The sequence below is a fragment of the Micromonospora sp. RL09-050-HVF-A genome, from assembly GCF_019374995.1.
Lineage (GTDB): Bacteria > Actinomycetota > Actinomycetes > Mycobacteriales > Micromonosporaceae > Micromonospora > Micromonospora antibiotica.
In genome coordinates, this window is sequence record NZ_JAGKQP010000002.1 from 4,510,858 (window position 1) to 4,566,250 (window position 55,393).

General features: G+C 72.8%; 57 protein-coding genes and 1 tRNA gene (1 of these 58 cut by a window edge). 36 read left to right on the forward strand and 22 right to left on the reverse strand.

The genetic code is table 11. From position 1 onward, the window contains the following. The first annotated feature begins 75 nt into the window (after window positions 1–75). The 5 genes from J7462_RS33000 to J7462_RS19800 all read left to right on the forward strand — a co-directional run bounded on the left by J7462_RS33000 (window position 76) and on the right by J7462_RS19800 (window position 3,942). The gene (locus J7462_RS33000; protein WP_308290959.1) at window positions 76–1,446 is read left to right on the forward strand and encodes an MFS transporter; all 1,371 of its coding nucleotides are present in this window, start codon (window positions 76–78) and stop codon (window positions 1,444–1,446) included. A gap of 50 nt (window positions 1,447–1,496) precedes the next feature. Further along, entirely contained in the window at window positions 1,497–2,138 is a 642-nt protein-coding gene (locus J7462_RS19785; RefSeq protein WP_219465412.1) for a GAP family protein, read from the forward strand. A gap of 125 nt (window positions 2,139–2,263) precedes the next feature. Continuing rightward, entirely contained in the window at window positions 2,264–3,049 is a 786-nt protein-coding gene (locus tag J7462_RS19790) for an SDR family oxidoreductase (protein WP_219465413.1), read from the forward strand. A 37-nt stretch (window positions 3,050–3,086) separates the two neighbouring features. Next, the gene (locus tag J7462_RS19795; protein ID WP_208565192.1) at window positions 3,087–3,281 is read left to right on the forward strand and encodes a hypothetical protein; all 195 of its coding nucleotides are present in this window, start codon (window positions 3,087–3,089) and stop codon (window positions 3,279–3,281) included. Between the two features lie 112 nt (window positions 3,282–3,393). Continuing rightward, entirely contained in the window at window positions 3,394–3,942 is a 549-nt protein-coding gene (locus J7462_RS19800) for a YbaK/EbsC family protein (protein ID WP_219465414.1), read from the forward strand. A gap of 140 nt (window positions 3,943–4,082) precedes the next feature. Here the strand turns inward: J7462_RS19800 and J7462_RS19805 are convergent, their stop codons facing one another. From J7462_RS19805 to J7462_RS19815, 3 genes are all read right to left on the reverse strand, one after another. Beyond that, window positions 4,083–4,715, reverse strand: a complete 633-nt coding sequence (locus tag J7462_RS19805) for a DsbA family protein (RefSeq protein WP_219465415.1) — start codon at window positions 4,713–4,715, stop codon at window positions 4,083–4,085. Between the two features lie 20 nt (window positions 4,716–4,735). Further along, window positions 4,736–5,161, reverse strand: a complete 426-nt coding sequence (locus J7462_RS19810) for a SufE family protein (protein WP_219465416.1) — start codon at window positions 5,159–5,161, stop codon at window positions 4,736–4,738. Window positions 5,162–5,289: 128 nt separating this feature from the next. After that, window positions 5,290–5,709, reverse strand: a complete 420-nt coding sequence (locus J7462_RS19815; protein WP_204958392.1) for a CBS domain-containing protein — start codon at window positions 5,707–5,709, stop codon at window positions 5,290–5,292. A 314-nt stretch (window positions 5,710–6,023) separates the two neighbouring features. On the opposite strand from J7462_RS19815, the gene J7462_RS19820 reads away from it, so the two are divergent. Continuing rightward, entirely contained in the window at window positions 6,024–6,758 is a 735-nt protein-coding gene (locus tag J7462_RS19820) for a bifunctional 2-polyprenyl-6-hydroxyphenol methylase/3-demethylubiquinol 3-O-methyltransferase UbiG (protein WP_219465417.1), read from the forward strand. 277 nt (window positions 6,759–7,035) lie between these two features. Here J7462_RS19820 and J7462_RS19825 read toward each other — a convergent pair whose 3' ends face one another. Together J7462_RS19825 and J7462_RS19830 are read right to left on the reverse strand one after the other, a co-directional pair. After that, complete coding sequence (locus J7462_RS19825) at window positions 7,036–7,230, reverse strand: DUF397 domain-containing protein (RefSeq protein WP_219465418.1); 195 nt, start codon at window positions 7,228–7,230, stop codon at window positions 7,036–7,038. Further along, window positions 7,221–8,024, reverse strand: coding sequence for a helix-turn-helix transcriptional regulator (locus J7462_RS19830; RefSeq protein ID WP_219465419.1), 804 nt, complete (start codon window positions 8,022–8,024; stop codon window positions 7,221–7,223). The genes J7462_RS19825 and J7462_RS19830 overlap by 10 nt, the downstream gene beginning before the upstream one ends. Window positions 8,025–8,245: 221 nt before the next feature. On the opposite strand from J7462_RS19830, the gene J7462_RS19835 reads away from it, so the two are divergent. The 4 genes from J7462_RS19835 (at window position 8,246) to J7462_RS19850 (ending at window position 11,059) form a co-directional block, all read left to right on the forward strand. Then, window positions 8,246–8,590, forward strand: coding sequence for a hypothetical protein (locus J7462_RS19835; RefSeq protein WP_208565200.1), 345 nt, complete (start codon window positions 8,246–8,248; stop codon window positions 8,588–8,590). A 141-nt stretch (window positions 8,591–8,731) separates the two neighbouring features. Beyond that, window positions 8,732–9,502, forward strand: coding sequence for an SGNH/GDSL hydrolase family protein (locus J7462_RS19840; protein WP_219465420.1), 771 nt, complete (start codon window positions 8,732–8,734; stop codon window positions 9,500–9,502). Between the two features lie 2 nt (window positions 9,503–9,504). Continuing rightward, window positions 9,505–10,089, forward strand: coding sequence for a hypothetical protein (locus J7462_RS19845; RefSeq protein WP_255597795.1), 585 nt, complete (start codon window positions 9,505–9,507; stop codon window positions 10,087–10,089). A 67-nt stretch (window positions 10,090–10,156) separates the two neighbouring features. Next, window positions 10,157–11,059 carry a sulfurtransferase gene (locus J7462_RS19850; protein ID WP_219465422.1) on the forward strand — a complete coding sequence of 301 codons (903 nt, stop codon included), beginning with the start codon at window positions 10,157–10,159 and terminating at the stop codon, window positions 11,057–11,059. A gap of 124 nt (window positions 11,060–11,183) precedes the next feature. Here the strand turns inward: J7462_RS19850 and J7462_RS19855 are convergent, their stop codons facing one another. Then, window positions 11,184–11,738, reverse strand: coding sequence for a TetR family transcriptional regulator (locus J7462_RS19855; RefSeq protein WP_219465423.1), 555 nt, complete (start codon window positions 11,736–11,738; stop codon window positions 11,184–11,186). Between the two features lie 101 nt (window positions 11,739–11,839). Between J7462_RS19855 and J7462_RS19860 the strand changes: the two genes are divergently transcribed. Together J7462_RS19860 and J7462_RS19865 are read left to right on the forward strand one after the other, a co-directional pair. Beyond that, window positions 11,840–13,018: an FAD-dependent oxidoreductase gene (locus tag J7462_RS19860; RefSeq protein ID WP_219465424.1), complete on the forward strand. Its 1,179-nt coding sequence runs from the start codon at window positions 11,840–11,842 to the stop codon at window positions 13,016–13,018. Between the two features lie 94 nt (window positions 13,019–13,112). Then, window positions 13,113–14,744 (forward strand): hypothetical protein, encoded by a 1,632-nt coding sequence (locus J7462_RS19865; protein WP_219465425.1) that lies wholly within the window; start codon window positions 13,113–13,115, stop codon window positions 14,742–14,744. Here J7462_RS19865 and J7462_RS19870 read toward each other — a convergent pair. After that, window positions 14,716–15,138 (reverse strand): hypothetical protein, encoded by a 423-nt coding sequence (locus J7462_RS19870; protein ID WP_219465426.1) that lies wholly within the window; start codon window positions 15,136–15,138, stop codon window positions 14,716–14,718. The two genes, J7462_RS19865 and J7462_RS19870, sit on opposite strands and share 29 nt — an antisense overlap. 149 nt (window positions 15,139–15,287) lie before the next feature. On the opposite strand from J7462_RS19870, the gene J7462_RS19875 reads away from it, so the two are divergent. Further along, window positions 15,288–15,902, forward strand: a complete 615-nt coding sequence (locus J7462_RS19875; RefSeq protein WP_208565207.1) for a TetR/AcrR family transcriptional regulator — start codon at window positions 15,288–15,290, stop codon at window positions 15,900–15,902. Window positions 15,903–16,042: 140 nt separating this feature from the next. Beyond that, window positions 16,043–17,380, forward strand: coding sequence for an acetyl/propionyl/methylcrotonyl-CoA carboxylase subunit alpha (locus J7462_RS19880; RefSeq protein WP_219465427.1), 1,338 nt, complete (start codon window positions 16,043–16,045; stop codon window positions 17,378–17,380). A 118-nt stretch (window positions 17,381–17,498) separates the two neighbouring features. Here the strand turns inward: J7462_RS19880 and J7462_RS19885 are convergent, their stop codons facing one another. After that, window positions 17,499–18,293 carry a hypothetical protein gene (locus tag J7462_RS19885; RefSeq protein WP_219465428.1) on the reverse strand — a complete coding sequence of 265 codons (795 nt, stop codon included), beginning with the start codon at window positions 18,291–18,293 and terminating at the stop codon, window positions 17,499–17,501. A gap of 470 nt (window positions 18,294–18,763) precedes the next feature. Between J7462_RS19885 and J7462_RS32380 the strand changes: the two genes are divergently transcribed. After that, window positions 18,764–18,898 (forward strand): hypothetical protein, encoded by a 135-nt coding sequence (locus tag J7462_RS32380; RefSeq protein ID WP_255597796.1) that lies wholly within the window; start codon window positions 18,764–18,766, stop codon window positions 18,896–18,898. A 155-nt stretch (window positions 18,899–19,053) separates the two neighbouring features. Continuing rightward, a complete protein-coding gene (locus J7462_RS19890; RefSeq protein ID WP_374197539.1) occupies window positions 19,054–19,971 on the forward strand; it encodes a hydroxymethylglutaryl-CoA lyase in 918 nt (305 codons plus the stop codon). An 82-nt stretch (window positions 19,972–20,053) separates the two neighbouring features. On the opposite strand, the gene J7462_RS19895 is transcribed toward J7462_RS19890, so the two are convergent. Then, window positions 20,054–20,623: a snapalysin family zinc-dependent metalloprotease gene (locus tag J7462_RS19895; protein ID WP_219465429.1), complete on the reverse strand. Its 570-nt coding sequence runs from the start codon at window positions 20,621–20,623 to the stop codon at window positions 20,054–20,056. Window positions 20,624–20,828: 205 nt separating this feature from the next. Here J7462_RS19895 and J7462_RS19900 point away from each other — a divergent pair, with 205 nt between their 5' ends. From J7462_RS19900 to J7462_RS19910, 3 genes are all read left to right on the forward strand, one after another. Beyond that, window positions 20,829–22,361: an acyl-CoA carboxylase subunit beta gene (locus J7462_RS19900; protein WP_219465431.1), complete on the forward strand. Its 1,533-nt coding sequence runs from the start codon at window positions 20,829–20,831 to the stop codon at window positions 22,359–22,361. A 168-nt stretch (window positions 22,362–22,529) separates the two neighbouring features. Then, a complete protein-coding gene (locus tag J7462_RS19905; RefSeq protein ID WP_219465433.1) occupies window positions 22,530–23,678 on the forward strand; it encodes an acyl-CoA dehydrogenase family protein in 1,149 nt (382 codons plus the stop codon). A 124-nt stretch (window positions 23,679–23,802) separates the two neighbouring features. Further along, window positions 23,803–26,427, forward strand: a complete 2,625-nt coding sequence (locus J7462_RS19910) for a helix-turn-helix domain-containing protein (protein ID WP_219465434.1) — start codon at window positions 23,803–23,805, stop codon at window positions 26,425–26,427. A 231-nt stretch (window positions 26,428–26,658) separates the two neighbouring features. Here the strand turns inward: J7462_RS19910 and J7462_RS19915 are convergent, their stop codons facing one another. Next, on the reverse strand, window positions 26,659–27,165 hold the full coding sequence (locus J7462_RS19915; RefSeq protein ID WP_219465435.1) for a MarR family winged helix-turn-helix transcriptional regulator: 507 nt from the start codon (window positions 27,163–27,165) through the stop codon (window positions 26,659–26,661). A 101-nt stretch (window positions 27,166–27,266) separates the two neighbouring features. Here J7462_RS19915 and J7462_RS19920 point away from each other — a divergent pair, with 101 nt between their 5' ends. Beyond that, window positions 27,267–27,845, forward strand: coding sequence for a YceI family protein (locus tag J7462_RS19920; protein WP_208565216.1), 579 nt, complete (start codon window positions 27,267–27,269; stop codon window positions 27,843–27,845). Window positions 27,846–28,082: 237 nt separating this feature from the next. Then, the gene (locus J7462_RS19925) at window positions 28,083–29,561 is read left to right on the forward strand and encodes a glutamate--cysteine ligase (RefSeq protein ID WP_219465436.1); all 1,479 of its coding nucleotides are present in this window, start codon (window positions 28,083–28,085) and stop codon (window positions 29,559–29,561) included. Window positions 29,562–29,697: 136 nt separating this feature from the next. Here the strand turns inward: J7462_RS19925 and J7462_RS19930 are convergent, their stop codons facing one another. Next, the gene (locus tag J7462_RS19930) at window positions 29,698–31,065 is read right to left on the reverse strand and encodes a hypothetical protein (protein WP_219465437.1); all 1,368 of its coding nucleotides are present in this window, start codon (window positions 31,063–31,065) and stop codon (window positions 29,698–29,700) included. Between the two features lie 112 nt (window positions 31,066–31,177). Here J7462_RS19930 and J7462_RS19935 point away from each other — a divergent pair, with 112 nt between their 5' ends. Continuing rightward, window positions 31,178–31,858 carry a PASTA domain-containing protein gene (locus J7462_RS19935; protein ID WP_219465438.1) on the forward strand — a complete coding sequence of 227 codons (681 nt, stop codon included), beginning with the start codon at window positions 31,178–31,180 and terminating at the stop codon, window positions 31,856–31,858. Window positions 31,859–32,000: 142 nt separating this feature from the next. Continuing rightward, window positions 32,001–32,735, forward strand: a complete 735-nt coding sequence (locus J7462_RS19940) for a PASTA domain-containing protein (protein ID WP_219465439.1) — start codon at window positions 32,001–32,003, stop codon at window positions 32,733–32,735. Window positions 32,736–32,813: 78 nt separating this feature from the next. On the opposite strand, the gene J7462_RS19945 is transcribed toward J7462_RS19940, so the two are convergent. Together J7462_RS19945 and J7462_RS19950 are read right to left on the reverse strand one after the other, a co-directional pair. Then, window positions 32,814–33,377: a hypothetical protein gene (locus J7462_RS19945; protein WP_255597797.1), complete on the reverse strand. Its 564-nt coding sequence runs from the start codon at window positions 33,375–33,377 to the stop codon at window positions 32,814–32,816. A 101-nt stretch (window positions 33,378–33,478) separates the two neighbouring features. After that, on the reverse strand, window positions 33,479–33,763 hold the full coding sequence (locus J7462_RS19950) for a hypothetical protein (RefSeq protein WP_219465440.1): 285 nt from the start codon (window positions 33,761–33,763) through the stop codon (window positions 33,479–33,481). A 634-nt stretch (window positions 33,764–34,397) separates the two neighbouring features. Here J7462_RS19950 and J7462_RS19955 point away from each other — a divergent pair. From J7462_RS19955 to J7462_RS19965, 3 genes are all read left to right on the forward strand, one after another. Beyond that, a complete protein-coding gene (locus J7462_RS19955) occupies window positions 34,398–35,279 on the forward strand; it encodes a helix-turn-helix transcriptional regulator (protein WP_219465443.1) in 882 nt (293 codons plus the stop codon). Further along, window positions 35,249–35,470, forward strand: coding sequence for a DUF397 domain-containing protein (locus J7462_RS19960; RefSeq protein WP_091253343.1), 222 nt, complete (start codon window positions 35,249–35,251; stop codon window positions 35,468–35,470). Before J7462_RS19955 ends, J7462_RS19960 begins: the two co-directional genes overlap by 31 nt. A gap of 154 nt (window positions 35,471–35,624) precedes the next feature. Beyond that, entirely contained in the window at window positions 35,625–36,020 is a 396-nt protein-coding gene (locus tag J7462_RS19965; RefSeq protein ID WP_219465444.1) for a hypothetical protein, read from the forward strand. Here J7462_RS19965 and J7462_RS19970 read toward each other — a convergent pair. The 4 genes from J7462_RS19970 to J7462_RS19985 all read right to left on the reverse strand — a co-directional run bounded on the left by J7462_RS19970 (window position 35,988) and on the right by J7462_RS19985 (window position 38,841). Beyond that, window positions 35,988–36,608 carry a hypothetical protein gene (locus tag J7462_RS19970; protein ID WP_255597800.1) on the reverse strand — a complete coding sequence of 207 codons (621 nt, stop codon included), beginning with the start codon at window positions 36,606–36,608 and terminating at the stop codon, window positions 35,988–35,990. The genes J7462_RS19965 and J7462_RS19970 overlap by 33 nt on opposite strands. 158 nt (window positions 36,609–36,766) lie before the next feature. Continuing rightward, window positions 36,767–37,573, reverse strand: a complete 807-nt coding sequence (locus tag J7462_RS19975; protein WP_219465445.1) for a WecB/TagA/CpsF family glycosyltransferase — start codon at window positions 37,571–37,573, stop codon at window positions 36,767–36,769. After that, entirely contained in the window at window positions 37,570–38,643 is a 1,074-nt protein-coding gene (locus J7462_RS19980) for an NAD-dependent epimerase/dehydratase family protein (RefSeq protein WP_219465446.1), read from the reverse strand. The genes J7462_RS19975 and J7462_RS19980 overlap by 4 nt, the downstream gene beginning before the upstream one ends. Before the next feature lie 112 nt (window positions 38,644–38,755). Then, window positions 38,756–38,841, reverse strand: a tRNA-Leu gene (locus tag J7462_RS19985). 228 nt (window positions 38,842–39,069) lie between these two features. Here J7462_RS19985 and J7462_RS19990 point away from each other — a divergent pair. The 7 genes from J7462_RS19990 (at window position 39,070) to pknB (ending at window position 48,123) form a co-directional block, all read left to right on the forward strand. Further along, window positions 39,070–39,867 (forward strand): DUF3662 and FHA domain-containing protein, encoded by a 798-nt coding sequence (locus J7462_RS19990; protein WP_208565226.1) that lies wholly within the window; start codon window positions 39,070–39,072, stop codon window positions 39,865–39,867. Between the two features lie 6 nt (window positions 39,868–39,873). Continuing rightward, entirely contained in the window at window positions 39,874–40,362 is a 489-nt protein-coding gene (locus J7462_RS19995) for an FHA domain-containing protein (RefSeq protein ID WP_208565227.1), read from the forward strand. Beyond that, the gene (locus J7462_RS20000; protein WP_219465447.1) at window positions 40,359–41,783 is read left to right on the forward strand and encodes a PP2C family serine/threonine-protein phosphatase; all 1,425 of its coding nucleotides are present in this window, start codon (window positions 40,359–40,361) and stop codon (window positions 41,781–41,783) included. The genes J7462_RS19995 and J7462_RS20000 overlap by 4 nt, the downstream gene beginning before the upstream one ends. Before the next feature lie 92 nt (window positions 41,784–41,875). Further along, on the forward strand, window positions 41,876–43,303 hold the full coding sequence (locus J7462_RS20005) for an FtsW/RodA/SpoVE family cell cycle protein (protein WP_208565229.1): 1,428 nt from the start codon (window positions 41,876–41,878) through the stop codon (window positions 43,301–43,303). Then, on the forward strand, window positions 43,300–44,805 hold the full coding sequence (locus J7462_RS20010; protein WP_219465448.1) for a penicillin-binding protein 2: 1,506 nt from the start codon (window positions 43,300–43,302) through the stop codon (window positions 44,803–44,805). The genes J7462_RS20005 and J7462_RS20010 overlap by 4 nt, the downstream gene beginning before the upstream one ends. Before the next feature lies 1 nt (window position 44,806). Then, window positions 44,807–46,318, forward strand: a complete 1,512-nt coding sequence (locus J7462_RS20015; RefSeq protein WP_219470500.1) for a serine/threonine-protein kinase — start codon at window positions 44,807–44,809, stop codon at window positions 46,316–46,318. Further along, window positions 46,315–48,123: a Stk1 family PASTA domain-containing Ser/Thr kinase gene (gene pknB, locus J7462_RS20020; protein ID WP_219465449.1), complete on the forward strand. Its 1,809-nt coding sequence runs from the start codon at window positions 46,315–46,317 to the stop codon at window positions 48,121–48,123. Before J7462_RS20015 ends, pknB begins: the two co-directional genes overlap by 4 nt. 117 nt (window positions 48,124–48,240) lie before the next feature. On the opposite strand, the gene J7462_RS20025 is transcribed toward pknB, so the two are convergent. Genes J7462_RS20025 through J7462_RS20040 form a run of 4 tightly spaced genes read right to left on the reverse strand, consistent with a single transcriptional unit; the run spans window position 48,241 to window position 51,158 of the window. Beyond that, the gene (locus J7462_RS20025) at window positions 48,241–48,891 is read right to left on the reverse strand and encodes an aminodeoxychorismate/anthranilate synthase component II (protein ID WP_208565232.1); all 651 of its coding nucleotides are present in this window, start codon (window positions 48,889–48,891) and stop codon (window positions 48,241–48,243) included. Window positions 48,892–48,895: 4 nt separating this feature from the next. Continuing rightward, window positions 48,896–49,174 carry a hypothetical protein gene (locus tag J7462_RS20030; RefSeq protein WP_208565233.1) on the reverse strand — a complete coding sequence of 93 codons (279 nt, stop codon included), beginning with the start codon at window positions 49,172–49,174 and terminating at the stop codon, window positions 48,896–48,898. A 5-nt stretch (window positions 49,175–49,179) separates the two neighbouring features. Continuing rightward, on the reverse strand, window positions 49,180–50,355 hold the full coding sequence (locus J7462_RS20035) for a class E sortase (protein ID WP_219465450.1): 1,176 nt from the start codon (window positions 50,353–50,355) through the stop codon (window positions 49,180–49,182). Then, window positions 50,352–51,158 (reverse strand): DUF881 domain-containing protein, encoded by an 807-nt coding sequence (locus J7462_RS20040; protein WP_208565235.1) that lies wholly within the window; start codon window positions 51,156–51,158, stop codon window positions 50,352–50,354. Before J7462_RS20040 ends, J7462_RS20035 begins: the two co-directional genes overlap by 4 nt. A gap of 229 nt (window positions 51,159–51,387) precedes the next feature. Between J7462_RS20040 and J7462_RS20045 the strand changes: the two genes are divergently transcribed. Both J7462_RS20045 and J7462_RS20050 read left to right on the forward strand, forming a co-directional pair. Continuing rightward, entirely contained in the window at window positions 51,388–51,651 is a 264-nt protein-coding gene (locus tag J7462_RS20045; protein WP_208565236.1) for a cell division protein CrgA, read from the forward strand. Between the two features lie 287 nt (window positions 51,652–51,938). Next, on the forward strand, window positions 51,939–54,155 hold the full coding sequence (locus J7462_RS20050; protein ID WP_219465453.1) for a (Fe-S)-binding protein: 2,217 nt from the start codon (window positions 51,939–51,941) through the stop codon (window positions 54,153–54,155). A 69-nt stretch (window positions 54,156–54,224) separates the two neighbouring features. Here the strand turns inward: J7462_RS20050 and J7462_RS20055 are convergent, their stop codons facing one another. Next, complete coding sequence (locus J7462_RS20055; RefSeq protein ID WP_255597803.1) at window positions 54,225–54,905, reverse strand: GPP34 family phosphoprotein; 681 nt, start codon at window positions 54,903–54,905, stop codon at window positions 54,225–54,227. A gap of 142 nt (window positions 54,906–55,047) precedes the next feature. On the opposite strand from J7462_RS20055, the gene J7462_RS20060 reads away from it, so the two are divergent. Beyond that, a protein-coding gene (locus tag J7462_RS20060) for a hemolysin family protein (RefSeq protein WP_255598825.1) crosses the window boundary here: on the forward strand, window positions 55,048–55,393 show its start. 962 nt of this gene lie beyond the right edge of the window; only the first 346 of its 1,308 coding nucleotides appear in the window; its start codon is at window positions 55,048–55,050; its stop codon lies beyond the right edge, outside the window.

A 55,393-nucleotide genomic window follows, 5' to 3' on the forward strand; every position in this document is an offset into this window, starting at 1 on the left:
CCCTTGACCTGAACCAGGGTGCAGGTCGCAGGCTGGGTCCATGCCTGACGTACCGCCCCGGGCCGGGGTCCTTCGGTGACCGCCACCCTCGCCCCGGCGGCCCGCCTCTACGATCCCCGGCTGCGGGCCATGACGGTGGGCAGCGTCGCCCTGGTGTCCCTGCTCGCCTTCGAGGCGTTGGCGGTGGGCACAGCGATGCCCACGGTGGCCCGCGCGCTGGACGGGCTGGGCCTCTACGCGCTCGCCTTCGGCGGTTCGTTCGCCGCCGGGGTGCTGGCCATGGTGCTCTCCGGCATCTGGTGCGACGCCCGGGGACCACGCGCCCCGATGTGGGGCGGGGTGGGACTGTTCGTCGTCGGGTTACTCGTCGCCGGGAGCGCCGACGCGATGGGCACCCTGGTGGTCGGTCGGGCGGTGCAGGGCTTCGGGTCCGGGCTGCTCTCCGTCGCGCTGTACGTGGTGGTCGGGCAGGCGTACCCGGAGCAGCTGCGGCGGCGGGTCTTCGCGGCGTTCGCGGCGGCGTGGGTCATCCCTTCGCTGGTCGGGCCGGCGGTGGCCGGGTTGATCGTGGAACACCTGGGCTGGCGGTGGGTCTTCCTCGCGGTGCCGGTGGTGGCGTTGCCGGCGGTGCTGCTGGTCGAGTCGGGACTGCGCACGCTCGCCCGGCCGACGCCGGCCGGGCCACCGGCGGGCGCGGCGGCCCGGATCGGCTGGGCGGCCGGCGCGGGGGTGAGCGCCGCGCTGCTGCACCACGGGGGGCAGCAGCGCGGCGTGCCCGCCGTGATCCTGGTGGTGGTGGCCCTCACCGGCCTGGGGGTCTGCGCGCCCCGGCTGCTCCCGGCGGGGTTCCTGCGGGCCGCCCGGGGCCTGCCCACGGTGGTGGGGCTGCGCGGGTTGGCGGCGGCGGCGTTCGCCGGTGCGGAGGTGGTCATCCCGCTGATGCTGTCCCGGCAGCGGGGTTTCTCGCCGACCGCCGCCGGCCTGGTGCTGACCGTCGGCGCGCTGTCCTGGTCGGTGGGTTCCTGGCTCCAGGGGCGGCTGCCGCCGCCGCGCTCCTCGGCGACCCTGCCCCGGCTCGGCCTGGCCTGCGTGGCGGCGGGCACGGCCACGGTCACCCTGGCCGTGTGGCCGGCCGTGCCGGTGGCGGTCGGGGTGGCCGGGTGGGCGGTGGCGGGCCTGGGGATGGGTCTGGCGTACCCGTCGCTGTCGGTGTTGACCCTGGCCCTGTCGGCCCCCGACGAGCAGGGGCGCAACAGTTCGTCGTTGCAACTGGCCGACTCGCTGTTCACCGCCACGGTGCTGGCGTTGACCGGTGCGGTGCTCGCCGCCGGGACGACGCCCGGCCCGGCCGGGTACGCGGGGACGCTCGCCGTGGCGGTGGGCTGTGCCCTGCTCGGCGCGGTGCTCGCCGGCCGGGTGGTGCCGGGCCGGGTGCGGGCCGCCTGATCCCTCGAATCCCGCCTGGTCGACCGGGGTGACCGGGAGGATGGTGGGCGATGAACTTCCTGACGATCCTGCCGATGGCCGTGGTGATGGTCGCCGGTACGCAGTTGGTGGCGGCGGTCTTCCTCGCCTCCGGCGACCGGCCCCGCCGGGCTTCGCTGGGGTTCCTGGCCGGCGCGGCGATCGTGGTGGTTGCCGGGACGACCCTCGTCTGGCTGGTCTTCCGGGTCGTCAAGGGCGCAGCCGGCGGTGGTGGGGGTGGCCGCCGCCAGGTCGAGACGGTCATCGACTGGGTGGTGCTGGGGCTGCTGGTGGTGTTGGCGGTGGTGGTGTTCGTCCGGCGGCACTCCTCCGGCGAGCCGACGTGGATGGGTCACCTCCAGCACGCCGGATTCGGGTACGCGCTCCGGCTGGGCCTCCTGCTCTTCGTGGTGATGCCCTCCGACGACCTGACGATGGTGACGGTGGGGGCGACCGCCGCCCGGCACGGCCTGCCGTGGTGGCACCTGGTGCCGTTCATGCTGCTGACCCTGCTGTTGCTCGCCCTGCCGCTGCTGGCGTTGCTGCTGCTCGGTGCCCGGGCGGACCGGGTGCTGCCCCGGATGCGCGACTGGGCGGCCCAGCACTCGTGGATCATCAGCGAGGCGGTGGTGGTGTTCTTCCTCGCGTTGACCGTGCTCGACCTGCTCACCTGAGGGCCGGGACGCCCCGGGCCGGTCGGGGCGGTGTCACGTTCCGGGTGGTCGGCCCGTCAGCTGGTCGGCCCGTCGGGTGCTCTTCCCGTCGGGTCGGTTCGTCGGCGGTCGTGGAGGGGGACGGGATGCGGGTGCTGGTGACGGGTGCCGGCGGGACGTTGGGGCGGGCGGTGCTGCCCCGGTTGCGTAGCGACGGCTTCACCGTACGGGCGACGAGCCGGCGGCCCCGGCACGATCCGACGACGGACTGGGTGGTCGTCGACCTGGCCACCGGGGCCGGGTTGGCCGAGGCGGTCGCCGGGGTGGACGCGGTGCTGCACCTGGCGTCCCGGCCGGGTGGCGGCGCCCCGACCCACCGGGTGGATGTGCTGGGCACCCGCCGGTTGGCCCTGGCCGCCGGTCACGCGGGTGTGGCCCATCTGCTGTACGTCTCGATCGTCGGCGTGGACCGGGTGCCGATCCCGTACTACCGGCAGAAGCTGGCGGCGGAGCAGGTGGTGGCGGCCGGGCCGGTGCCGTGGACGGTGCTGCGGGCCACCCAGTTCCCGGTGTTCCTCGACCGGCTGTTGCGGGCGGCGAGCCGGCTCGGGCCGGTGCTGGGGGATCCGGCGGTGCTGGCCCAGCCGGTCGACCAGCACGAGGTGGCCGCCCGGCTCGCGGAACTGCTCACCACCGGCCCGCTCACCGGTGTGCAGGAGTACGGCGGCCCACAGGTCCTCCGCTTCGACGACGCGGTACGGGCCTGGCGGGTGGCCCGGGGGTCCCGACGTCCGCTGCTGCCGGTGCGCCTGCCGGGGCGGCTGGGTCGGGAGTTGCGGGCGGGTGGGCTGACCACGAGCGCCGTACCGACCGGCCGTCGGACCTGGGCCGATCACCTGGCCGACACGTACGGGCGACCCGACCGAAGATGAGCCGGGCACGGGTTCACGTCCTGCCTACCGTGACGCCATGCTGGTCTTCGTCGTCACGGTGCTGCTCTACGTCTTCGGTCTGGTCTTCCTGTACGGGGTGATCCGCCTCGCCGTGCGGCACGGCATGGAGGATCTGGAGGCCCGCCGGCCACAGGCACTGCGGGCCGGTCGGTCGGCGACGGCCGACGACCGAGCGTTCCTGCGGGAGAACTCCTTCCTCGGCGGCAACTGACCCGTCGCGCCCTTCCGCTGGCTGCCGCCGCGCGTCGTCGTCTCCAGCGCACTGTGCGATGCGTGGCCTGGTGGGGCGGCCTGTGGGGTGGGGTGCGAGGATCGCTGCCGTGATGGGAACGTTGCAGACCGAGCCCGCCCGGACCCGACCCGACCTGCTGGCCACGCCGGTGGCCGCCGCCCTGGCGCAGTGGTCGGCGGACGCGCCCGTCGACGTCGACGACATCCTGGTCGCGCCGATCGACGCCACGCTGGCCGACACGGCTGCCTTCTGCGCCGCGTACGAGGTGGGGCTGGACGTGTCGGCGAACTGTGTGGTGATCGCCGGCAAGCGGGAGGGCGAGATCCGGTACGCGGCCTGCGTGGTGCTCGCCACCACCCGGGCCGACGTCAACGGGGTGGTCCGTCGGACGTTGGACGTCCGCAAGGCGAGCTTCGCCCCGATGGTCGACGCGGTGGAGGCGACCGGGATGGAGTACGGCGGGATCACCCCGATCGGGCTGCCGGAGTCCTGGCCGATCCTGGTCGACGCCCGGGCGATCGCCGCCCCGCACGTGATCATCGGCTCCGGCGTACGGCACAGCAAGATCGCCCTACCCGGGCCGGCGCTCGGCGCACTGCCGGGCGCGCGGGTGGTGGAGGGCCTGGCCCGCCCGGCCTAGTCAATCATCGGCATCGATGTTGTTGCACGTGAAACATCGCGCCGGTCGATGTCGTCCCCGCCGGGGTGCCGGTGGCCGCCGGGGTGGCGTTGCTGCGGCCGGACCGGTCGGTGCCCTCGCCCTCGCCGGGCGGTCGGATGTCAGGCAGCCGACTCCCGCTGGTTGACCTCGGTCAGGGCGGCGAGCAGCGTCTCCGGCTCCTGTGCCCCGGTGACGGCGTACTTGCCGGCGAGCACGAAGGTCGGCACACTGCTCACCCCGAGCTGGTGGGCGGCGGCCAGGTCGGCGGCCACCTCACGGCGACCCACGTTCGAGGCCAGGTGCTCGCGCGTCTCCGTCCCGTCCAGTTCGACCGAGACGGCCAGCGCGACCAGCGCCTCGGGTGAGCCGACATCGACGCCGTCGGTGAAGTGCGCCCGGTAGAGCGCCTCGACCACGTCACCCGCCCGGCCGTGCCCGTCGGCGAAACGGACCAACCGGTGTGCGTCGAAGGTGTTGGCGCTCACCGCCCGGTCGAAGTTCAACGTCAGCCCCACCCCGGCAGCCACCTGGGTCACCTGGCCGGCCATCTGCTCGGCCCGCTGCCGGCCGCCGAACTTCACTGCCAGCGCGTCCAGCAGCGGCTGCGGCGCGGTCACCGGCGTCGGGTCGAGCTGGAACGGCCGGTACCGGACGATCACCTCGCCGTCGTACGACGCCAGGGCCTGTTCGAAGCGGCGCTTGCCGATGTAGCACCAGGGGCAGACCACGTCGGCGTAGATCTCGATCTCCATGACCGGAGACAACCCGCAGCTCAGCCGGCTTGTTCCCGAACCTGCCGCTTCAGTCGGGCCAGGATCGCGGTGCCGCCGCGCACCCGCAACGGGCTGATCACCTGGGCCAGGCCCATCCGCTGGTAGAGGTCGTCCGGCACGTCCAGCACCTGCGTGGCGCTCGCCCCGGCCAGCCCCTCGGCGAGGATGCCGGCGAAGGCCCGGGTGGTGGGCGCCTCCGGTGGGCAGTCGAACAGGGTGGTGACCGTGCGGTCCGGGTTGACCTCGGCGCGTAGGAAGAACGCGGTCTGACACTCGGGGACCTGCTCCAGGTCGTCGCGGTCCACCCCGGCCGGCAGCGGCGGGATCACGTCGGCGTACTCCAGCAGCATCTCCAGCACCACGTCGCGGGGGGCGTCGGCGAACTCCCCGACGATCTCGGCCAGCCTCGTCGGCATCTCGGACATCCCGCCAGGCTACCGCCGCACCCGGCGCGGGTCTGCCACCAGACTCCCGCACCGACCGTCTGCGGGCCGGAGGAAGCCGGGACGAGGCGGGCGACCACACCGCTCGTGGGTCGCCCGCGCCGGGCGGGTCAGTTGTTCGGTGCGCCCTCGCTGATGTCGGCCAGCGCCGAGCTGGGGTCGAGCTGCATCGCCAGGTCGCCCAGGGAGACGATGCCGACGAGCTTGCGCTCGTTGTCGCAGACGAGGATCCGGCGGATGTTGCGCTCACGCATCAACGCCACCGCCTCACCGGCCGTGGCGTGCTGTTCGATCATCACCACCTCCCGGGTGATGATCGAACCGATCGAGGTGCTGGCCGGGTCGCTGCACTCGGCGACCGCCCGTACCACGATGTCCCGGTCGGTCAGCAGGCCCGCCAGCGTAGAGCCGTCGGTGACCACCACGTCCCCGATGTCGGCCTCCTTCATCACCCTGGCCGCCTCGTCCAGGGTGGTCTCCGCCGACAGATAGACCACCTGCTTCGTCATCACGTCACTGACCCGGTACATGAGAGCCCTCCGCACAACAAACACCCTTGGACGATCCAACTTCGATACCCCGTGGCGCGTCCGTTACACCCCGTTGCCGCGAACCCGACGCAGAAGCTGGTCGACCAGCCCGTCCCAGGCGACCTCCTCGTGCGCGCCGGTCGCCCCGCCGTTTCGCGGTGATCAAGAGGTTTGCGTCAGGATTCCGGGGCGGGGTGACGCAAACCTCTTGATCACCGGGGCGGGGCGGGGCGGGGTGGAGGCGAGGGGGGTGGGGGGGTGGGGGCGGGGTAATTGGGTGGACTTGGTGTTCCGGGGCGGTGAGCATCGGGGGCATGCGGCAGGAGGAGATCTGGGACGGCGAGGCCGCCCGGCGGTATGACACGCCGGGTGAGGGGATGTTCGCCCCGGAGGTGCTGGGGTCGACGGTGGACCGGTTGGCCGCGCTCGCCGGTGACGGGGCGGCGCTGGAGTTCGCGATCGGGACCGGTCGGGTCGCCGTACCGCTCGCCGCCCGGGGGGTGCCGGTCACCGGCATCGAGCTGTCCGCCCCGATGATCGCGCAGCTCCGCACCAAGGTGGACGCGCAGGCCATCCCGGTGGTCGCCGGCGACATGGCGACCACCGTCGCCCCCGGCGAGTTCTCCCTCGTCTACCTCGTCTACAACACGATCGCCAACCTGCTCACCCAGGCCGAGCAGGTGGCCTGCTTCCGCAACGCCGCCCGGCACCTCGCCCCCGGTGGCCGGTTCGTCATCGAACTGTGGGTGCCCGAACTGCGCAAACTCCCACCCGGGCAGCAGGCCGTCGTCTGGCACTCCGAACCCGGCTACGTCGGCCTGGACACCTACGACGTGCTGGCGCAGCACGTGGTGTCCCACCATTTCCGGTTCGGCGACGGCCGGCAGGCGGAACTGTTCCGTACCCCGCACCGCTACGTCTGGCCCGCGGAGCTGGACCTGATGGGGCAGCTCGCCGGGTTCACCCTGGAGAGCCGGCACGCCGACTGGACCGGCGGCGAGTTCACCGCCGAGTCCCGCTCCCACGTCTCCGTCTACCGTCTGCCCTAGCCGAGCCTGCGTCTGCATCTGGTCCGCACCCCGTCGGGTCTGCCGATCACCTGGACCCTGGCCACGCCGAAGGTCGCCGAGCGGCAGGTTCCGACCGCGGTCCTGGATCACGATCCGGGCCTGGTCGCTGACCGTCCGGGCCTGAGGGGTGGCTGCCCGGGTCGCGCAACGCCGGCCTTCGGCGGTGGGTACCGTGTCTCGACGTCGCCGCGCCCGCACCGACCGTGGCCGCGCTGCCCGCATCGGGCCGGGTCAGCGGTGTCGGGGGCAGGCCGGGTCAGCGGGTGCCGACGCCGTTGCCGGTGGCGGCGACGAACGACCGCCAGGCCCGGCGGTCGAAGGTGAGGACGGGACCGGTCGGGTCCTTACTGTCGCGCACCCCGACGACGCCGGGCAGGTCGTCGGCGACCTCGACGCACTCACCGTTGCCGCTGCGGGTGGACTTGCGCCAGGTGGCACCGGTCAGCTCCATGACGTCATCACTTCCTTCATCAGCAGTGCCGACTGGTTGTGGGGCAGGGCCTCGCTGCGGACGCTCTCCCACCGTGCAATCAGGATAGTCAGCTCACCGTCCTTGTCGATCGTGGTGCCACTGAGCTGGTTCTCCAGATGGCCCACCCAACCGCTGTCGTTGCCGAGCGCCAGCGTGAACGGGCCGGCGAGACCCACGTGGGTGCTGACCTCGGCGGGTATCACGTGGATGCTGACGTTCGGCTGGTCGACGCACTCCAGCAGGTGGGCGATCTGCTGCACCATCAGGCCCCGGAAGCTCTCGTCCGCGCGCCGGAGCACCGCCTCCTCGACCACCGCGATCAGCTTCGGCGGCTGCGGACGACTGAGCACGCCCTGTCGGTCCAGCCGGACCGCGAGCCGCCGCTCCACCTCGTCGTCGCTGAGCATGTCGTCGGCCCGGATCACCGCACGGGCGTAGTTCTCCGTCTGCAACAGACCTGGGACGAGCGTCGGGTGGTAACACCAGAGCTGCTGTGCCTGGCGTTCGGCCTCCAGCCAGGGCCGGAACCAGTTCGGCTGCGAGTAGCGCTCGGCCAGCCTGAGCAGTGAGGTGAGCAGCCCGCCGGTCGTCAGGACCTCGTCCGCCCGCCTGAGGAACAGCCGGTCGAACGGCCGTTGGCCCAGCTCGATGGCGGAGATCTGCGAGCCGGAGAAGTGGACCAGCTTGCCGAACTCCTCCTGGCTCAGCTCCGCGTGCAGCCGCAGCCTGCGCAGTTGTGCCCGGATCAGGTCGGCGGTCGGTTCACTTTCCACACGTCCTCCACGGTTGTCCCGGCCGCCTCCCCGGTCCGACCGGGCGGCCCTCCCCGTCGACCCGACCTCGCCCAGGCCGGCGTCGATGCCTTCCGAGAGTAGTGGTGTCATCACCAGAATGTCACCAGTGGGTCGCCTTCCGTCCGGCCCGCTGCGGGGCCGCCCGTGACCCCCCGTGCAGGGGCGGCCCCATCCCCACCACCATCAGGAGGTCGAGACCGGTGAACTCCCGCCCCTTTCCGGTGCCCCGCCTCGGCCCGTACGCCGACCGGCCCCGCTCCCACCCGCCGGGCGGCCGGCCGCACCTGCCGCTGCGACCGCTGTGGGTGTGCCGGGCCTGCGGCGGCCCGTGGCCGTGCGCCGAGGCCCGGCTGCTGCTCCGCATCGAGTACGACGCACAGCCCGTAGACCTGGCCGTCTATCTGTCCGGGCTCTATCACGAGGCGAGCCACGACCTGTTCCGGCTGAACCCGCAGGACGGGCCGACACCGCGTGACCTGTTCGAGCGCTTCGTCGCCTGGGCCCCCTACCGTCGGCGACCGGCCACCCCGCCCCCGCCGGGCTGAGCGGGCCGGGGTGGACCGGGTGGCGGCCTGGGCGGGCTGCGGTCGATGACCTGCGCCACGTTGGGGCGGTGGGCGGCGGCAGGCGAAGGCCGGCCGGTGACAGACTGGTCGCCGCAGTCAACGAAAGCATGAGGGGGCGGCGTGCGCTGGCGGAGCTTCGTGGCGGTCGGGGACAGCTTCACCGAGGGCATGGACGACGCCTACCCGGACGGCACCTACCGGGGCTGGGCGGACCTGGTGGCGACCCGACTGGCCGCCGAGGCCGGGCCGGACTTCGGCTACGCGAACCTGGCCATCCGGGGCCGGCTCTTCCCGAGTGTCGTCGCCGAGCAGGTGCCCGCCGCGCTCGCCATGAAACCCGACCTGGTCAGCTTCGCGGCCGGCGGCAACGACGTGCTGCGCCGCACCTTCGACCCGGACGCGTTGGCGACCCGGTTCGACACGGTGGTGGGCCGGCTGCGGTCAGGTGGCGCCGACGTGATCCTCTTCCGGTTCGCCGACGTGCTCGCCCGGCTGCCCGGCCAGCGCCTCGTCTCACCCCGGATCGCGCTGGTCAACCGGCTCATTGGCGAGATCGCCGAGCGGCACGGCGCGATCCTGATCGACCTGTTCGCCGACGACACGTTCCGGCTCAACCCGACCCTCTGGAGCCCCGACCGGCTGCACCTGTCCGCCGCCGGGCACCGGCGGGTCGCCGGCCAGGTGCTGACCACGCTCGGGGTGGGCTGCGACGAGGAGTGGCTGATGGTGCCGGAACGCCCGGCCGCGACCCCATGGCTCGCCGCCCGCGCCGCCGACCTGAGCTGGGTCGGCCGGCACCTGGCCCCGTGGGTCACCCGTCGGCTCACCGGCCGGTCCTCCGGCGACACGGTCACCGCGAAGCGCCCGGTCCTCGGCCCGCTGGCCGACTGATCGTGCGCACCCTGCACACCGCCCCCCTGCTGCGCCTCACCCACGACGACGAGCCACCACCGGGCCGCCCGGTGCCGGGTGACGACGATGCGCCGTCGGACCGGGCGACATCGGGCGACGACCCGCCGTCGGGCCGGTCGGTGCCCGTCTCCGGCGGGCCGCCTGACCAGCCGGTGCCGGGTGACGGTGGGTTGCTGTCGGGCTGGGCGGTGCTGGTCGACGGTGCCCGGATCGAGGCGATCGGGCCGGTGGAGGAGCTGACGCAGGCGTACCCGATGGTGCGGATGCGGCGGTGGCCCGGGACCCTCGGGCCGGCGCTGGTGCACGACGGGCCGCTGCCACCGGCGGCCAGCCCGCGCGAGCGGGTGCACGCGCTGCTGCAATCGGGCGTCGGCGCGCTGCTCGCCGCGCACCTCACCGACCCGGCGGTACGCGCGGCGGCGGCCCGCAACGACGTCGCCGTCCTCGACGCGGTACGACCCCCCGCTCTCGCTGTCGGCGGCCGGGCCGATCTGGCCGTCTTCGCCGACGACGGCCGCTGCCTCGCCACCGTCGTCGCCGGCCGCCTGGTCCACCGCCGCGCCTGACCCCGCCGACGTCCTTCCGGGCCCAACGGGCGGTCGACGCCCCGGTTTCCGGCGTAACTTGGGGCTCATGTCTGTGCCGAGTGATCCGCATCCCCGCCTCCAGTCGTATGCCGACCCGCAGCGGCTGGTCACCACCGAATGGTTGGCCGAGCACCTCGGCGACGAGGGTCTCGTCGTGGTCGAATCCGACGAGGACGTGCTGCTCTATGACACCGGTCACCTCCCTGGTGCCGTCAAGGTCGACTGGCACACCGAGCTGAACGACCAGGTCACCCGGGACTACCTGGACGCGGAGAGCTTCGCCGAGCTGTGCGCGGCCAAGGGCATCGGCCGGGGCGACACGATCGTCTTCTACGGCGACAACTTCAACTGGTGGGCCGCGTACGCGCTGTGGGTGTTCACCCTGTTCGGTCATGCCGACGTCCGGCTGCTCGACGGTGGCCGGCAGAAGTGGATCGCCGAGGGGCGCGAGCTGACCCGGGACAAGGTGGCCCGGCCGCGTGCCGACTATCCGGTGCCGCAGCGCAACGACGCGCCGGTCCGGGCGTACCGGGAGCAGGTGATGGCGCACGTGGCGGCGGGCCGGCCGCTGGTCGACGTCCGTTCGCCGGGCGAGTACACCGGCGAGATGCTGCACATGCCGGACTACCCGCAGGAGGGTGCGCTGCGCGGCGGGCACATCCCGGGTGCGGTGAGCAAGCCGTGGAAGTCCGCCGCGAACGACGACGGCACCTTCAAGTCGGCCGACGAGCTGCGGGCCATCTACACCGACCAGCTCGGGTTGAGCCCGGCCGACGACGTGGTGGCGTACTGCCGGATCGGTGAACGGTCCAGCCACACCTGGTTCGTCCTGCACCACCTGTTGGGCTTCCCGCAGGTGCGCAACTACGACGGCTCGTGGACCGAGTGGGGCAACCTGGTCCGGGCCCCCGTGGTCCGGGGCGACCAGCCCGGCGGCCTGGCCGGCTGACCAGCCCACCCGCCGGCTTCGGTCGCGCCGGCTTCGGCCGCAACGGGGTGGATGGTGCGGTATTCCGGTCCCGGGACACCGCGACATCCGCCCCGTTGCGTCACGCCCGTCGGCGGGCCGGGGGTCAGGTGGGGGCGCGGAGGTAGCGGTGGACGGTGGGGGCCAGCCAGGTGACCAGGTCGGCCGACGGCATGTCGACGACCGGGGGCAGGCGCAGCACGTACCGGGTCAGCGCCAGGCCGAGCATCTGGCTGGCGACCAGACCGGCCCGCCGGGGCGCCTGCGCCGGATCGGGTACGACGGCGGCCACCGCCGCGCCGAGCTGGTCGGTGAAGACCGCCCGCATCCGGTCGGCCGCACCCTGGTTGGTGGCGGCGGTACGCAGCAGCGCGACCAGCGTCCCGTCGCCCTCCCAGCGGTCGAGGAAGTGCCGGACCAGTACCTCACCGAGCTGGTCGGTGGGCTGGTCGGTGAGGTCCGGCAGCCGCAGGTCGAACTCGGCAGCCGCCGCGAACAACCCCTCCTTGCTGCCGTAGTAGCGCATCACCATGGACGGGTCGATCCTGGCGTCGGCGGCGATGGCCCGGATGGTGGCCCGCTCGTACCCGTCGGCGGCGAACCGCTGCCGGGCTGCGGTCAGGATCGCGGCCCGGGTGGCGTCCGATCGGCGGGCGGTCATGTCCCCGACTCTATGCCAACAGGCGTTGACCTCCGGGGCTCACCCGGCCTACCTTTTGCCAACAAGTGTTGGCAAACGTTCGTTGGCAACGGAGGTGGGAGATGCTGCCCGCGCAGACCGACGTCCTGGTGGTGGGAGCCGGCCCGACCGGACTGACCGTCGCGGCCACCCTCGCCCGACAGGGCGTCGAGGTGACCGTGGTCGACCGGGCGTCCGCGCCGCCGGTAACCTCCCGGGCCGCCGTCGTGCACGCGTACACGCTGGAGGTGTTGGACCGGATCGGCGTCACCGTGCCGCTGGTGGCCCGAGGGCTGCGGGCGGCGCGCTTCACCGTGCGGGACCGCGACCGGGTGCTGCTCACCCTCGGCTTCGGGGACCTGCCGTCGAGGTACCCGTACGCGCTGCTGGTCTCCCAGTCGGTGACCGAGGCGGTGCTCACCGACCGGCTGGCCGCCCTCGGCGGGCAGGTGCTCCGGCCGTACCAGCTCACCGGCCTGGACCACGACGGTGAGGGGGTGGTCGCCGGCTTCGCCGACGGGACGAGCGTGCGGGCCCGCTGGGTGGTCGGCGCGGACGGCATGCACAGCACCGTGCGTGAACTGGCCGGCATCGGCTTCGGTGGGCCGGCCGACGTGGGCGAGTCGTTCCTGCTCGCCGATGTCCGGGTGAGCAGCGTGCTCCCCCGCGACGAGGTCGCGCTCTTCCTCGCCCGGCCGGGTCCGCTGGTCTGGGCACCCTTGCCGGACGGCGTGGTCCGGCTGGTCGCCGCCGTCGCCGACGCGCCCCGCGACCCGGACGCCGCCCGACTCCAGGCGCTCCTCGACGAACGCGGCCCGACCCGGCGGCCGGACCGGCTGACCGACGTGCTCTGGAGTTCCCGGTTCCGCGTCCACCACCGGATCGCCGACCACTACCGGCGCGGCCGGGTGCTGCTCGCCGGCGACGCCGCGCACGTGCACAGCCCGGCCGGCGGGCAGGGGATGAACCTCGGCATCTGCGACGCGGTCGTCCTCGGTGCCGCCCTCGGCGACGTCCTCGCCGGCCACCCCGACACTGTGCTGGACGACTACGCCGCCACCCGTCGGCCGCTCGCCGAGGAGGTCGTCGGCTTCGCCGCCCGGCTGACCCGGCTCGCCACCCTGCCGCCCGCCGGCCGTCCGCTGCGGGACCTGGCGTTGCGCGCGGTGTCCGGGGTGCCGCCGGTGCGCCGCCGGATCGCGCTGCGGCTCGCCGGCCTCCAGCAGCGCGCGACGACCCTCCGGCAGAGGGACGAGCGGTGAGCCGGTCGGCGGTAGTTCGGCGGTAAACCCGACACGCGGTCGTCGGGCAGGGGAACCTGCTAGGGGAGCCCCGGTTACCTGGTGAGGAGAGGGCGTGCGTAGACCGCGACCCCGCCTGCTGGCGCTGTGCGCCCTGGCCGCCGTGCCACCGGCGATCGAGGCGGTGCTGCTGGTCCACTTCGGCTTCGTCGCTGCCGAAGGGCTGTCCTCCCAGGTCACCGCCGTCTGGCCGTACGACACCTACCACGACCTGCGCTGGCTGTACGTCTACCACGACTCGTGGGCCGAGTTCCTGGTCGGGCTGCTGCTGCTGGTCGGGTTCCGCGGACTGCTCACCACCGGGCTGGTCGCGCTCGCCTGGCCCCCCGAGGTGGACCGGCCCGGCCTGCGCTGGCTGCTCGGGCGCAACCTCGGGCTGTCCGCGGTGGTCACCGTGCTGGTCGCCCCGTGGGCGCTGATCTCGGTGGCGGCCTCGGTGGTCGCGCTCTCCTGGGTGCTGCTCGCCTCGCTGCTGCCGATGTTCCTGCTGGCACCGTTCCTGCAACGGGCCGCCGTGGTCGGGCCGTGGTGGCGCGGCCTGCCGTCGATCTCGCTGGTGGGCTGGTCACTGCTGAACTTCGTGGTGATCACCGTGGCCAGCGCGCTGTGCTGGAGCGTCCCCGGCTGGTGGACGGTGCCGGTCGCCCTGCTCGCCGGGGCGGCCAACGGGCTGCTCTGGGAACGCACCGTGCACGTCGCCGTGCTGGCCCCCCGGGTGCGCTGGGCCCGGGTGCCGGTCACTCCGATCGCCGTCGCGCTGGCCCTCGCCGTCCCGCTGGCGATCCCGTTGCTGGTGCAGGTCGTCCCGGCCGGGGTGACGGTCGAGCAGGTGGTGCTCGGGCAGCGGCTCCCGGCCGACGTACGGCACGCGGTGATCGTCCTCGCCGGCCACGGCTCCGCCTACGACGGGACCCCGCCCGTCGATGCGAACGTGGAACGGTTCTCCTACCGGGGGCTGGGCGGTGACGGCCGCCCGCTGCCGTACCGGCCGGTGGACACCAACCGGTCGCTGGAGAGCGGTGCCGTCCTGCTGGAGACGCAGGTGGACCGGTTGCACCGGCGTACCGGCCGCCCGGTGGCCCTGATCGGGGAGAGCGAGGGGGCGTTGCTGGGCCGCACCTATCTCGCGCAGCGCCCGCACGCGGCGGTGGACACGCTGGTCATGTTCAGCCCGTTGATCAACGCCGGTCGTGCGTACTACCCGCCCGCCGGGGCGGCCCACGGGTGGGGAGTGGCCACCGGCTCGCAGTTGCGTGCCCTGCTCGGGGCGGTAGCGCTGTTAGGGGTCGCCGAGGCCGGCCCGGACGATCCGTTCATCAGGTCCCTGTTGGACAACGCGCCCTTCTACCGTAACCAGCTGATGTGCCCGGTGCCGGGCGTGCGGATGCTGGCCTTCCTGCCGACCACCACGGCCACCGAGGCACCTCCGGGCGACTACACCGGTATCCCGGTGTTCCAGATGCCCGGGGTGCACGGCGGACTGCTGGGCCGGTCACTGGTCCAGGACCGTCTGATCCACTTCCTCGCCGGGGTGCCGGAGAGCCGGATGCGTGGGGAGTACCCGCTGCTCCAGCAGCTCGGTGCGGGCTGGCAGGCGCCCCCGCTGGCGATCCGGATCAACCCGGCCTGGAACGACGTCCGGCAGCCGGACCCGTCCTTCACCGGGAAGGTCTGTCAGCCGTCCTGACCCGCGCGTCGTCCCGGTTGCCGCGCCGGTGCCGGACGACCAGCCGGAGGGCGGCCAGGACCAGCCCCACCACGATCAACGCCTCGATCGGGTGGTACGGCGCGAACAGCAGGTGGACGACGACGACCGCCGCGCCGACCACCAGGGCCGCCGTCGTCCACGGGCGTCGACCGAACGCGGTGGCCAGACCGGTGGCCACCAGCAGCACCCCGCTCGCCACGTGCAGCCAGGCCCAGTTGGTGAGGTCGTAGAAGACCAGTCCGTCGGCGTGTAGCGAGACGTAGACGTCGCCACTGTCGACGTCGCCGATCCCGGACAGCACGTCGAAGAGGCCCGCGCCGACCAGCAGGCCACCGGCGAGCAGCAGCGACCGGTCCGGCTGTCGTGTCGTCACCGCGCCCTCCCTCCCCTCCCAGGCTAGGGCTGGCGGGGCACGCCGTCCGGCGATCACCGGCGCTGCCCGTCGACCGGCCACTGTCCGCCTGGTGAACCCGCGGGTAACCGAGGGGCCCCGGTGTCCGGCCTGAGGTCTACGCTTGCCAGGTGACTGTGGGGCAGCAGGCTAGAGGCAGCGCAGGCAGCGCGGGCCGGCGCCGGTCGAGGCGCGACGAGATCCTGGAGATCGCGGTCGGGCTCTTCGCCGCCCGTGGCTACCACGGGGTCTCCATGGACGACATCGGTGCGGCGGCCGGGGTGACCGGCCCGGCCCTCTACCACCACTTCGCCGGCAAGGAGGCGATGCTGGCCGCCGCGCTGATCCCGGTCAGCGAGGGGCTGCTCGACGGCGGCCGGGACCGGGCCGCCGGCCGTCCCGGCGACCCGCGCGGTGCGCTGGAGTCGCTGATCGACTTCCACGTCGACTTCGCGCTGGCCAACCCGGCCGTGATCGCCCTGCACCTGCACGAGCTGGACCGCCTCCCGGACGAGCCGCGCCGCCGCATCCGCAAGCTCCAACGGTTGTACGTGGAGGAGTGGGTGACCGTGCTGACCGCACTGCACCCCGGGCTGCCCGACGGTGAGGCGCGGGTGCTGGCACACGCCGCGTTCGGCCTGATGAACTCCACCCCGTTCCTTGGCGGTGAGGTGGACCGGCGGCGTCGGGCGGCGCTGCTGCGGGCCGCCGCGCTGGCCGCCCTGCTGGCCGAGACCGACTCCTGACCGGAGCACCCCTCTCCTGCCCGGGCCACCCCCGACACTCCTGCCCGGGTCGTGGCCGACGGCCCGATCGTGGTTTCCTGGCATCCGTCCGCACCCCTGGACGTCGAGCAACCGTCCCCACCCTGGACGCTGGAGGAAACATGATCGAGTCGCTGTTGGTCGCCAACCGGGGCGAGATCGCCCGCCGGATCATCCGTACCGCGAAGCGGCTCGGCATCCGTGCGATCGCGGTGCACTCGGAGGCCGACGCGGACCTGCCGTTCGTGGTCGAGGCCGACGAGGCGGTGTGCGTGGGACCGGCGAACCCGGCCCAGAGCTACCGCAACGTGGAGGCGATCCTCGCCGCCGCCGAGTCCACCGGCGCGCAGGCGGTCCACCCCGGTTACGGCTTCCTGTCGGAGAACGCCGACTTCGCCCGTACCGTGCAGGCCCGTGGGTTGATCTGGGTCGGGCCCGGCGCGGACGCGATCACCGCGATGGGTGACAAGATCAACGCGCGGAACCTGATGGCGGCGGCCGGGGTGCCGGTCGCGCCCGGCACCACCGAACCGGCCGCCGACCTGGCAGCGGCGGTCGCCGCCGGCACGGAGATCGGCTACCCGGTGATGGTCAAGGCCGCCGCCGGTGGTGGCGGGATGGGCATGCAGGTGGCCGCCGACGAGGCCGAGCTGCGCACCGGGTACGACAAGGTCCGCGCGTTCGCCGAGCGGATGTTCGGCGACGGCTCGGTGCTGATCGAACGCTACTTTCCCCGGGTGCGTCACGTCGAGGTGCAGATCCTCGGCCTGGCCGACGGCCGGGTGGTGGCACTCGGCGAGCGGGAATGCTCGGTGCAGCGGCGCAACCAGAAGCTGGTCGAGGAGTCCCCCTCCCCGGCGGTGTCACCGGAGCTGCGGGCCCGGTTCCTGGCCGCCGCCGTGCGGGCCGGCGAGGCGGTCGGCTACCGCAACGCGGGCACCGTCGAGTGCCTGCTCGACCCCGCCACGCAGGAGTTCTTCTTCCTGGAGATGAACACCCGGCTCCAGGTGGAGCACCCGGTGACCGAGCTGGTCTACGGCCTCGACCTGGTCGAGGAGCAGCTGCGGGTGGCGGCCGGCCTGGCGCCGACCTTCGACCCGGACGCGCTGGCCCCGCGCGGGCACGCGATCGAGCTGCGGATCAACGCGGAGGACCCGTTGCGTTTCCTGCCCGGCCCCGGCGTCATCGGCACCTGGGTGGAGCCGACCGGTGCGGGGGTACGCGTCGACTCCGGCTACGTCGCCGGCAACACGGTCACCCCGTTCTACGACAGCCTGCTGGCCAAGCTCGTCGTCAGCGGGGCGGACCGGGCCGAGGCGATCGAGCGGGCCCGGACGGCGGTGGCCGACTTCGCGCTGGCCGGCCCGAAGAACAACCTGCCCTTCTTCACCGAGCTGTTGACCAACGAGGAGTTCGTCTCCGGCGACTACGACACGGGCATCGTCGGCCGGATGCGCTGACCGGCGGCGGGCCTGACCTGTCCGGCCCGGTCAGGTCAGGCCCGCCGGATGCCGCCCGGCGGGTACGGCAGGGGCGTCGGCCGGTGCGTCGGGGTGCCGACGACGTCGAGGCGGGGCGTCACCGGGTCGATCCGGGGTGCGCGGTGCCGGCCGGCCGGGCGTCGTTGGTCGGGGCCGGGCCGGCGGGGAAGTGCCCCGGGTTGCGGTCCTTGCGGGCCAGCCCGTCGAGCAGGGCCGCCTCCCGTCCCGGCGGGTCCGCCGGGTGGTTGCCCCGATCGGGCAGCCGGTGCGGGTGACCCTTCGGGGCGGTCCGGTTCGCGGCCTTGAGGGTGGCGCGGAGCAGGTCGTTCTCGGCTTCCCGGGCGGCCAGCGTGCGCCGCAGCACGGCGTTCTCCGAGCGGAGCTGGGCGATGATCCGGCCGGCGTCGCCCGTGACGGCCGCCCCGTCGGGGGTGGTCGCCTGGTGCCCGGGGCGGTACGGTTCGGTCCGGGCGTCGGTCGGTCGGCGATCCGTCGGCGGCTCACCCCGGGCCGCCTCGTAGAGCCGCTCGAAACGGCTCAGGGTGGCCGCCCGGTCGGCAGCCGGGACGGTGCACTCGACCACCATCACCACGGTCTGCCACGGCGGGCCCTTCGTCTCGGTGGTGAAGTGCCGGGACAGCCGCTTGCGCCAGGTGTCCCGGTCCCGGCCCGGCCGGTTCCGGCAGATCCGTTCGGCCAGCCTGCTCCAGGTGTCGACCGTCCCGATCTCCGGGGCCCGTTCGACCAGGTCACGGACCGCCAGGGCGTACTCGGCCACCGCCGGCGACCCGTACCGGGCCGTGTAGCCGGCGGCCAGGTGCTCGCGTGGGACGAGCCAGTGCCGCTGGTGCCGGCCCCGGGCCGGGGACGGCGTGCTGGTGTGGGTGGCCATGGGCGGACCTTTCGTGCGGGGCTGTCTGACGCGGGAAGGTATTCGTACCCTCCATCCGCAAATCGTGAGCGTCCCGGCCTGTGTCCGTGGTCAGTTTCTGGCCGGGTGGTTGTCCGGGTAGCACCGGACGCCGTCCGGGTTGGACGGTCCCGGTCCCGAGCCGGCGGTCGGTGTCCCGTAACCGTCGTCGTACGGTCCACTTTGGCCGCCCACCCCGGGACTGCCCGGCCAGAACGGCGTACGGGCGTGGCCCGGCCCGTCGTTGGGCCCGTCGTGCGACCGGCTCCGCCGTCACACGCTCGCCGACAGTCGGCCGGCACACGCACGGTGGAGCCGGACACGTCACCCGGCGGTGGAGACGCCATCGCCGGTCAGGTGGCCTGGGAGCGGAGAACATGGGAAGCGGAAGACTGACCGACGGCGCGCGCCCGCGCCCCGACCGTCGTCGGCTGGGCCGGAGCCTGCGGTCGATGTCACTGTTCGTCGAGGGCGCGGTGGCGATGGCCCTGGTCCTGGGCCGGGAGGACGCGGCGGCCTCGGCGGGCGCGGTCGCGGCGGTGTTGCGCAGCGCCGCCGAGGTGGTGGAGGGGTCGTCGGGCCGGTGATCTCGGCCCGACAGCCGGGGTGGCGTGGCGGCGGTGGGCGGCGTGGTGGTTCCCTGGAGGGACCACCGGTCGTCCGGCGTCGCCGGTCGTCGTTCCCACGAGGGGCGGCGGCCCGGGACGACCCCCCGGCGACCCGATGTCACAGCGAGGTGACCATGAGTCAGATGCCAGCGGCGGTGTCGATCCGGGAGGTCGGGCCGCGCGACGGGCTCCAGAACGAGGAGCCGATCCCCACCGGGGCCAAGGTGCGGCTGCTCGACGCGCTCTCCGGCACCGGGGTCCGCCGGATCGAGGCGGTGTCGTTCGTGCACCCCAGGGCGATCCCGCAGATGGCCGACGCCGACGAGGTGTGGCGGCAGGCCGGGAAGGTCGACGGGGTGCGCTACTCGGCGCTGGTGCCCAACACCCGGGGTGCCGAGCGGGCCCTGGCCGCCGGTTTCACCGAGATCGAGGTGGTGGTCTCGGCCAGCGACACGCACAACCGGCGCAACGTCAACCGCTCCACCGACGAGTCGCTCGACGACATCGCCGAGCTGATCGACCTGCTGCACGGGGCGGGCGCGCGGGCCGAGGTGATCGTGGCGACCAGCTTCGGCTGCCCGTACGAGGGGGACGTCGATCCGGGGCGGGTCGCGGGGATCGTCGAGCGGGTGGTCCGCGACGGCGCCGACCGGGTCGCGTTCGGCGACACCACCGGCATGGGTACGCCCCGACGGGTCCGGGAGTTGGTCACCGCCGTCCGCGACCGGGAGCCGGACGTGCCGGTGCTGCTGCACTTCCACAACACCCGGGGCACCGCGCTGGCGAACCTGCTGACCGCCCTGGAGCTGGGGATCACCGAGTTCGACGCCAGCGTCGGTGGCCTGGGCGGCTGCCCGTACGCGCCGGGGGCGAGCGGGAACCTGGCGACCGAGGAGGCGGTGCACATGCTGCACGACATGGGCGTCGACACCGGCATCGACCTGGACGCGCTGATCGGGGTCGCCGAGTTGGCCGAGGAACTGCTCGGCAAGCGGCTGCCGTCGGGGGTGCTGCGGGCCGGTCCGCGTACCCGGCTGACCGCCCGGCCCTGACCGGGTCGGCCGGGACGGATCGGCCCGACGACGCGGGAGGGGCCGGCGTGGTGCCGGCCCCTCCGTCGGGTCGCTTCGCGGGTCAGCCCACGCTGAGCAGGCCCGGCCAGCTGTCCTTGAAGACCTGGCTGCCGGTGCTGCTGCGGCGGTCGTTGGCGCTGAGGGTGCCGGCGAACAGGCTGCTGACCCGGTTCGCCTCGGTGGTGCTCGGGTACGGGTTGGTGCAGCTGGTGCCGGCGCTGCCGCCCGACATCAGGATCGAGCAGTTGCCGTTGTAGTTGTCGGGCAGGCCGAGGATGTGCCCGATCTCGTGGGTCATGATGCGCAGCGGGCTGTACTGGGCGGCCTGCTGGGTGTCGATGTAGACCCGCCCGTTGCCGAGGCTGGTGCGCTGGGCGTACGAGCCGCCGCCGGTGATCTGGTAGATCCGCAGGTTGGTGCCGCAGTTCGCGGTGAGCGTCAGGTTGGTGGTGGCGTTGTTCCAGATCGAGGCGGCCTGGTTGGCGATGCCCGCGTAGCTGGGCGCCTGGCTGGTGTTGTAGCAGATGGTCATCGCGGCGGAGGCGGGCGCGGGGTTGGCGACCGTGAGGCCGAGGGTCGCCGTCGCCGTCGCCAGGGCGGCGACGGCGAGGCGCTTGATGCGTGAGTTCATGACTCACTCCAATCCGGAGGGGGTGTCTGGAGCGTAGTCACATCGATAGTTGAGTATCAATATCCAGAGCGGAAGTCGGTCGGGTGGTCGGGCGGGGGCCGGATGCGCTAGCCTAACGATCGTTCAGGCTGGTCGGCGCGTCCACGACGCCGACGGCGCGTGTGGCGGTCGGGCGCGTCCACGGGGCGCGGGCGAGGGGGTCGGCGTGACGCTCGACGGTGCGGCACTGGAGCAGCTGCGCAAGCGCGCCCGCTCCGGCGGGGCCGACAAATACCATGCGGCGAACGCCGGCAAGGGCAAGCTCTTCGCCCGGGAGCGGGTCGCCATCCTGGTCGACGAGGGCTCGTTCGTCGAGGACGGCCTCTATGCCAACGCGCTGGCCGAGGGGCTGCCCGCCGACGGCGTGGTCACCGGCACCGCCACCATCGACGGCCGGCCGGTCTGCCTGATGGCCAACGACTCCACGGTCAAGGCCGGCAGCTGGGGCGCGCGCACCGTCGAGAAGATCATCCGGATCATCGAGCGGGCCTACTCGACAGGCGTGCCGATGGTCTACCTGGTCGACTCGGCCGGCGCCCGGATCACCGACCAGGTCGACCTCTTCCCCGGCCCCCGCGGCGCCGGCAAGATCTTCTGGAACCAGGTCCGCGCCTCCGGGGCGATCCCGCAGGTCTGCGCGTTGTTCGGGCCGAGCGCCGCCGGTGGGGCGTACATCCCGGCGTTCTGCGACGTGGTGGCCATGGTCGAGGGCAACGCCAGCATGTACCTCGGCTCCGACCGGATGGTCGAGATGGTCACCGGGGAGAAGACCACCCTGGAAGCGATGGGTGGGGCCCGGGTGCACTGCGCCGAGTCCGGCGTCGGGCACTTCCTGTGCAAGACCGAGGCCGACGCGCTCGACGTGGTGCGGGACTACCTGTCCTACCTGCCGTCGAACTGGCAGCAGCAACCGCCGGCCGCGCCGGCCGTCGCCGCGCCCGCCAAGGCCGACCTGGCCGCGCTGGTGCCGGCCAGCGAGCGGCAGGCGTTCGACATGCGTCGGTACGTCAAGGGCCTGCTCGACGACGGCTCGTTCTTCGAGATCCAGGCACTCTGGGCCAGGGAGCTGACCATCGGGTTCGGCCGGCTGAACGGCGAGGTCGTCGGCGTGGTCGGCAACAACTCGATGTTCAAGGGCGGGGTGCTCTTCGTCGACTCGGCCGACAAGGCGACCCGGTTCGTGCAGCTCTGCGACGCGTTCAACGTGCCGCTGCTGTTCCTGAGCGACGTGCCCGGGTTCATGGTCGGCAGCGTGGTGGAGAAGCAGGGCATCATCCGGCACGGGGCCAAGATGATCACCGCGATCTCCGAGGCGACCGTACCCAAGATCTGTGTGGTGGTGCGCAAGGCGTACGGCGCGGGCCTGTACGCGATGGCCGGCCCCGGCTTCGAGCCGGACGCGACGATCGCCCTGCCCACCGCGAAGATCGCGGTGATGGGTGCCGAGGCGGCCGTCAACGCCGTCTACGCCAACAAGATCGCCGCGATCCCCGACGAGGCCGAGCGGGCCGCGTTCGTCGCCGCCAGGCGGGCCGAGTACGAGCGGGACATCGACGTGGTACGGCTCGCCAGTGAGCTGGTGATCGACACGATCGTCGAACCGCACGAGCTGCGCGCCGAACTGGTCCGCCGGTTCACCGCCGCCCGCAGCAAGGACCGGCACTTCTCCCGCCGCCGGCACGGTGTCACCCCGGTCTGACCGACCGCCGCCGGTGACCCGCCTGACCGGTCGGCGCCGGACCGCCGCCCGGTCACTGCCCGCCGGGCCACCGCCACCACCGTCGACCGGGACCGACCGGTCGTCCAGCCGATCCGCCGTCCCCGGCGTCACGAGCGTCCGGGGGAGGCAGCCGCACAGGAGGAACCGATGGACTTCCGGCTCAGCGAGGAGCACGAGGCGCTGCGGGAGAGCGTGCGGGACTTCGCCCGCGACGCCGTCGCCCCGGTGATCGCCGAACACTACGAGCGGCACACCTTCCCGTACGAGATCGTCCGGCAGATGGGCAAGATGGGGCTGTTCGGTCTGCCCTTCCCCGAGGAGCACGGCGGCATGGGCGGCGACTACTTCGCGCTCTGCCTGGCCCTGGAGGAGCTGGCCCGGGTCGACTCCAGCGTGGCGATCACCCTGGAGGCGGCGGTCTCCCTCGGCGCGATGCCGATCCACCGGTTCGGCACCGACGAACAGAAGGCCCGGTGGCTGCCGAAGCTGCTCAGCGGCGAGGCACTCGCGGGATTCGGGCTCACCGAGCCGGGCACCGGCTCGGACGCGGGCGGCACCCAGACGCGGGCCGTCCTGGACGGCGACGAGTGGGTGATCAACGGGTCGAAGGCGTTCATCACCAACTCGGGCACCGACATCACCGCCCTGGTCACCGTCACCGCGGTCACCGGCACCAACCCGGACGGCTCGAAGGAGCTGTCCACCATCATCGTGCCGGCGGGGACCCCCGGCTTCACCGTCGCGCCCGGGTACTCGAAGGTGGGGTGGAACGCCTCGGACACCCACGAGCTGACCTTCGACGACTGCCGGGTGCCGGCCGGGAACCTGCTCGGCGCGCGGGGTCGGGGCTTCGCCCAGTTCCTGCGGATCCTCGACGAGGGGCGGATCGCCATCGCCGCCCTGGCCGTCGGCCTCGCCCAGGGCTGCGTCGACGAGTCGGTGAAGTACGCGAAGGAGCGCCAGGCGTTCGGCCAGCCGATCGGCAACTACCAGGCCATCCAGTTCAAGATCGCCGACATGGAGCTGAAGGCGCACACCGCCCGGCTGGCCTACTACGACGCCGCCGCGCGGATGCTCGCCGGTGAGCCGTTCAAGCGGCAGGCGGCGATCGCCAAGCTGCACGCCAGCACCGTCGCGGTGGACAACGCCCGGGAGGCCACCCAGATCCACGGCGGCTACGGCTTCATGAACGAGTACCCGGTGGCCCGGTTCTGGCGGGACTCCAAGATCCTGGAGATCGGGGAGGGCACCTCCGAGGTGCAGCGGATGATCATCGCCCGCGACCTGGGCATGTGACCGTACCGCCCGGGCGGGTGGGGCACCGCGCGGCGACAGCGGTTTGTCGGGTATCCGCAGCCCTTCGTCAGTAGGCCGACGAAGGGCTGCCCGGCGTCGTATCCCGACCGTACCCTTCCTGCCCATGACCCCGGATCATGATCACTCGCCCGGCGTGGGTGGTCGTACCCCGATCGGGGAGCTGGTGCGGTCCCACCGCCTGGCCGCCGGTCTCACCCAGGTCGACCTGGCGCAGCGGGCCGGGGTCGGCGTGCGGACGGTCCGTGACCTGGAACGCGGCCGGTCGCACCGGCCGCAACGCACCACCACCGAGCTGATCGCCGGGGCGCTCGGCCTGACCGGCCAGGCGCGGGCCGGCTTCCTGGCCAGCGCCCGTGGCCAGGCCCTCCCCGCCCCGACCGCCCCGGGTGGCGGCGGCCCGCCGCACCGACCGGTCGTCGGCACCGTCCTGCGGGACCTCGACCTGCCGGGTACGCCGATGGCGCTCCCCCCGGCGGTCGAGCTGATCGGCCGGGAACGGGAGCTGACCGAGCTGACCGGGCTGCTCACCGGCGACGGCTGGCCCCCGGTGCTGAGCCTGGTCGGCCTGGCCGGGGTGGGCAAGACCGCGCTCGCCCTGGCCGTGGCGCACGCGGTGGCGCACGCCCACCCCGGCGGGGTGGCCGGCGTGCTGGTCGGCACCGGCTCCGACGGCAACGACGTGCTCTCCGCGGCCTGCGCGGTGCTCGGCGCGGCCCGGCTCGCCGAGTTGGCCGCCCGGCTCCGGGGCCGCCCGGCGCTGCTGCTGGTCGACGCGGTCGAGCGGGCCCCCGACCCGGTGGCCGAGGTGCTGCACCTGCTCGTCGCGGCGGTACCCACCCTGCGGGTGGTGGTGACCGGACGACACCCGGTCGGCCTCCCCGGTGAACTCGTCCGCCCGGTGGCCCCGCTGGAGGTGCCCCCGGCCGACGTGGTCGACCCGGACGAGCTGGCCCGCTGGCCGGCGGCGGCCCTGTTCACCACCCGACTGACCCGGGTCCGCCCCGAACCGCCCGGCCCCGACGAGCTGCCCGCCCTCACCGCGCTGGTGCGTCGGCTCGACGGCCTGCCGTTGGCGATCGAGCTGATGGCGGCCCGTGGGCGGATCCTCGACCTGCCCGAACTGCTCGACCGGTACGGCGACCGGGTGCTCGACCTGGCCGGCCCGGAACTCGGCGGGCGGGGTTGGGAGGCCGCGCCGTCGGGTCGGGCCGGCGAACCGGCCCGCACGACGGTGGCGGTGACCCTGCGGGAGGCGGTGGCCACCAGCTACCGGCTGCTCGACGACGGGGAACAGGCCGCCCTGCGTCGACTCTCGGTCTTCGCCAACCGGTGGTCGGTGGAGCTGGCCGAGGAACTGCTCGCCGACGACGTCGACCCGGATCCGGCGACGGTGGTCGATCCGGTGCCCCTGCTCGACCGGCTGGTCGAGTTGGGCCTGCTCAGCGTCCGGGGTGCCGGGTCGCTGCGGTTCCGCCTGCTCGACGCGGTCCGCGAGTACGCCGTCGAGCAGGCCGCCGGCCGGGGGGAGTTGACCGCCGTACGACGCCGGCACGCGGTGGTGATCACCCGGCTGGTGACCCGTACCGCGCCGGATCTGGTCGGCGCGCGACAGCCCACAGCCGCCCGCCGGCTCGACGAGGCGACCGGGGACATCGGCGCGGCACTGGCCCACGCCGCCGGGGACGACCCGGTCACCGCGCTGCGGTTGGCGGCCCGACTGACCCGCTGGTGGCGGATGCGGGGGCGGGACGTCAGCGGTCGGCAGTGGCTGCGGCGGCTGCTCGCGGACCCGCGTACCGCCGATGCCGATCCGGTCCTGCGGGCGTGGGCGCTGCTCGGGGTGGCCCGGCTCGCCGCCGAGCACGGCGCTGCGGCACAGGAACTGCCCGCCGCCCGCGCCGCGCTCGTGGTGCTCGCCGGCCGGGCCGACGTGGCCGGTGAACTGACGGCACGGATCGTGCTCGGCACCCTGCTGGTCGCCACCGGGGGCTACGACGAGGCGGCCGAACAGGCGCACGCGGTGCTGACCCTGGCCACCCGGCACGGCCGGACCCGGGACATGGCCGTCGCCCAGCACCATCTGACCTGGCACGAGATCCGCCTCGGTGACCTGCCGGCCGCCCGACGTCGACTTGCCGCGGTGGACCGGCTGGCGGCCCAGTGCGGGGAGCCCCGGCTGCGCCTGCTGGCCCGCGCCGACCTGGCCGAGGTGGCCCGGTTGGAGGGCCGGCACGGCGACGCGGTGGAGCAGGGTCGGCGGGTGGTCGCCGCGTTGGTCGGGGTGGGGGACCCGGGGCACCGACGGCGGGTGCTCGGCACGGTGGGCCTGGCGCTGGCCCGGTCTGGCCGGGTGGACGAGGCGGCCGAGGTCCTGGCCGAGCTGCGCTGCGACGGTCGTCCGGGGCCGTCCGGGACCCGGACGGCGGCGGAAGCGGGGACGGTGGTGGGTCGTCCGGCCGGGGGTGGGCCGGTCCGGGCGGAGGAGGGGGTGTGCGCGTTGATCGAGGGCACGGTGGCGCTGCACCGGGGGGACCGGGAGCTGGCTGCGGAGTGGTTCGCGGTGGCGGTCGCCGCCGGGGAGCTCGGTCAGGACCGACGGGACGTGATCGAGGCGCTGGTCGGGCTGGCCGCGAGCACCGGTTCCGCCGAGGTGCGGCAGCGGTTGGCGCAGGTGTGCCGGCGCAGCGGCATCCGGCTGCTGCCGGAGGAGGAGAACCTGCTGGCCTAGGTGCGGGAAAGCCCGTCGGTCGAGGCGCGGGGGTGGCGCGAGCGAACAAGCCCCCTGGTCAAACCCCTCGCTCAATCGCTCGCGCCGGCACCCCCCGGTGCTCCCCCCGCGTGATGAAGGCTAGCCAGCCGGGACATCCGATTTGTGGGGATCGGCGAGTGTGCGTCCGGTGGGTCGAACGGGTTCTGCCGCTTTTTCTGCCGGTGGGTCGGCCGGGCCCCTGCCGGCGGGTCAGCAGGCGGACGTCGGCTCGTCGGTGGGTGCCTGGTCGGTGCTGCCGGCGGTCGCCCCCGGGTGGACGGCGTCGCGTACCCGGCGCAGCCCGTCCAGCATCGCGGCCAGGGTCTCGGGTTCGAGCTGGCCGGTGAACCACTGCTCGATGATCCGCAGGTGACCCGGCAGGGTCTCGTCCAGCCGCTGCATGCCGGCCGGCGTGACCACCGCGTACGAGCTGCGCCGGTCGGACGGGCAGGCGCGACGGCGCAGCAGCCCGTCGCGTTCCATCCGGTCCACCACCCGGGTGACGCCGCTGGTGGACAGGGAGGTCTGGGCGGCGAGGTCGGTCATCCGCAGCTGGTTGCCCGGGGAGCGGGCCAGGCGCATCAGCACCTCGAACTCGACTGCGGAGACGTCGTGTTCCTCGTACTGCGCGGTGAACCGGGCGGTGAGCCCGGCGTGCGCCTCGACCAGGAGGCCGACGGCGGTGATCCGGGGGTCGTCGAACACGTTTTCGTTCACCAGGCCATCCTAACAGTGCTTGACACGGGGAATATTGTTGCGGCTATAGTTGCTCAGGCAGTCGTTGGGCTACTAAACAATCTTCCCCGGAGGGCAGTTACATGACCAGCACCGAGTCGGTTACCCGCGACTGGGACGGCCTGACCATTCCCGCCGCCGGCACCTACCTGCTGGACGCCGCGCACAAGCGGGTGGGCTTCGTCGCCCGGCACATGATGGTCAGCAAGGTACGCGGCGAGTTCGCCGACGCGACCGCCACCATCACCGTCGCCGAGGACCCGTTGCAGTCCGCGGTCACCGCCACCATCCAGGCGGCCAGCATCAACACCGCCCAGGCGGACCGGGACGGCCACCTGCGCAGCCCCGAGTTCCTCGACGTCGAGCAGTTCCCGACGCTGGAGTACCGCAGCACCGCCGTGAAGTCCCACGACGGCAACGAGTTCGTCCTGCTCGGTGACCTGACCATCAAGGGTGTCACCCGTCAGGTCGAGCTGGAGGTCGAGTTCGAGGGCGTCGGCCGCACCCCGTTCGGCACCGACGTGTTCGGCTTCACCGCCAGCACCGAGATCGACCGTGAGGAATTCGGCCTGACCTGGAACGTCGCCCTGGAGACCGGTGGCGTGCTGGTCGGCAAGAAGATCAAGATCGAGATCGAGGGCGAGGCCATCCGGCAGGCCTGAGCCACCCCGTCCTCGCGCCCCCGCTCTCCACGAGCGGGGGCGCGACGCGTACGGGTGTGGATTGTCACTGACCGGCGACGGCGCTCCCGGTGCCGGGGCGACGGCGGCGGGGTAGAGAAGGCGGCAAGCGCATACCCGGTGGGCACTGGCCCCGGCGCGTGGGCGCTCTTACCGTTGTGGTTCACACTGCGCACCGGGACGCTCACCGTCCCGGGCGTCTCACGCCGGGAGGAAACAATGGGTAGGGACGTCGAGCAGGGCGCCTTCTCCCGGGAGGACCGGATCCGCTACCGGCAGAAGGTACGGCGGTGCCTGGACGTCTTCGCGTTGATGCTCGACGACTTCGGCTTCGACGCCGACCGGCCGATGACCGGCCTGGAGATCGAACTCAACCTGATGGACCCGGACGCCGAACCGGCGATGCGCAACGACGAGATCCTCGCCGCGATCGCCGACCCGCTCTTCCAGACCGAGCTGGGACAGTTCAACCTGGAGCTGAACGCGGCACCCCGGCTGATCGAGGGGGCCGGGTTCGCCAACTACGAGACCGACCTGCGCAGCAGCCTGGACCGGGCCGACGAGCGGGCGGCCAAGTCGGACGCCCGGATCGTCATGGTCGGCATCCTGCCCACCCTGACCGAGCAGCACCTGGTGGCCGACAACCTCTCCACCAACGAGCGCTACCGGGTGCTCAACGACCAGATCGTCGGTGCCCGGGGCGAGGACATCGAGCTGGACATCCGGGGGGTGGAGCAGCTCCGTACGCACACCGACTCGATCGTCCCCGAGGCCGCCTGCACCAGCCTCCAGTTCCACCTCCAGGTGGCCCCGGACAGCTTCGCCGACTATTGGAACGCCTCCCAGGCCATCGCCGGTGTCCAGGTCGCGGTGGGCGCGAACTCGCCGTTCCTCTACGGCCGCCAACTGTGGGCCGAGACCCGGATCGCGCTGTTCCAGCAGGCCACCGACACCCGCCCGGACGAGCTGAAGGCCCAGGGGGTACGCCCCCGGGTGTGGTTCGGTGAACGCTGGATCACCTCGATCTTCGACCTGTTCGAGGAGAACGTCAGGTACTTCCCGCCACTGCTGCCGATCTGCGCCGACGAGGACCCGGTCGAGGTGCTGCACGGTGGCGGCGTCCCGCAGCTGTCCGAGCTGCGGTTGCACAACGGCACCGTCTACCGCTGGAACCGCCCGGTGTACGACATCATGAACGGCCGTCCGCACCTGCGGGTGGAGAACCGGGTCCTGCCGGCCGGCCCGACCGTGGTCGACATGCTGGCCAACGCCGCCTTCTACTTCGGGTTGGCGCGCGGGCTGGCCGAGTCGGACCGGCCGATCTGGAGCCAGCTCACCTTCAGCTCCGCCGAGGAGAACTTCCACGCCGCCGCCCGACGGGGCATGGACGCGGTGCTGCACTGGCCCCGGCTCGGCGAGGTGCCGGTCACCAAGCTGGTCCTCGACACCCTGCTGCCGAAGGCGGCCGTCGGGTTGGACCGGTTCGGTGTCGCCCCCACCGAGCGGGACCGCCTGCTCGGCATCATCGAGCAGCGCTGCCGTACCGGCCGCAACGGCGCGGTCTGGCAGACCGAGACGGTGTGGGCCGCGCAACGGCACCGCAACCTGGACCGCGACGCCGCGCTGCACCACATGGCCAACCGGTACGCCGAGCTGCAACGCAGTAACGAGCCGGTGCACACCTGGCCGGTCGGCTGATCCCCTTTTCCCGCCTGCCCTTTTCCGCCCCGCCCCACCCCTTCCGGTGCCCCGACGAGTCGGAGGGCCGGGAGAGACGCGGGTCGGAGAGGGCCGGGAGAGACGCGAGCCGGGAGAGGGCCGGCATCCGGGAAGGTCAGGGGGTGCGGCGTCCGGGGCGGGGCCTGGGCACGCCGGGCGGGTCCGCCGGCAGGCTGGCCGGCGACCCGGTGTCCTGCTCCGGAGACCCACTGGCCGGCAACCCGCCGGTCGGAGACCCACCGGCTGGCAGCCCACCGGCCGGCGGAGCCGTCGGGGCGGCCCGACCCCGGCGGACCGGCCGGGCCCGTCCCACCGCCGAGGGCGTCGGCTCCCCGACCGGGGTGTCGGTCGGGGTGGCCGGGGGGTCCGCCGGGGCGGCCGTGGGATCGGCACGTGTGTCCGGGTCGACACGGGCGTCCGGGTTGGCCTGAGCGCCCACGTCGGTGCGGGCATCCTGGTTGGCCCGCGCGTGCTGGTCCGCAGGGGCGTCCACGTCGGCGCGGGTGTCCGGATCGGACGGTGGGACCGGATGGGTGTCGGCCGGCCGGTCGTCCAGCTCGCCGGTGCGGGGGTGCGGTACGGATGCCGTCCGCGCGGCGGCACGCCGCTCGGCCCGCTGGGCGAGCGAGGCCACCAGCACCGACCCGGCCGCCCCGACGATGACCGCGTACGGCGCGACGAGGTGGGCCGAGACCTGGGCCGGCGAGATCGTGGCCAGCCGGGGGACGGCGAGGAAGTAGGCGACGGCGACGAGCAGCGGGCCGGCGGCACCGGAGACCACCGCACCGAGTCGCAGCTCCGCCCTACGGGCGGCCCGCCGGGCGGCCAACGCGCCGATCAGCAGCGCCGAGCCGAGGGCGAGCAACGCTCCCGGCCAGTAGAGGTGGTCCCGCAACCAGAAGCGGGGGCTGTCCTGGGCGATCTGCCAGATGCCGAGTTGGGCGCTGGTCAGCCCCCGTCCGGCGAGCACCCCGTCGACGACGGAGACCACGGCCAGCAACCAGAGCCAGCCGACGGTGGCGGTCACGTTCGTCGCCGCGGCCCGGGAGTGCAGCGTCCACACCGCCACCACCAGCCCGATGAGTACGCCGACCCCGGCGTATCCGGCCGCGACGGTCTGCGGCGAGAAGGTGTCCGGCACGGAGGCGGCCCGGGACGGCACCGCGACCAGCAGCACGGTGATCAACGCGCCGACCGCGCCCGCCACCGCGAGGGTGACCCGGTGCAGGGCACCGCCGGTCTCGACGTCCGTACCGCGTTCGTGCAGCCGCTGGGCGCAGACCGCCCCGCCGACGGTGGAGACGGCGGCGATCCAGGTCGCCCAGGCGAGACTGGCGAACCAGGACGGCTCGGTGGCCCCGACGTCGACCGGTGCCCAGTTGATGATGCCCAGGCCGTAGCCGAAGCCCAGTTGCGCGGCACCCACGCCGGCGGCGACGCCCACCGCCGTGAGCACCGATCCTCCCCAGCTCCGTCCCGCCATGCCGGGACTGTAGCGTCCCCTGGTCGGGGCGGCGAGTCGGACGAGCGGCGGAGCACGGCCGGTGACCGGTGGGCAGCGGCCGGTACCGTCTCGGGGACGAGGCGGGAGCGGCATGGACGACGAGTACACCGAACAGGACACTGCGGAACGCGACCGGCCCGGCCGGGGCAGGCTGCTGCTCGGCGGCACCCTGGCGACGGTGCTGCTGGCCGCCGTCGGTGGCACCGTCGGGTGGGTGCTGGCCGACCCCGGTACCCCCGACACGGGGGCCACCCCGGCGGCGGCGGGCCCCGGACCGGTGAGCCCGTCCGCCGCGCCGACCACCGCCCCGCCGACCACCGCGCGGGCCACGACGCCCCCGCCGCCGCCCGCCGCGACCAAGGGTGGCCTGACCGTGCCCCGGCTGGTCGGTCTCGATTTCGAGAAGGCGCGCGACGAACTGCACGACCGCAAGCTCGGCTGGCGGCTGGTCTTCGGCACCGGCTCCGGGCGGACGGTGGTCCGTACCGTGCCCGCCCAGGACACCTCGGTCCGGCCGGGCACCACGGTGCGGGTCGAGGTCAGCGGGCCGGCCCCCGAGGTCGAGGTGCCGGACCTGGTCGGCGAGGACTGTTCGGACGCGGCCGACGAGCTGGGTGACGTCGGCCTGTTCCCCCGGTATCCGACCGGGAACCGGGGCGAGGTCACCGCCCAGGTGCCGGCGGCCGACGCGACCGCGCACTGGAACGACGCGGTGGCGATCTCCTGCGGTGACGGTCCGACGCCGACGGCCGAGGCGACGCCGACGGGGTAGGGGGCGGGTCGTCGCGTCCATCCCGGTGGATGGTGCCTCCGACCGTTACGTTGGGGGCCGAGGGCCACGACCGTCTGGCCGGCCGGGGACACCGACCCCGGGTCCGGGGCCTACCGCCCGCCAGGTGGCGAGAGGACGTGCGATGAGCGACGACCGCCAGGAGCCACCCGCCGACGACGCGACCCGCCCGCTGCCACCGGCACGACCGGGGGCCGGTGGGCCGCCCGACGCCACCGCCCGGCAGGAGCCGGTGGACGCGACCCGTCCGTTGCCGCCGGTCGGTGGCGGGCCGGCCGGTTCGCCGGTGTGGTCCGGGCGGGCCGGGGTGCCACCGCCGCGTCCGGACGAGCCCCGGGAGCCGGCCGAGTGGTACGGCGAGGATCAGCGCGGCCGGCGCTGGTGGACGCCGATCCTGCTGGGCGTCCTCGGGTTGCTGCTGCTCGGGCTCGTCGGAGCAGGGATCTGGCTGGCCCTGCGGGCGGTGGATTCCCCGTCGGACGAGACACCGACCCCACCGCCGACCGCCCCGACCACGACCGCCCCGACCCGTGCCCCGACGACGAGCGCGCCGACCACCGCAGCGCCGACGACTCCGCCGACCACCCCGCCGACGACCGGCCCCGCCGCCATCGCGGTGCCACCCCTGGTCGGGCTCTCCCAGGAGACCGCGGAGAACCTGCTGGGTCGACTCGGCCTGTCCTCCCGGGTGCAGACGCGGGAGTCGGACCGGCCGGCCGGCACCGTCCTGTCCACCGACCCGGGGCAGGGTGAACTGGTGTCGCCGGGGGACGAGGTGACCCTGGTGGTGGCCGCCGAGCCGACGGCGTCGCCGACCGGGGCCGGCACCGCCACGCCGACGGCCAGCCCCACCGGGTGACGGTTCCGCCGCCGGCCCGGGTCGAAGTCCGTCGCCGCGCCACCCTGCCGTCTGGGGCCTACCGGGCCCGTCGGGGGCTCACCACATCCGGCGTCGGGTGCCCACCAGACCCAGACCGGCCAGGGAGATGGCCAGCCCGAGCAGACCGGAGTAGAAGAGCGACTGGGCGACGGTCTGCGGGTCGTCCGAGGGACGTCGGGGCTCGGTGAGCGTGGACGTGCCGCCGCCCACCCCCGACTGCGCGCCGTTCGGGTCGGCCATCGGTCCGGCGGCGGCGTCGGCCGGTCCGCCGTGGCCAGGGTCGCCCGGTTCGCGGGGGGCGGCGTCGGCCGGTCCGTCAGGGCCAGGGGCGGCCGGTTCGCGGGCGGCGGCGTCGGCCGGTGCTCCCGAACCTGCGTCGGCCGGTGCGGCGGAGCCGGGGTCGGTGGGCGCGGCGGGGTCGCCGGCCGGGAGGTCGCCCTGCCCGACCACGGTGATCTCGGGCGCCGGTACCGGCTCGGCGAGCCGGGTGGCCGATGTGGCCGGGTAGTGGGTCACCACCGCGACGGTGATGACCGCGCCGATCAGGGCGAGCAGTCCGAAGGCGTATCGGATACGGGACCTGTGGTGCCGCCGCGCGGCGGGCAGATTGACCATGGCCATCCCAGGTTCAGGGGCCGGAACGCGCGGGGTGGAGACGTTCGCCGGGGTGGGCGTACCGAGTCTATGGCGGCGGTACGCCCTCCGACCTGGTAATCGGGGAGTCAGCCCACCGCGATCGGTGCGCGGTTGACCGGCCGGCGCGAACGGGCGGGGTGCTGACGGGGCACGGTCGCCGCCCGGAGCTGGGTCAGTCCGGCCTGCTGGACGAAGATCGACCGGCGGCTGACGGCGTCTCCCGACGCGTTCAGCTGGTAGCCGTCAAGCCAGAGCCAACCGTCGTACGTCGGCCAGTCGAGCACCCGGATCACCCGGAAGGTGATCGGCCTGAGGAACTGCACGCTGGCGGCACGCGTCACGTGCAGAACGTCACCGGAGCGGGGAAGCACATGGGCTCCTGGGAGGGTATGGCCGGCGTCGCGGGCCGGCCGGTGCGGAACGGGGACGAGGTGCGGGTCCGGCGACGGGGTTGTGCCTCGCGGGCCGGTGCTCGATGTGGTGCTGGTCGGGCCGTACCCGCTGGTGGTGGATCGCCACCCGACCATCACCCGGCTGCTCACGGGTGTTACCGCTCCCACCGCCGCAGCCTCCGGGCGTGCAGCGGTGGGGTCATCAACCCGAGGCAGGTCTCGATGACACAACTGGTCCGGGGCGCCCGCCGGCCCGTCCGCTCCCCCGGTAATGATCACTCGGTGAGATCGGTCGAAAGCGGTGAGTTACTCGAACCATACGGACAGACTGCATCAGCGTCGTGCTAGATGCAAGTTGCACGTCGACTTTTGCCGATACGTGAGTGCGACACGTGAACCGGGCGCTTGATCACGCCGACTCCGGGGCGGCACACTGGACGCCGGTTCCGCCCGCCGCGGCCGGTCGGCGACCGGGCTCCACCCCTGCCGCGAACGATGCCCGCCGCCCACGGTCGCGCCCTTGGCGGTAATGGACGCGGGCGCGATCGACCGGAGGTAACCGGGTGGGCCCGAGGCACCAGCTTTCCCCGTCAACAGGACCCGGGGCGCCCCGATGAGCGAACGGCGGAGCCCGACCATCCGGCGTCGCCGGCTCGGGGCCGAGCTGCGCCGGCTGCGCGACGGTGCCGGGATCACCATAGAGGCGGTCGCCGAGCAGTTGGAGTGCTCCGCCTCCAAGGTCTCCCGGATCGAGACCGGTCACACCTCGGCGACCCCGCGTGACGTCCGGGACATGCTCCGCATCTACGGGGTGGTGGGCGCGGAGAGCGAAGAGCTGGTGCAGATCGCCCGCGAGGCGCGGCAGAAGGGCTGGTGGCACCCCTACAGCACGGTGCTCGTCGGGGCGTACGTCGGCCTGGAGGCGGCGGCCGGTTCCATCCGGGCGTACGAACAGCAGGTCGTGCCCGGTCTGCTGGAGACCGAGGAGTACGCCAGTGCGATGATCCAGGCGGCCCGTCCGGACATCTCTCCCGATCAGGTGCAACAACGGGTGCGTGTCCGATTGGGCCGTCAGTCGTTGTTGACCCAGGACGATCCGGTCGATCTGTGGGTGGTGCTCGATGAGGCGGTGTTGAGTCGGCCGGTGGGCGGCGACGCGGTGATGCGTGGTCAGCTCAGACGGCTGGTGGAGGTGGCCGAACTGCCGAACGTGACGCTGCAGATCCTGCCCTTCGAGGTGGGAGCGCACGCCGGCATGGACGGGACCTTCACGATTCTCGGTTTCCCCGACTCGGTTGATCCGGATGTCGTGTACGCGGAGAACGCCACGGGTGGGCTCTTCCTGGAGAAGAGCGACGAGCTACAGAAGTACAACTTCATCTTCGATCAGATTCAGGCAGCGGCCAGGCGACCGGAGGAGTCCATCGCACACATCGCAGAACTGGCAGAGGAGCCGTTGTGGAAATGGCGACCAAGAGGTTCCCCGAGGACCTGACGCAGGCGACCTGGTTCAAGAGCTCAAAAAGTGGGCCGAACTGTGACAACTGCGTCGAGGTAGCTTACGTGATCGGGGCGGTCGGGGTGCGGGACTCGAAGGACAAGACAGGTCCCGCCCTCGTATTCGCCCCCGGGGAATGGAACGCCTTCGTCGCCGACGCTCGGAACGGCGCGTTCGGCCAACACTGACCAACGCAGCGTGGCGTTGACCGCGGGTCGGTCGGGGGACACTCCCCGGCCGGCCCGTCGCCACTTGCGCCCCCGCATCGTTGAACCCCTCGGTACGGCGCTGGTCGATGACCCGCCACACGCGGCGGCAACCAAGCGAGGCAGGCGAGAGCACATGACGACGATCGGTTCAGAAAACCTCACCCACGGCCCGGGCCGGGTCGAGCGCTTCGGCGGCAAGTACCGCAGCGCCCGCCGCGACACGATGCTCACCGAGGTGGGCGCCGGCGACACCGACTTCGATGACGACGGTGTCCTCGCACCCGAGCAGGCCGGGCCACCGATGACGTCGCTCGACCCGAACCCGCTCGCCGAGCCGTCGTTTCCCAGGGACACCTGGGAAACGACGGCACCCGAGTCGATGATCGACCACCCGCTGCTGCGTGGCCTGCTGCTGGAGTTGCCGCCCAAGGGGAGCGTACCGCCGCCCGGCTGGCTGGACCGGTGGTTCGAGGCGACCCGGGCGATCTTGGAACTGCTATACGTGCAGGGAGCCGGCCGCAGCCGGTGAGGCGGGCAGGCCGACCAGCGCGGGTCCGGTGCCCGGCAGCGTCCGCTCCGTGAGCCGGTTGTGCCGCAGGCCGTGGCGTACCCCGATGGCGAGGACGGCCAACCCGCCGAAGGTGAGCGCGACCCCGGTGACCCCGTTGCCGGCACCCAGGTCCAGCCCGGCGGCGGTGAGCAGCCCCGGCACGGTGGCCAGCGCGGTCACCTGCACCGGTAGACCGACCAGCGGGTGCCCGGCGGCGGCCCGCAGACCGTACGGCGCGGGCGTCTCCGGCGCGGCGGCGAACGCGCCCGCGCCCGCCCGCAACCGGCGGACCCGGCGCACCGTGCAGACCGCCACCGCGAGCGCCGGCACCGCCACCAGTGGGAGCTGCCCGGCGGCCCGGTCGACCGGGGTGTCCCCACCGCTGACCGTGCCGGCGACCAGCACCGTCGCGGTCAGTGCGAGCCCGGCCACGGAGAGGGCGAGCAGCCATCCGGTACGCCGTCGCAGCGCGCGGGCCCGATCCAGCCGGGGGAGGCCGTCCGCCACGACGCCGGCGGCGAGCCAGACGGCGGCGATCGACAGCAACACGATGAGATGCCCATCCATGGACACAGCCTTGCCCACAACGGCGGGCGGCGAATCCGGGACGAGCCCCTGTTCCCACCCCGGAGCATCCCGTAGGGGTGGCCGTGTCCCGGCCGGTCGGCCCAGCGGCACGGAACCGACCGGGTCGTCGTCCCGGCCGGTCGTCCGCAGTGGACGGATCAGACCGCGAAGGTCGCCGGCCGTTCGGTGGCCGGGGCCGGCGGACGGGCCTTCCACAGGCCGGTCTTCTGGCCGGCGAGGCGGGTCAGGTAGGCGGGGTTGAGGATGACGTACCGCCGCCAGAGCCGCTTCGGCTCCAGGCCGAGCCGCCAGAACCACTCCAGGCCGGCCCGCTGCATCCACGGCGGCGGCTGCCGGAGCAGGCCGGCGTGGTAGTCGAAGGCCGCGCCGACGGCCATCAGCGGCATGTCCAGCAGGGGTCGCATCGCGTACGTGAAGACCTCCTGGCGGGGGCAGCCCAGGCCGACCAGGACCAACCGGGCACCGCTGGCCCGGATCCGGTCGGCGATCTCGACGTCCTCGCCGGGCTGCACCGCGCGGAACTTCGACGGCTCCACCCCGGCGATCTTCAGGGCCGGGAACATCCGCTCCAGCGCCGGGATCAGCTTCGCCAGGGTCTCCTCGGTCGAGCCGTACAGGTAGACCGGCAGGCCCTCGTCGGCGAAGCGGCGCAGCACGTGCAGGGTCAGCGTCGGGCCGTAGACCCGGTCGGCCAGGCCGGCGTGGTGCAGCAGGTTGAGCGCCCAGCGCACCGGCTGGCCGTCCGGGGTGACCACGTCGAAGGAGTTGAGCCGGGCGTTGTGCGCCGGGTCGAGCACCCCGGTCATCACCCCGTGCACGGCCAGCGCGGTCAGCGCCAACGGCCGGCGGTCCCGGGCCGCCGCGACGACCTGCTCGGTGGCCGAGGCGTAGTCGGTGGCGTCGACCAGGACGCCGAGGACGTTGCGCTTGCCCTGTGCGGTCATGCTCCCGGCACCCACTTGTCGACGTTGGCCTGGTAGATCTCCCGCATGATCATGGGTACGTCGTAGACCTGCTTCCAGCCCGGGTAGTCGGCCTGGAACGCCTCGTTCGAGCCGATCCACCACTTGTGGTCGCCGATCCGGTTCGCGTCGACGTACTCGGTGATCATCTCCTGGCCGGTGATCTCCTCGGCCAGGGCGAACGCCTCCCGGTTGGAGGTGTTGGAGTGCCGGCCGCCGCCGAGGTTGTAGACCGCCGCCGAGCGGGGCGCCCGGAAGAACGCCTCGAACGCCGACACCACGTCGGAGCTGTGGATGGCGTCGCGCACCTGCTTGCCCTGATAGCCGAAGATCTTGTAGGTGCGGCGCTCCATGTTGGCCCGCATCACGTACCCGAGGAAGCCGTGCAGCTCGGTCGCGGAGTGCGCCGGGCCGGTCAGCGTGCCACCCCGGAAGCAGGCCGTGCGCATGTCGAAGTAGCGGCCGTACTCCTGCACCATCACGTCCGCGGCGACCTTGGAGGCCCCGAAGACCGAGTGCAGGCAGGCGTCGATCGACATGTCCTCGCGGATGCCCTGCTCGTACGGGTGGCCCGACTCGATCTCCCAGCGGGTCTCCTGCTCCACCAGCGGCAGGCTGTTGGGGCGGTCCCCGTAGACCTTGTTGGTCGAGCAGTGGATCACCGGCGCCTCGATGCAGTGCTCCCGCACGTTCTGCAGGACGTTGAGGGTGCCACCGGCGTTGACGTCGAAGTCGGTGAACGGGTCCCGTACCGCCCAGTCGTGCGACGGCTGGGCGGCGGTGTGGATCACCACGGCGATGTCCCGGCCGTACCGGGCGAAGAGCTTGCCGAGGGTGTCCCGGTCGCGGATGTCGATGCTGTGGTGCGCGTACGCCGACCCCAGCTCGTCGGTCAGCCGCCGGACGTTCCACGCGGTCGAGGCCTCGGCGCCGAAGAACTCCTGCCGCATGTCGTTGTCGATGCCGACCACGTCCAGACCGAGCCCGGCGAAGTGCCGGACCGCCTCGGAACCGATCAGACCGCCCGACCCGGTCACCAACGCGACACTCACACGACACCCCTGGTCAAAGGTAGGAGGCTGGAAAAACCACCGGAGCATAGCCTGACGTCCGGTACGCCCCGATACGAAGTGAGGGCCCCGCGACTGCGGAGCCCTCGTCTGGTGGTGGGGATGGGGGGAGTTGAACCCCCACGTCCTTTCGGACACACGGACCTGAACCGTGCGCGTCTGCCATTCCGCCACATCCCCGTGGCACGACCGTCGAACGCGGTAGTGCGCGTCGACTCCGCCGTCTCCGGCGGGCCGGCAACATGCTACCCGGTCCTGCGGTCTCGCCTCGACCGGTTACCGTTCCTGCGAGCGGTCACCCTTCGTGGCGGACGAAAGAGTAGCACGGGCCTGGGGGCCGCTCCGAACGGGCCGCCGCGCGGTGGCCGAGCGGCGCGCGAGCTGCGCGCGCGCCGTCCAGATACCATCATGTCCTCGGGACCCGAGGAGGAGCCGGTGAGCGTGCTGCAACGCTTCGAGAAGCGTCTGGAAGGCCTGGTCGAAGGGGCCTTCGCCAAGGTCTTCAAAGGGGTGGTCCACCCCGTGGAGATCCTCAACGCCATGCAGCGGGAGGCCGAGGCGCACAAGGCCATCCTCGCTGGTGGCCGCACCCTGGTGCCCAACCGCTACGTGATCGATCTCTCCCCGTACGACCACAGTCGGTTGGCGCCGTACGCCGCTGCGTTGGCCCAGGAGCTGGCCCAGTCTCAGGCGGAGTTCATCGGTGAGCAGGCGTGGACGGTCTACGGCGACGTGATCGTCGAGGTCGAGCGGGGCGAGGGGCTGGACACCGGCATGTTCCGGGTCACCGCTGAGGTCTACACCGGCGGCGAGGTCGCCCCGGTGTCCTCCCCGGGCGGCTACGACCCCGGCCCGCCGGCCTACCCGGCGTACGACCAGGGCGGCGGCTACGGCCCGCCGCCCGGCCACGGCGGTGGCGGCGCGCGCAACGTCCGGCTGGTCTCGGGCGACGGCCGCACCTATCCGTTGCAGATGGGCTCGACCGTGATCGGCCGGGGCGACCAGGCCAACCTGCGCCTGCCCGACGTCGGGATCTCCCGACGGCACGCCCGGCTGGACTTCGACGGCGGCCAGGTGGTGCTGACCGACCTCGGGTCCACCAACGGGACCATGGTCAACGGCCAGCGGGTCTCGGCGGTCGCCCTCAACCCGGGCGACATGATCCAGCTCGGCACCACGACGCTGACCTTCCGCGTGGACGGCTGACCCGCCTTGCCGGAACTCGTCATCACCGTCGCCCGGTTCGGGTTCCTCATCCTGCTGTGGATCTTCGTGTTCACGGTGGTGGGTGTCATCCGTCGGGATCTGTTCGCCGGTGCCCGGTCGGGCCGGCTGGTGGCCGCGCCGCGGGGGGTCGGCGCCTCGACCCAGCAGCAGGCGGCGAAACCGGCGAAGGCGAAGCGGGGCCGGGCGGCCCACCAGTTGGTGGTCACCGCCGGCCAGCTCGCCGGCACCCGGATCACCCTCGGCGAAGCGCAGATCACCATCGGTCGGGCCGAGGACTCCACCCTCGTCATCACCGACGACTACGCCTCCGCCCGGCACGCCCGGCTGGTGCCCCGGGACGGTCAGTGGTTCGTCGAGGATCTCGGCTCGACTAACGGCACGTACCTCGATCGCGCTAAGGTCACCGGACCAACCCCCGTCCCCCTCGGCGTGCCGATCCGTATCGGCCGCACCTCTCTCGAATTACGGCCATGACTCTGACCCTGCGCTATGCGGCCCACAGCGACCGCGGTCTGATCCGAGACGGAAACCAGGACTCCGTCTACGCCGGGCCGCGGCTCCTCGCCGTCGCCGACGGCATGGGCGGCATGGCCGCCGGTGACGTCGCCAGCAACATCGTCATCGGTGCCATGGCGCCGCTCGACGAGGACGTCCCGGGGGACGCGCTCGTCGACGCGCTGCGATCGGCCGTGGGCACCGCCAACCAGCAGCTCCGCGACACCGTGGACGCCAACCCGCAGCTGGAGGGGATGGGCACCACGCTCACCGCGACCCTCTTCTCGGGCAGCAAGCTCGGCATGGTCCACATCGGCGACTCGCGTGCCTACCTCCTGCGCAACGGCGAGTTCGCCCAGATCACCAAGGACGACACCTACGTCCAGATGCTCGTCGACGAGGGACGGATCAGCGCGGAGGAGGCGAGCAGCCACCCCCAGCGCTCGCTGCTCACCCGCGCCCTCGACGGCCGGGACATCGACCCGGAATACAGCGTCCGGCAGGTGCTGCCCGGGGACCGCTACCTGATCTGCAGCGACGGCCTCTCCGGTGTGGTGAGCGCGGAGACCATCGGCGACAGCCTCCGGGAGTACACCGACCCGCAGCAGTGCGTCGAGCGGCTGGTGCAGCTGGCCCTGCGCGGCGGCGGCCCGGACAACATCACCGTGATCATCGCGGACGCCACCGACCAGGACATCGTCGAGGCGAGCCCGATCGTCGGCGGGGCCGCCGCCCGGGACCGGGGGATGGCCACCGCGGCCGACGACTCCACCCCGGCGGCCCGCGCGTCGGCGCTGGCCGCCCCGCGACCGCCCGCCCCGGAGGAACCCGCCGCCAACCGGGACGACGACCCGGAGCGCCCCCGCCGGCCGCTGCGTACCGTGGCGATGCTGGCGGCCCTGCTGGTCATCCTCGGTGGTGGCCTCTTCGCCGGCTGGAGCTACACCCAGCGGCAGTATTACGTCGGGGCGACCGACAACGGGCAGCTCGCGGTCTTCCGGGGGGTCCCCGGCCAGGTCGCCGGCCTCGACCTGTCCAGCGTGAACTCGACCAGCCAGGCCAAGCTCGACGACCTGACCCTGGCCGCCCAGGAGCAGGTCAAGCAGGGCATCCAGGCCAAGAGCCGGCCGGACGCGCTGCGCCGGTTGGCCGAGCTGACCAGCGAGGACCCGGGCAACCCGAACCTGAAGCCGGTCTGCCCGCCGGTTCCCTCCCTCGTCACCGGCTCCCCGGTGCCGGCGAACTCAACGGTGCCGCCGAGCCCCGGGGCGACCAGCCCCGGCGCGACCGGCGTGCCGATCGTCACCGGCACCCCCACGCCGCCCACCACACCCGACGCCTCGGCCTCCGACGCGGTTCCGCCGGCCGGAGACCCGGCGGGCTGCCGGTCGCCCGAGTGACCGCCGGCTGAGATCCGAGGGACACCTTCTTGACCGCAGCGGCCCAGCCGGTAGTCTCGCCCGCCACGACGGGCGAGCGGCCCGGCGTACGTATGGCGCGGTCCCGGCGTAACGCCGAACTGTCCCTGCTGGCGCTGGCGATGGTGCTGGTGGCCGCGTACGGGGCGATCGTCGAGGCGAACCTGCTCGACACCGTCACCCGCGACTTCTGGATGCCGGCCGCCGCGCTGGGGCTGGTCTTCTTCGGTATGCACCTGGTGATCAGGTGGTTGGCACCGTTCGCCGATCCTGCCCTGCTACCGGCGGTGGCCCTGCTCAACGGCATCGGGGTGGGCTTCCTGCGTCGCCTCGACCTGGGCAAGGCCGCTCCCGCCGACCGGGAGACGCTGGCCATCTTCGCCGGCACCGGTGGCCGCCAGCTGGCCTGGACGCTGGCCGCGGTGATCCTGGCCGCCGGGCTGCTGGTGGTGATGCGCGACCACCGGGCGGTCTCCCGGTACGCGTACACGCTGGGGTTGGCCGGCATCGTGCTGGTGATGATCCCGGCGGTGCTGCCCGGCCGGTTCTCCGAGATCAACGGCGCGAAGCTGTGGATCCGGGTCGGTGGGTTCAGCATCCAGCCCGGTGAGTTCGCCAAGCTCGCACTGCTTGTCTTCTTCGCCTACTACCTGGTCCGCAAGCGTGAGGTGCTGTCGCTGGCCAGCCGCCGCGTCCTCGGCATCGACTTCCCGCGTGGCCGGGATCTCGGCCCGGTGGTCGGGGTCTGGCTGATCAGCCTGCTGGTCCTGGTCTTCGAGAAGGACCTCGGCACGTCGCTGCTCTACTTCGGCATGTTCGTGGTGACGCTCTACATCGCCACCGAACGGGTCAGTTGGCTGCTGATCGGTCTCGTCCTCTTCTTCGGCGGCGCCTACCTCGCGTACGTGCTCGGTGGCACTGTGGGTGGGCCGTTCGCCAACTTCTACACCCGCGCGGAGATCTGGCTCGACCCGTTCGCCGAGCCGTACGACCGGGGTTACCAGCTGGTGCAGGGGCTGCTCGGCCTGGGCAGCGGTGGCCTGTTCGGGTCCGGGCCGGGTGCCGGGGAGCCGCTGGAGATCCCCGAGGTGCAGAACGACTTCATCTTCGCCGGCATCGGTGAGGAGATCGGCCTGTTCGGGTTGACCGCGCTGCTGGTGGTCTACCTGCTCGTCGTCGAGCGGGGGCTGCGGGCCGGGCTGGCGGTGCGGGACTCGTTCGGCAAGCTGGTCGCCGGTGGTCTCGCCTTCACCCTGGGGCTCCAGGTCTTCGTGATCGTCGGCGGGATCAGCAAGCTCATTCCGCTGACCGGTCAGACCACCCCGTTCCTGTCCGCAGGTGGCTCGTCGCTGATGGCGAACTGGCTGCTCATCGCGGTGCTGCTGCGTATCTCCGACGCCGCCCGGCGGCCGGTGGCCCAGGGTGGCGGCCCGGCGGCCCGGCCGGGTGGCGGCCCGCCGGAACAGCTGCACGGTGCTCCCACGGAGGTGATCCGCCCGTGAACGCGCCCCTGCGCCGCGTCGGCGTCGTCGTCATGGTCCTGTTCGGTCTGCTCTTCGCCAACCTGAACTGGATCCAGGCCTACAAGGCGGACGAATACCGCAACAGCGACTACAACGGCCGGGTCCAGGTGGCCGAGTACGAGCGCCGGCGGGGCAACATCGAGGCCGGCGGCACCGCCGTGGCCACCAGCAAGGAGACCGGCGGCAAGCTGAAGTTCCAGCGCAGCTACCCGGCGGGGACGAAGTACGCCCACGTGCTCGGCTACAAGCCGGTCAACCTGGGTGACACCGGCATCGAACGGCTGGAGAACGACTTCCTCGCCGGCACCAGCGACGCCCTGCTCGGCAACCGGATCAAGGACATGTTCACCGGCGACGAGAGCGGCGGCGGCAACGTGCTGCTGAGCATCTCGAAGCGGGCCCAGGACACCGCCTACGAACAGTTGCGCAACAACCGCAACGGGGTGAAGAAGGGCGCGGCCATCGCCATCGACCCGCGTACCGGTGCGGTGCAGGCGCTGGTCTCGATGCCCAGCTTCGACCCGAACCCGCTGGTCGACCACGACACCAACGTGGCCTCCGCGGCCTACAACAAGTACGAGCAGGACCCGGACGGCCCGCTGAAGAACCGGGCGCTGTCGGAGGTGCTGCCGCCCGGCTCCACCTTCAAGATCGTGATAGCCGCCGCCGCCCTGGAGAACGGGGTCGGCAAGGACACCGAGATCCCGGCCGGTCCCAGCTGGACCCCGCCGACCTCGGGCACGCCGATCCGCAACGCCGCCCCGTCGATCTGCCCGGAGGCGCAGGTCACCCTGATGGACGCGGTCACCGAGTCGTGCAACACCGGCTTCGCCCAGCTCGGCGTGAAGCTCGGCGCGGACACGGTGAAGGAGAAGGCCCGGCAGTTCGGCTTCGAGCAGGACGACCTCACCGTCGGGCAGCTCGGCGAGGGGGGCCTGCCGGTGGCGGCCAGCCGGACCGGCGACATGCAGAACCCCGACGGCGGCACCGACCCCGCCGCGCTGGCGCAGTCCTCGATCGGCCAGAACAACGTCCGGATGACCCCGCTCCAGGGGGCGCTGATCGCCGGTTCGGTCGCCAACAAGGGCCGGCAGATGCGTCCCTACCTGGTCAAGCAGCTCCTCGGGCCGGACCGCACCACCAGCTACTACAACGCCCAGCCCCGGGAGCTGCGCCAGCCGGTCAGCGGTCAGGTCGCCGACGACCTGCGGGACATGATGGTCAGCGTGGTCAAGAACGGCACCGGCAGCTCGGCGGACATCGACGGCTACACCGTCGGCGGCAAGACCGGCACCGCCCAGTCCGCCCCGGACCGGCCCGACCACGGCTGGTTCATCGGCTTCGCGCTGGACAAGAACGGCAACGCCGTCTCCGCGGTCTGCGTGGAGCTGGAGCAGGCCGGCAGCGGCGGCAGCGCCGAGGCGGCCCGGATCGGCGGCAAGATCATGCAGGCGGCCATCGCCGATGCGGGGGGCCGCTGACATGCTCAGCCCCGGGGTGCAGCTCGGCAACCGTTACCGTCTCGACGAGCGGATCGCCAGCGGCGGCATGGGCGACGTGTGGCGCGGCACCGACCAGGTGCTGGGCCGTACGGTCGCGGTGAAGAGCCTGCTCCCGGCGCTGCTCGACGAGCCCGGCTTCGCCGAACGGTTCCGGGGCGAGGCGCGCACCATGGCCACCATCAACCACCCCGGCGTGGTCGACGTCTACGACTTCGGCAGCGACCAGGAGATCGCCTTCCTGGTGATGGAGTACGTCGAGGGCGACGCCCTGTCGGCGACGCTCAGCCGGGTCGGCCGGCTCACCCCGGCCCGGACGATGGCGCTGCTCGCCCAGGCCGCCGACGCGTTGCACGCCGCCCACGAGAAGGGCATCGTGCACCGGGACGTCAAGCCGGGCAACCTGCTCGTCCGGCCCAACGGGACGCTGGTGCTGACCGACTTCGGCATCGCCCGGTCCGAGCTGGTCGGTCAGCTCACCGCCGCCGGATCGGTGCTCGGCACCGCCTCGTACATCTCCCCCGAGCAGGCCACCGGCGCGGTGGCCACCCCCGCCTCCGACGTGTACGCCCTCGGTGTCGTGGCCTACCAGTGCCTGGCCGGTCGGCGACCCTTCGAAGGCGACAACCCCCTCGAAATCGCCATGCGGCACGTCCGGGACACTCCCCGGGCCCTGCCCGGGGACATCCCGCCGCAGGTCAAGGCGATCGTGGAGCGGGCCATGGCCAAGGAGCCCGGCCACCGCTGGCCGAGCGCCGCCGCCCTGGCCGCCGTTGCCCGGCAGGCCAAGCAGGTCCTCTCCCAGCAGGCCCGAGCGGGGGGCGGACATCCCGGCCCGGTGTCCGGTGGTCCGGTGTCCGGTGGTCCGGTCTCGGGTGGCCCGGTCTCCGGGGCGGCGCCGGCCTCCCCCGCCGGCCCGATGGCCCGGGCCCAGGTGCCCGCCGTACCCCGGCAGCAGCCGGCGGCGCTGGCCCACCAGCACCGTCCGCCGGTCAGCGGGCAGGCCCGTCCGCCGGTCGGTGGGCAGTCCCGGCCACCCGTCAGCGGTCAGGCCAGGCCGCCGGTAGCCGCCCGGCACCCGCAGCCACCGGTGGCGCAGCAGCGCCCGCCGGTCCAGGCCACCCCGATGACCCGGCCCTATCCGCAGCAGCCCCGGGGCGCGGCGGCAGTCCCGTCGGCCCCGCTGCGTGTCGACCGACCCATGGGGTACGCCCGGCAGCCGCTCCCACCCCCGGCCCCGCCACAGCGTTCCCGGTCCGGCATGGTGACCCTGGCGATTCTGCTGGCGGTACTGGTGCTGGTCTGTTCCGGGGTGCTCGCCTACGCGGCGCGACAGCGGACCAGCGCCGGTGATCCCAGCGCGCCCCAGATGACGTCCGGCGCGCTGAGTGCCTTCGGACGCGACGATCCGGCCGGGACGTCGTACCGTCGGGTGGTACGGCTCGAACCGGGTGCCGGCGAGACGACGACGAGCGAAGGACGACGAACGCGATGACAGCCCAGGCCCGCCTGCTCGGTGGCAGGTACCAGGTCGGCGAGCTGCTCGGTTACGGCGGCATGGCCGAGGTGCACCGCGGCCGGGACCTCCGGCTCGGTCGGGACGTCGCGATCAAGATGCTCCGGACAGACCTGGCCAGGGACGCCACCTTCCAGATGCGGTTCCGCCGCGAGGCGCAGAACGCCGCCTCGCTGAACCACCCGGCGATCGTCGCCGTCTACGACACCGGCGAGGAGACCGCCCCGACCGGCGAGACCCTTCCGTTCATCGTGATGGAGTTCGTGAACGGGCGGACCCTCAAGGAGGTCCTCGGCGTCGAGGGGCGGCTCCAGCCGCGCCGGGCGTTGGAGATCTGCGCCGACATGTGCGCGGCCCTGGAGTTCAGCCACCGGCACGGGATCATCCACCGGGACATCAAGCCCGGCAACGTGATGCTGACCCAGACCGGTCAGGTCAAGGTGATGGACTTCGGCATCGCCCGTGCCCTGGCCAGCGGCGCCACCACGATGACCCAGACCAGCGCGGTGATCGGCACGGCCCAGTACCTCTCCCCGGAGCAGGCGCGCGGCGAGGCCGTCGACGCCCGCTCCGACGTGTACGCCGCCGGCTGCGTGCTGTTCGAGCTGGTCTGCGGTCATCCGCCGTTCGTCGGCGACAGCCCGGTCAGCGTGGCGTACCAGCACGTGCGGGAGGCCCCGCCGACGCCCAGCGACATCAACCCGGACGTGACCCCGGCGATCGACGCGATCGTGCTGAAGGCGCTGTCCAAGAACCCGCTCAACCGCTACCAGAGCGCCGGTGAGATGCGGGCCGACCTGCTCCGTGCCGCCGCCGGCCGGCCGGTGATGGCGACCCCGGTGATGAGCCAGGACGAGACCACCCCGATGGCGGCGGCTGCGGCCGGTTACCCGACGCAGATGGTCGGTCAGCAGACCCGGCACATCCCGGCCCGGGTCGGTGACCCGCAGCGGCGCAAGAGTTCCGCCTGGGTGATCGCGGCGTTCGCGGCGGTCGGGGTGCTGGCGGTGATCGCCCTGGTCGCGGCCCTGCTGATGAACGGCGACGAGACCAAGACGAGCCCGGTGCCCAACCTGGCGGGCAAGACGCAGGACGCCGCCTTCACCGAGATCCGCAACGCCGGCCTGGTGCCGGCGACCGGTGACCAGGTCTTCGACAGCACCTGCAAGGTGGGTACGGTCGCCCGGCAGGACCCGCCGGCCGGCACCCCGCTGGCCGAGAACCGTCAGGTGACGGTGAACATCTGCGGCGGCAAGCCCGAGGTCAGCATCCCGACCGGCCTCAAGGGCAGCAAGGTCGACAGCGCGCAGGCTCGCCTGAAGGACGCGAAGTTCGTCGTCACCGTCGTGGACAAGGACAGCGAGGAGAACGAGGACATCGTCCTCGACGTGTCCCCGCCCGAGGGGGAGAAGGTGCCGGAGGGCACCAAGGTCACCCTGACCGTCTCCCGGGGCAACGTCCGTGAGGTGCCGAACGTCAAGGACCTCAGCCAGGCGGAAGCCATCCGGGCCATCGAGAACGCCGGTTTCAAGGCCAACCCCGAACTCGGCTCGGAGGTGCCGGCGGACGAGGCCGGCAAGGTGCAGAGCCAGAACCCGAAGGCCGGCACCAAGAAGACGAAGGGGAGCACGGTCACCATCGTGGTGAGCGTGCCGGAGGTGACCGAGCCGCCGACCCCGCCGACCCCGACCACGCCGGTGCCGACCACCACACCGCCCGGTGACGGCACCGGGGGCGGGTTCCCGCTGCCGCCCACCCCGCCGTTCCGGGTCGAGGACCAGTGACCCGTACCCTGCGATGACGTTCAGGCCCGGTCCGGTTGGACCGGGCCTGGCTCTTTCGGCGGTGACCGACCGGCACCGGTCGGCGCGTGCCCCGGCGCTCGGGCGGCGTCGGCCGTGTCAGTTGGTGGCGAAGGCGGCCCGGCGGCGGGCGTCGACCTCGGCGGCCAGCTCCGGGGCGCGTTCCAGGGCCTCCGGGTGCCCGCAGGCGGCGACCCAGTTCGCCAGCATCAGGTGGCCGCCCTCGGTGAGCACCGACTCCGGGTGGAACTGCACCCCCTCGATCGGCAGGGTCCGGTGCCGCATCGCCATCACCACACCGGACTCCGTCCAGCCGGTGACCTCCAGCTCGTCGGGGAGCGTCTCGGGGAGCACCGCCAGCGAGTGGTAGCGGGTGGCGGTGAACGGGTCCGGCAGGCCGGCCAGCACCCCGACGGAGTGGTGCCGCACCTCGGAGGTCTTGCCGTGCAGCAGCTCCGGTGCCCGGGTGACGGTCCCGCCGAACGCCTCACCGATCGCCTGGTGGCCGAGGCAGACGCCGAAGATCGGCAGCTCCCCGGCGTACCGGCGGATGACGTCGAGGCAGATGCCGGCGCGGTCCGGGCTGCCCGGCCCCGGCGAGAGCAGGACGCCCGCCGCGCCGACCCGGCCGACCTCGGCGACGTCGATCTCGTCGTTGCGGCGGACCTCGCACTCCACCCCGAGCTGGCCCAGGTACTGCACGAGGTTGAACACGAAGGAGTCGTAGTTGTCGATCACGAGGACACGCATGGGCTCACTGGTCCGGAGAGGGGGCGGGTGGGGTGTTGTTTCGGTCGGTGTCGTACGGCAGGTCGTGCCCGTCGCCGGCCGGCGCGTCGGGATCGACGGCGGAGTCGCCGCCCGGGTTGCCGGAGTCCTGGGTCACCTGGACGTCGTCGAAGGGCAGCAGCGGCTCGGCCCAGGGGAAGATCACATACCAGAGCAGCGCCACCGTCGCGGTGGCGAGCAGCACCGATCCGATGAGCTTGCCGGGCAGCCCGAAGGGCAGCTTGCGCCAGATGAACGAGTACACCGTGGTCAGCCTCGCAGTTCCGGCGGTGGGCCCTCGGACTTGGGCTGCGCGCGGTCGAGCTCGGCGTGGACGATCAGCCGCTGGTAGTTGTCGAATTTGGGGTTGCAGGTGGTCAGGGTGAGCAGTTTGCGGGTGGCCTTCGCGTTCGGCTCGCCCGGCACCGGAGCGACGACCTCTACCTGGTCGGGGCGGACGATCCGGGTCTGGTAGACCTTGTAGACGTACCAGTCCTGCTTGCCCTCCAGCAGGATCGCGTCTCCGGTCTTCAGCTCGTCCAGCCGCCAGAAGGTGGCCCGGTTGCGGTGCCCGGCCACGGAGAAGTTGCCCACCTCGCCGGGGAGCGCGCTCTTCGGGTAGTGGCCGGGGGCGTACCGGATGTCCTCCTGGGTGACGCCCTCGACGACCACCCAGTTCTTGTCGAGGCTGGGGATGTAGAGCCCGGCGATGGGCTTGCCCTCGGCGGGGGCGACCTGCTTGGCCGGGGTGCTCGGGCTGACCGTCGGGTCGCCGGTCGGGCCCCACGCCTGTTCTAGTTGCTTGTTGAGTTTGCTCTGGTGGGCGTCGACGAGGGCGGACTTGCCCCAGATCTCGTACCCGGCGAACAGGAGCACCACCAGTCCGAAGGTGATCAGCACTTCGCCGCTGACCCGTACCCCGGTGCGCAGCCGTGAGCCGAAGCTGGGCCGGGTCAGCTCCGAGTAGACGCTCTTGTAGCCCTCCCCGGTCTGTTCCGGGCGCAGCTGCACGACCCGCTCACCCCGCCGGGGCGGGGGTGGTGGCGGGGCGGGCTCGCCGGAGCCGGGGTGTTCGGGGGCGGGCGGCACCGCCCCCATCAGGGCGGTGGAGTCCAGCGCCGGGTTGTTCGGTCGGGCCGGCACCACCGGCAGCAGCGCCGTGGCCGCCGGGTCCGCCGGGTGGTCCGGTCCCGGCCGGCCGCGCTCCACCGGCCCATTCCCGGGTACGCCCCGACCGTGGCCCGTGCCGGGGGCGGGGCCGCCCGGCCAGGCGGGTGGCGGTTGGCGTGCCGGGAGCACGGGGGTGGGCCAGGGGCCGGTGGGTTCCGGGCGGGCCGGCTCGGTGCGGGTGGCGGCGGGCGGCGTGGACCGGTCGACCCTGGGGAGGAACGCGGTCGGCTCGTCGTGCTGGTCGCCGCCGTGCGGACCCCCGCCCTGCCGGGTCATCGCGGCACCGTCGCCGATCGCAGCGCCGTGGAGTCCTCGAACGCGGGCACGGTGACGGAGCCGACGTGCTCGGAGTAGCCGAGCTGGTAGTGGTCGACCGCCTGCTTGAACAACCCGACTCCCTGCGAGCCGGCGAGGGCCTGCTGGAGGGCAGCGGGATCGCCGATTGCTACGATCTTGAATGGTGGCGAGTACACCCGGCCGTGCAGCAGCAGGGTGTTACCGACGCAGCGTACCGCGCTGGTGGAGAGCACGCGGACGTTCATGATGGACATGGCCTCCGCGCCTCCGGCCCAGAGCGCGTTGACCACGGCCTGCACGTCACCCTGGTGGACGACGAGGTCGTCGTTGGTGGCGCCCTTGGGTAGGGTGCCGTCGTTGCGGCGGGGGGCGTCGTTCAACTCGACCGTCACCCCGGAGCCGGTGAGCGCGGTGAAGCCGGCCGCCTGTTGGAGGCCCTGGGCGCGGTCCCGCTGCTCCTTGATCGGTGCGTCGGTGTCGGCCAGGGTCTCGGTCTCGCCCTCCACATCGGCGCGCAGCCGGGCGGCCCGCAGCTCGCTGGCGGCCACCTGCTCCCGGCGGTCCTCGATCAGCTGGGTGAGCTGGGGCCGGCGGTCCTCCCGCAGGGCGGTGCCGCCCGCCGTGGTCGCCGTGGTGGTGAAGAGCAGTCCGGCGGCGGCGGCGATCAGTGGCACGCCGATCGACCAGCCCGGTCGGCGCTGCCGGGGGCGGCGGGGCAGGAAGGCGGCGACCGCCCGGCGCATGGCCTTCTGCCAGGACGCCGCACCGGATGTGTACTCCACCCTGCGTTCCTCTCCCGTCGTCTGGTGACGCCCGTCACGGTGCGGATCGGGTCGTCGACGGCGCGTCGACCCGACCGAATCCGGTCACCGTGGGCACCGGATCGACCCCATTCATGGCCTGAACCGGCCTTCCGGACTACGCTAGCTGTCGAACATTATTGGCCATGGACCGTCGCCCCCGCGCCCGGTTGTCAGGCCGGACGAGGTCGTCACCCCTCTGGAGAGCGTCGTGCCCAAGTCTCAGGTCCGTAAGAAGAAGGTGTACACCCCGCCGACGGACGTCCGTCCGACGACGACCGCGGCGACGCGCAAGCCTAGCCCGGTGTGGCTGCCGGTGACCGCTGTCGCGTTGATCGTCGGCGGCATCGGCTGGCTGGTGGTCTACTACCTCTCCGAGCAGGAGTATCCGGTCGCCTCGTGGGGCTACTGGAACCTCGCGGTCGGTTTCGGCGCGATGGTGGGTTCCCTGGTGCTGCTCTCCCGCTGGCGTTGAGCCCGGCGCTGCGGCGCCCTCCACGACACGACCCAGGTCATCGCGTACGCCCCCAGCCCGGCGCTTCGGCGTCGGGCCCCCTATGGTGTCCGCAGGGCGGCGTGGCCTGGTGCGAGAAGATTCACGTTACCGTCGGGTAACTTTCGCGTAGGCTGCACCGCATGACCGAGCGGAGCGAGGTCGTCGACCGGTCCGGTCGGGGGTGCGGCGGCGGCAGGCCGGGCACCTCCTGAACCGGCCCCGGCCGCCGCGCCGCTCGCCAGGCAGCAGACCGGGAGGCCAACTCGATGGGCAGCGTCCAGATCGTCACCACGGTCCTCGCCGCCGCCATCACCGCGGTGGCGGTGTGGCTCGCGGTGCGTGCGGTGCGGAAGATGGTGGCCGTCATCCGGCTGGGGCAACCCGCGCCGGAGCGGTTCACCGACAAGGGCACCCGGGCGAAGACCATGCTGGTCGAGACGGCCGGCCACACCCGAATGCTCAGGTGGGGCGTGGTGGGGGCCGCGCACTGGTTCGTGATGGTCGGCTTCATCGTGCTGTCACTGCTCGTGCTGGAGGCGTACTTCGAGGTCGTCTCGTCGACCGGCGGGCTGCCGCTGATCGGTGGCCTCGCCGTGTACGGCCTGGTCACCGAGGTGATCGCGGTGCTCGGCACGGTCGGCATCGCAGTGCTGATCGCGATCCGGATCCGCAACCGGCCGACCCGGCCGGGTGGGCGCTCCCGGTTCACCGGCTCCACCATGTGGCAGGGCTACTTCGTCGAGGCGGTCGTCCTCGCCGTGCTGGTCATGGGGTTCGTGATCCGGGGCTTCAAGGTCGCCACCGACCACTTCGAGTACCCGCTCTGGGCCACCCCGGTCAGCCACGCCGTCGGCGCGCTGCTGCCCGCCTGGCCGGCCGGCGTGAGCATCGCCGCCCTCATCAAGATCGTCATCTCGATGACCTGGCTGATCGTCATCGCGCTGAACGTGACGATGGGCGTCGCCTGGCACCGCTTCCTGGCGTTCTTCAACATCTTCTTCAAGCGCGAGCCGGACCGGCCGGCCGGCTCCGGGCTCGGCCCGCTGCGGCCGATGACGAGCCAGGGCAAGCCGCTCGACTTCGAGGAGGCCGACCCCGAGAAGGACCAGTTCGGCGTCGCCCAGGTCGAGCAGTTCACCTGGAAGGGGCTGCTCGACTTCAGCACCTGCACCGAGTGCGGGCGCTGCCAGTCGCAGTGCCCGGCCTGGAACACCGGCAAGCCGCTGTCGCCCAAGCTGCTCGTGCTCAGCCTCCGCGACCACGCGTACGCCAAGGCGCCCTACCTGCTGGCCGGGGGCGGCAAGGACCTGACCGGCGAGGAGAAGGCCACCGCGGCGCAGCTCGCCCACCTCGACGTGCTCACCCTCGCCGAGGCCGACAAGCCGTTGATCGGTGACGCCGAGGCCGGCGGTGTGATCGACCCGGACGTGCTGTGGTCCTGCACCACCTGCGGGGCCTGCGTCGAGCAGTGCCCGGTCGACATCGAGCACGTCGACCACATCGTCGACATGCGGCGCTACCAGGTGCTGATCGAGTCGAGCTTCCCGTCCGAGGCCGGCGTCATGCTGCGCAACCTGGAGAACAAGGGCAACCCGTGGGGTGCCCCGCAGAACACCCGCGAGGACTGGACCAAGGGCCTGAGCTTCCCGGTGCCCCGGGTCGGCGAGGTCGACGACTTCGAGTACCTGTTCTGGGTCGGCTGCGCCGGGGCGTTCGAGGACCGGGCCAAGAAGACCACCCGGGCGGTCGCCACCCTGCTCAACGAGGCGGGCGTCTCCTTCGCCATCCTCGGCGAGGGCGAGACCTGCTCCGGTGACCCGGCCCGCCGGATCGGCAACGAGTTCGTCTTCCAGATGCTCGCCCAGCAGAACGTCGAGACCCTCAACGAGGCGTTCGAGGGCCGGGACAAGACCAAGCGCAAGATCGTCGCCACCTGCCCGCACTGCTTCAACACCCTCGGCAACGAGTACGGCCAGCTCGGTGGCGAGTTCGAGGTGGTCCACCACACCCAGCTCCTGGCCCACCTGGTCAGCACCGGCAAGCTCACCCCGGTGCAGCCGGTCGACGGCGGCGTCACCTACCACGACCCCTGCTACCTGGGCCGGCACAACCGGGTCTTCGCGGCGCCCCGGGAGGTGCTCGGCAGCGCCGTCAACGGCGGTGGCAGCGCCGACGGCACCCTGATCGAGATGCCCCGCAACAGCGAGCGCTCCTTCTGCTGCGGCGCCGGCGGCGCCCGGATGTGGATGGAGGAGAAGATCGGCAAGCGGATCAACGTGGACCGGGTCGAGGAGGCCATGTCCACCGGGGCGCGCACGGTCGCCGTCGGCTGCCCGTTCTGCTCGACGATGCTCAACGACGGGGTGAACGGCAAGGGCGCCGGCGAGCAGGTCGAGGTGGTCGACGTGGCCAGCGTGCTGCTGCGCTCGGTCAAGCCGGACACCGCGCCGGGCGAGAAGGAGACCGCGCCGACCGCCGGCTGAGGTCGTACCCCCGCCGGGGCGGACGCACGACGGCGGCGGCACCCACCGGTGCCGCCGCCGCAGCGGTCGTCAGGACGTCGTGGTGGTGATGATGGCGGCCGTGGTGGTCACCGTGGTCGCCATCATGATCGCGGCCTGGGTCTCCTCGATCGCCTTCTTCGTCGCCGCGGACGCCCAGTCCCCGTCGGCGATCTCCGTGGTGCGGGCCTTGAGCCGCTCCTTGGGCAGCTCCCGGAAGAGCTTGCGGTCCAGCCCCACCGCCCGGGTCAGGCCGAGCAGCGCGGCCGTCCGGGCCTCCACCGGGCCGTCGGCGAGCAGCGCGTCGAGCATCCGCTGCCGGGCCGCCGTCTCCGCCGTCGGCTCCGCGCCGGTCGGCGACGGATAGCGGGTACGCGGAAAGACCAGCAGCACCCGGTCGGAGTCCCGGCGCAGCACCCCCGTGTCGACCAGACCCGACAGCACCCGGTCGGGCAGCCCCTTGGCCAGCCGGCTGATCCAGTCCTTGGGTCGGCGACGCTTGCCGTCGGCGGCCACCCGGGCGAGGGCGTCGTCGAGCACCGGCCGGCCGACCGGAGTCGGGTCGGTCACCGCCAGCCGGTCGTCGGCCACCTCGACCCGACCGGCGAGGGCCAGCTCCAGCAGGACCGCCCCGGACAGCCCGTAGTCGAGGTGGGGCCGGCCGAGCCGGTTCACCCCGGTGTCGTCGTAGGCGAGCAGGACCAGTTCGTCGGCGAGGGTGAGTGGTGCCATGCCGTCCACGCTAACCCGGTGGCGCGAGTCCCGCCGCTGGGCCGATCCGACGACGCCGGTGACGGTGAGCCACGCCCCGGTGACTGCGGGACGCGGTCGTGAAACAATCACGCCCATCGACTCTCTGCTGCTCGGTACGCTGTTGCCCCTGGTCGGCTTCGTGCTGCTGACCGCCGGCAACGCGTTCTTCGTTGCGGCCGAGTTCGCCCTGGTCACCGTCGATCGGGCGGAGATCGACCGGCGGGCCGAGGCCGGCGACACCACCGCCGCCACCGTCCGTCGGGCGCTGCGCGAACTGTCCTTCCAGCTCTCCGGGGCGCAGCTCGGCATCACCCTCACCGCGCTGCTCACCGGCTACCTGGCCGAACCGGCCCTCGCCCGGCTGTTCGACCCGCTGCTGGCCCCGCTGGGCGGTGCGGACCGGTTCGGTCCGCTGCTCGCCCTGGCGTTGGCCACCCTGCTCTCGATGCTCTTCGGCGAGCTGGTGC

Coding starts and splice junctions, on each gene's coding strand:
- J7462_RS19860 (WP_219465424.1), top strand. CDS start 11,840: ATGCTGCCCGCGCAGACCGACGTCCTGGTGGTGGGAGCCGGCCCGACC.
- J7462_RS19790 (WP_219465413.1), top strand. CDS start 2,264: ATGCGGGTGCTGGTGACGGGTGCCGGCGGGACGTTGGGGCGGGCGGTG.
- J7462_RS19975 (WP_219465445.1), bottom strand. CDS start 37,573: ATGACCGCACAGGGCAAGCGCAACGTCCTCGGCGTCCTGGTCGACGCC.
- J7462_RS19825 (WP_219465418.1), bottom strand. CDS start 7,230: ATGGAGCTGACCGGTGCCACCTGGCGCAAGTCCACCCGCAGCGGCAAC.
- J7462_RS19805 (WP_219465415.1), bottom strand. CDS start 4,715: ATGGAGATCGAGATCTACGCCGACGTGGTCTGCCCCTGGTGCTACATC.
- pknB (WP_219465449.1), top strand. CDS start 46,315: ATGACAGCCCAGGCCCGCCTGCTCGGTGGCAGGTACCAGGTCGGCGAG.
- J7462_RS19930 (WP_219465437.1), bottom strand. CDS start 31,065: ATGGCGGGACGGAGCTGGGGAGGATCGGTGCTCACGGCGGTGGGCGTC.
- J7462_RS19895 (WP_219465429.1), bottom strand. CDS start 20,623: ATGAACTCACGCATCAAGCGCCTCGCCGTCGCCGCCCTGGCGACGGCG.
- J7462_RS19880 (WP_219465427.1), top strand. CDS start 16,043: ATGATCGAGTCGCTGTTGGTCGCCAACCGGGGCGAGATCGCCCGCCGG.
- J7462_RS19970 (WP_255597800.1), bottom strand. CDS start 36,608: ATGGATGGGCATCTCATCGTGTTGCTGTCGATCGCCGCCGTCTGGCTC.
- J7462_RS19990 (WP_208565226.1), top strand. CDS start 39,070: ATGTCCTCGGGACCCGAGGAGGAGCCGGTGAGCGTGCTGCAACGCTTC.
- J7462_RS19955 (WP_219465443.1), top strand. CDS start 34,398: ATGAGCGAACGGCGGAGCCCGACCATCCGGCGTCGCCGGCTCGGGGCC.
- J7462_RS20005 (WP_208565229.1), top strand. CDS start 41,876: ATGGCGCGGTCCCGGCGTAACGCCGAACTGTCCCTGCTGGCGCTGGCG.
- J7462_RS20055 (WP_255597803.1), bottom strand. CDS start 54,905: ATGGCACCACTCACCCTCGCCGACGAACTGGTCCTGCTCGCCTACGAC.
- J7462_RS19800 (WP_219465414.1), top strand. CDS start 3,394: ATGGGAACGTTGCAGACCGAGCCCGCCCGGACCCGACCCGACCTGCTG.
- J7462_RS32380 (WP_255597796.1), top strand. CDS start 18,764: ATGTCACTGTTCGTCGAGGGCGCGGTGGCGATGGCCCTGGTCCTGGGC.
- J7462_RS19920 (WP_208565216.1), top strand. CDS start 27,267: ATGACCAGCACCGAGTCGGTTACCCGCGACTGGGACGGCCTGACCATT.
- J7462_RS20015 (WP_219470500.1), top strand. CDS start 44,807: ATGCTCAGCCCCGGGGTGCAGCTCGGCAACCGTTACCGTCTCGACGAG.
- J7462_RS19945 (WP_255597797.1), bottom strand. CDS start 33,377: ATGGCCATGGTCAATCTGCCCGCCGCGCGGCGGCACCACAGGTCCCGT.
- J7462_RS19815 (WP_204958392.1), bottom strand. CDS start 5,709: ATGTACCGGGTCAGTGACGTGATGACGAAGCAGGTGGTCTATCTGTCG.
- J7462_RS19890 (WP_374197539.1), top strand. CDS start 19,054: ATGAGTCAGATGCCAGCGGCGGTGTCGATCCGGGAGGTCGGGCCGCGC.
- J7462_RS19905 (WP_219465433.1), top strand. CDS start 22,530: ATGGACTTCCGGCTCAGCGAGGAGCACGAGGCGCTGCGGGAGAGCGTG.
- J7462_RS19925 (WP_219465436.1), top strand. CDS start 28,083: ATGGGTAGGGACGTCGAGCAGGGCGCCTTCTCCCGGGAGGACCGGATC.
- J7462_RS19820 (WP_219465417.1), top strand. CDS start 6,024: ATGCGGCAGGAGGAGATCTGGGACGGCGAGGCCGCCCGGCGGTATGAC.
- J7462_RS19940 (WP_219465439.1), top strand. CDS start 32,001: ATGAGCGACGACCGCCAGGAGCCACCCGCCGACGACGCGACCCGCCCG.
- J7462_RS19935 (WP_219465438.1), top strand. CDS start 31,178: ATGGACGACGAGTACACCGAACAGGACACTGCGGAACGCGACCGGCCC.
- J7462_RS19850 (WP_219465422.1), top strand. CDS start 10,157: ATGTCTGTGCCGAGTGATCCGCATCCCCGCCTCCAGTCGTATGCCGAC.
- J7462_RS19885 (WP_219465428.1), bottom strand. CDS start 18,293: ATGGCCACCCACACCAGCACGCCGTCCCCGGCCCGGGGCCGGCACCAG.
- J7462_RS19795 (WP_208565192.1), top strand. CDS start 3,087: ATGCTGGTCTTCGTCGTCACGGTGCTGCTCTACGTCTTCGGTCTGGTC.
- J7462_RS19855 (WP_219465423.1), bottom strand. CDS start 11,738: ATGACCGCCCGCCGATCGGACGCCACCCGGGCCGCGATCCTGACCGCA.
- J7462_RS19910 (WP_219465434.1), top strand. CDS start 23,803: ATGACCCCGGATCATGATCACTCGCCCGGCGTGGGTGGTCGTACCCCG.
- J7462_RS19965 (WP_219465444.1), top strand. CDS start 35,625: ATGACGACGATCGGTTCAGAAAACCTCACCCACGGCCCGGGCCGGGTC.
- J7462_RS19960 (WP_091253343.1), top strand. CDS start 35,249: ATGGCGACCAAGAGGTTCCCCGAGGACCTGACGCAGGCGACCTGGTTC.
- J7462_RS20050 (WP_219465453.1), top strand. CDS start 51,939: ATGGGCAGCGTCCAGATCGTCACCACGGTCCTCGCCGCCGCCATCACC.
- J7462_RS20000 (WP_219465447.1), top strand. CDS start 40,359: ATGACTCTGACCCTGCGCTATGCGGCCCACAGCGACCGCGGTCTGATC.
- J7462_RS20035 (WP_219465450.1), bottom strand. CDS start 50,355: ATGACCCGGCAGGGCGGGGGTCCGCACGGCGGCGACCAGCACGACGAG.
- J7462_RS20025 (WP_208565232.1), bottom strand. CDS start 48,891: ATGCGTGTCCTCGTGATCGACAACTACGACTCCTTCGTGTTCAACCTC.
- J7462_RS19810 (WP_219465416.1), bottom strand. CDS start 5,161: ATGTCCGAGATGCCGACGAGGCTGGCCGAGATCGTCGGGGAGTTCGCC.
- J7462_RS19785 (WP_219465412.1), top strand. CDS start 1,497: ATGAACTTCCTGACGATCCTGCCGATGGCCGTGGTGATGGTCGCCGGT.